A 46,862-nucleotide genomic window follows, 5' to 3' on the forward strand; every position below is an offset into this window, starting at 1 on the left:
AAATACGGTAGACTAAAGATTGTTAATGTGAGGTGAATATAAAATGAATAAAGATGCAATGAGTAAAGAAGAAGAAAAAAAGGTAACTGATCGAATTAATGAACTTTACCATAAGAAAGAAAAAGAAGGCTTAACTCCCGAAGAGGAACAAGAACGTAAAGAACTTCACAAAAAATTCCTTGCCAACTTCAGAGCTGCATTTAAGCAAGACGTTGAAAATATGGTAATTATCGATAAAAACGGTAAAGAAGTAACCTCAGAAAGAGCAAAACGTGCTCAAAGAAGAAAAGGTCTTAGAAAAGATTAATTAAGCCTTTTAAAAAAGTGAAAAATTATGTAAGATATTATTGTTAGTTAGATGGAGGATATAATATGAATTTAGGTTTAGCAATATTTTTGATTATTATTGCACTTTTAGTTGGTGCAACAGCAGGTTTTTATGGTGCAAGAGCATACATGAAGAAGTATTTTAAGGAAAATCCTCCTATTAGTGAAGATATGATCGTTGCTATGATGTCTCAAATGGGACAAAAGCCTTCTAACAAGAAGGTTCATCAAGTAATGAACATGATGAAGCATCAACAAAAGTAATTATTAGATTATTTTGTGGTGTTAAGGCGAGGGATTATTCCTTCGTCTTTTTTGGTGTTCTTTTTAAAGAATGGAGTGAGTAAATGAACATATTTAAAAAACTGGGTTGGTTTTTTAAACAAGAAAGGAAACGTTATATTATCGGAATTACTTTTCTTGCTTTAACCTCTTTAGCCAACTTAATTCCGCCAAGAGTATTAGGACTGATGGCAGATCAGCTGGATCAAGGTCACATCTCATGGGGGCAATATGGGATGTTGGTTCTAGCTGTTTTGGCTGCCGCCTTCGTTTTATATATTTTGCGCTACTTTTGGCGTAAGCAAATTTGGGGCGGGGCCGCAGAACTAGAACGACAAATGCGTTCTAAACTGTTCGACCACTTTATGATCATGGACAGAACATTTTATCAGCGCCACCGAACCGGTGACTTGATGGCCCATGCAACTAACGATGTGACTTCTATTCAAAACGTAGCCGGTGATGGCGTTTTAACTTTAGTTGACTCTCTTGTCATGGGATTATCAACTATGATTGCCATGATCATTTTCGTTGATTGGCGTCTGACTATCGTTGCTTTATTGCCACTGCCATTTTTGGCACTAGGTGCTTGGAAGCTTGGGGGTCGTTTGCATGATGCTTTTGATAAATCACAGGCTGCTTTTTCACGTTTGAATAATAAGACCCAAGAATCCGTTTCAGGCATCAAGGTGCTGAAGACCTTTGGTCAAGGAAAAGAAGATACTCAGGCCTTTGACAAAATGGTCGATGACACAATTAATATCAATAAAAAAGTGTTTGTATGGGACTCCTTATTTGATCCATTGGGTACGGCAATTATCGGTGCAACCTATGTAATTACCATTATTTATGGTGGACTTTTAGTTACAAATAAAGTGCTATCGATTGGTCAGCTCGTTTCCTTCATTGCCTATATTGCCAACATGGTTTGGCCGATGTTTGCGATTGGTTATTTGTTCAATATTTTGGAAAGAGGTAGTGCGAGCTACGACCGTGTAGAAAAGCTACTTTATGAAAAGCCGTTAATTACTGATGCCCACGCTGATCAAAGTATTAGGGCTCAAGACTTACAAGGTGATTTGCATTTTGATATTAAGTCGTTTGCTTATCCTGATGAAAAGGATATTCCAGTATTAAAGAACATCGATTTCACCTTAAAACCTGGTCAAACTTTAGGTTTAGTAGGTCGTGTAGGTGCTGGTAAAACGACAATCATTCAGCTGCTATTGAGAGAATTCGACCAATATGACGGTGAAATCACCTTAAATGGCATCAATATCAAGAAAATTCCGCTTAAAGTTTTACTTAGCCAAATATCTTATGTTCCCCAGAACAACTTCCTCTTTTCAACGAGTATTGGTAGAAATATTGCTTTCTCAGAGGCAGATGCAGGCAAAAATGAGATTGCGGTAGCTGCTAAGAAGAGTGATTTGCACGATGATGTTTTACAAATGCCACAGGGCTATGAGACTTTAGTCGGTGAAAATGGACTTTCACTTTCTGGTGGTCAACGTCAAAGAATGTCCATTGCCCGTGCTTTGCTTAAAGATAGCCAAATTTTGATTTTGGATGATGCTTTATCAGCGGTTGATGCAAAGACTGAAACCGAAATTCTAACTTCTTTGAGAAATGAAAGAAAAGATAAGACCACGATGATTGCGGCACATAGATTGACATCGGTCATGGATGCCGATTTGATCTTAGTCTTAAAAGACGGTCAAATTATTGAACGAGGCAATCACCAAGATCTGCTCAAAGAAAATGGCTGGTATGCGGAAATGTGGCGTAGACAAGAATTGCAAGCAAAGGTGGGTGAAGATGTAGATGAATAATGAAGAAAAGCAAGAATCAGTGTGGTCTAAGGCAATCCCATTTAAAGAGCAGGTAGCGATTTTTAAACGTTTGATGGGCTTTGTTAAACACTTCAAGTTTGAAATGACCATTGCCTTGATTGGTGCCTTCTTAGTCAGCATTATCAATATTTTGCTTCCGCGTGGATTGCAATATTTCTTAGACAACTTTTTGCTTAAACAAAGTGCAACTGTCCAAATTATTCTGTTTGCGGGTTTGCTTTATGCAGTAGGTTCCATTTTAAAAGCGGTCATTCAGTTTACTTACCAATATTTCTTTGCTTTGGGTTCTGAAAAGACCTTGGAAAGCATTAGAAGAGCGCTTTATCGAAAATTGCATAAGTTAGGGATGCGCTATTTTGACCAAACTCCTGCCGGTTCAATCGTTTCAAGAGTTACTAACGATACGATGACTCTTAGCAACTTCTTGACTGTGCTTTCAACTGTAGTAATTGGTGCTTTTTCTGTGGTTACAGCATTGGTCGCAATGTTTACTACGAACGTGATTGCGGGCTGGATTGTTTTAGCGTTTGTGCCAATTTTGCTCTTTGTTATTTGGCTCTATTCGCAAAAGAGTTCGCGGCTTTATCGTAACTATCGTGAACGGTTGAGTAGAATTAACGCTAACTTGAATGAGTCAATTGAGGGCGTCTCGATTATTCAGCAGTTTAACCAAGAAAAGAGAATGACCAACCAATTTGAGGGTGAAAATGGTGGGTTGATGAATACGCGTTTCAACATGATCCGTATTAACTCATTGCTGCTTTCACCTTTGACTAGTTTGCTTTATTCATTGGCTTTAGCTGTAACGTTGATGTATTTCGGTTTTCCATTGCAGGCAACATTTGTGCCAGCTGGTGTGGTATATGCTTTCTCACAATACTTATCACAATTGTTTAATCCAATTTCAACTATGATGGACCAGATGACTTTCTTCCAAGATGGTATCGTAGCCGGTAAGAGAATCTTTGCGATTTTAGATGATGAACAATATGAGCCAAAGCAAAATGCTCAAGAAGGATTGACTATCAGTCGCGGCAAGATTGAATTCAAGCACGTTAGTTTCTCATATGATGGTAAAAATGAAATTTTGCATGATATTTCATTCGTAGTAAATTCAGGTGAAACTTTAGGTATTGTGGGTCATACTGGCTCTGGTAAAAGCTCGATTATCAATGTAATGATGCGCTTTTATGAATTTGGTAAGGGCGAGATCTTAATTGATGATATAGATATCAAAAAATACCCTAAAGAAGAACTGCGTAAAAAGCTGGGGCTTGTTTTGCAGGAACCATTCATGTTTTATGGTGATATTTCTTCTAATATTCGTTTATATAATAAGAATATTACCGATGAACAAATTAAAGACGCAGCTAAGGCAGTTCAAGCAGATCAATTTATCGAAAAGATGCCAGGTAAATATCACGCAAAGGTAATTGAAGGCGGCGAAGAATTAAGTCAAGGTCAGCGTCAATTAATTTCTTTTGCTAGAACATTGGTTACAGACCCTAAAGTTTTGGTATTGGACGAAGCTACAGCTAACGTTGATACCGAAACTGAAACTATGATCCAACAGGGACTTAAACGTTTACGTAAAGGTAGAACAACTTTAGCGATTGCTCACCGTTTGTCTACAATTGCCGATGCGGATCAAATTATCGTGTTAGACAAGGGGAGAATCATTGAACGTGGTAACCATGAACAGCTTCTTGCTAAGAAGGGTTACTACTACAATTTGTATACTCTGCAGAATAATGAAAATAAAGAGTAGTTAATAAAAGACGTTTTCCATGATTGCAAACGTCTTTTTGTTATAATGATTAAAAAGAATGAAATAATTATTAATATTCATAGGAGGAAAAATGAGAAGATTTTACGCTGTTCGCGGTGGTGCGGGCGATGTTGCAGAACCAGATGTTAATGCTAAGCCACAAGATAATTTATATTTGGCTGTTAATTCAAATTGGCTTTCTAAAGCTGAAATCCCTGCTGACCGTACTTCAACTGGTGTCAACTCAGAACTTGACATTAAGATTGAAAATAGAATGATGAAAGACTTTGCCGATATTGCTGCAGGCAAGGAAAAGATGCCTGATATCAAGGAATTGGATAAGGCAATTGCTTTGTATAAGATTGCTAAGAATTTTGAGAAGAGGGATGCAGAAGAAGCAAACCCTATTCAAAATGACTTGCAAAAGTTATTATCATTAACTGATTTTGCTGACTTTGGTAAAAAAGCTAAGGACTTATACATGGGTCCATATATCTTGCCATTCGTCTATGGCGTCGATGCCGATATGAAGAATACCGACGTTAATGTCTTATACTTTGGTGGTCCAAGTACCTTCTTGCCAGATACAACAACTTATAAGACAGAAGATGCTAAGAAGCTATTAGACATTTTGCAAGATCAAAGCATTAATTTGTTAATGATGGCCGGTATTGGCAAGACCGAAGCAAGAGTATACGTTGATAATGCATTGGCTTTTGATGCAAAAGTTGCCAAGGTTGTTAAGTCTACTGAAGAGTGGGCCGACGATGCTGCTATTTATAACCCAGTTTCATATGACAAATTTATTGCTAAGTTTAAGTCATTCGATATGACAAAATTCTTAGATGAACTTTTACCTGAAAAACAAAAGCGTGTAATTGTGATGGAACCACGCTTCCTTGACCATGCAGAAGAATTAATCAATGCTGAAAACTTTGACGAAATCAAAGGCTGGCTGCTAGTTAAATACATTAATAGCGTAGCTAAGTACTTGTCACAAAAGTTTAGAGAAGCAGCCTTTCCATTTAACCAAGCAATTACTGGCGCACCAGAAATGCCATCACAAATTAAGCAAGCCTATCGTATTGCCAACAGTGCCTTTGATGAAGTAGTTGGTATTTTCTATGGTAAGAAGTACTTTGGCGAAAAGGCTAAGCATGACGTTGAAGATATGATTCACAACATGCTTAAGGTTTATGAAGAAAGAATCAACCATAATACTTGGCTTTCTGATGAAACTAAGAAGAAAGCAATTGTTAAATTAAATGCTTTGGTTCTTAAGATTGGTTATCCAGAAAAAATTGAAAAGATTTTTGATTTGTTACAAGTAGATCCTGAAAAGAGCTTATATGAAAATGAAGCTGCTATGGATAAAGTTCGTACCGAATATGAACTAGAGAAATTGACTAAGCCGGTTGATCGTTCAGTATGGCTCATGCCAGGTAACTTGAACAACGCTTGTTACGACCCACAAAGAAACGATTTAACTTTCCCAGCTGGTATTTTGCAAAAGCCATTCTATGATATTAACCAATCAAGAGGTGCCAACTACGGTGGTATTGGTGCTACTATTGGTCACGAAGTTTCTCACGCCTTTGACAACAACGGTGCCAAATTTGATGAAAATGGTAATATGAACAACTGGTGGACCAAGCAAGACTTTGCCGAATTTAACAAGCGTGTGGGCCAAATGATCGACATTTTCGATGGTTTGCAATATGGTCCAGCTAAGATTAATGGTAAGCAAGTTGTTTCTGAAAATATTGCTGACCTTGCTGGTTTAGCTTGCGCCGTTCAAGCAGGCAAAAATGATGGTGCAGATTTGAAGGATTTGTTTGAAAACTACGCTAGAAGCTGGATGGAGAAACAACGTCCAGAGGCAATTAAGACTGAAGTTCAAACCGATGTTCATGCGCCACAACCAACTAGAGTAAATATTCCGGTTCAATGCCAAAATGAATTCTATGATGCATTTGGCGTTAAGAAGACAGATGGTATGTGGCTTGATCCAGAAGATAGAATTACAATCTGGTAAAAATAACAAGAATCTATATTGGCCTAAGTGAATAAGATGAAGATAACCCATTAGGTTATGTAGCATTGACCTTTGATAAGCTTAACCACCAAATTTTAGGTGGGGTCGGAATGTCTACTTATGATTTAACAGGTCAAGGAAATGTCCTTAGTTTAGCTATTAGCCATAGACTTACTTTAGAAGATTTTGCAGAACAAGATTTCTTCTTCTCACCAAGTTTTGACCGTCAATGGAGTATACTTAACTTGGCGGCCCAACATACCTTAGGCTGGGCTAAATTTTAATTTAATGAAAGTAGGTCTCAATATGAAGTATCCAGAAACAAAAGAAAAGTTAAATGAATTAGTCATTAATTTATTGCATATGCATATGATTGTTCGCCGTCACCATTGGTATATGCGCGGCAGTCAATTCTTGAAGTTGCACCCATATCTTGATGACTTAATGGATGAACTAGATGATCAGATTGATGGTCTTGCAGAAAGACTAATTACCATCGATGGTTCACCTGTTGCCACTTTAAGGGAAGTTGTTCAATTAAATAAAATTCCTGGTGAAAAGGGGAGTTGGGACTTCACTAATACACAAAGACTTGAAAAGATCATTTCAGGCTATCGTTATTTAGATAAGCTCTATGAAGAAGCGCTTGAAGCTTCTGATAAAGAAGGAGATTACTCTACTAATGATATTTTGACTGGTTTCCATACAGATCTTGAAAAGCGGCTTTGGATGTTAACGGCTGAACTTGGTCAAGCTCCAGATATTGATGCATAAGTCGTAAATTTAGAGAAAATAGCGAATCTGTAGTGGTTCGCTATTTTTTATGGCAAAAAGCTCTATCACAATTTACGTAAGCACCTGAAATTTGGACTGTAATTTCGAGGCTTTTGTTATGTCTAAATTATCTGAACGAGACATTAATTATTTCTGAAACTTGCGAACTCTGTTCGCGGGTGTGTCATTGTTTCATAGCTTCTGCTTTAGTTTTACGCTTTCCTTCAGGTCTTTGTCTGTGTTGCAGGTTTATCCATCATTTGGCCCGACTAGACATCTATACGCGCACACGAAAAAATTGATGGTCAATTCCTTCATTAATAACGTCACTATTAGTGATACACAAGAAAAATGCTACCAAATCAGTCAGATTTAGTAGCATTTTTTAGATTAATTAAAGTAAATTTTAGAAAAGATATTTATTAGGCAAGACAGTTAGGTAATGTTTATTTTACAAACCCTGCACTAAACCAGTTAGTTGCGCTTGGTTTAACTGACCATCCAGTTACTTTTTTATTAACAGCGGTTAGTGAATATGAATTAGTGGTAGGTACAACATAGGCCTCATTGTACATCCATTTTTGCCATTTTCTGAATGCGTCAACACGATACTTATGGTTGAAAGCTTTTTCTGAGTCAATATCAGCTAAAAGCTTAGTTTGCTTAGGTGAAACGAAACGAGCAAAGTTGTATGGTGCAGCTTCATTGTAAAGGTCGTTAGGGGATGGTTCACTTGAAAGTGACCAGCCACCTTCAAAGACATCAATTTTTGGATCATCAGATTGAACTGCTTGTACCCAATTGTTAAATTCCATTGGACGACCGCCAACAAACTTAACGTTCAAACCGATTTTCTTCCATTGTTGGATATAATTACGCCATACGGGCTCTGCGGTAGTAGCATTGTTTCTAACAGCTAAATTAATAGTAAGCTTCTTTCCGTTAGGTTGAACTCTGAATTCGCCTTTCTTTTTATATCCGGCTTTATCTAGTAATTGGTTGGCTTTCTTCAAGTTATATGGGTAACCTTTAATTGAACTATCGGAAAAGTCACCAAATTGTTCTGGAATCAAAGTATTAACACGGAATGCTAATCCTTGGTAATAGCGTTTAGCAACAGCATCAATATTCATTGCATAGGCCATTGCTTTACGTAATGCTGGATTATTCATCTTGGCATTCTTATTTTCAACATTCTTTCCTAGCTTCTTATCCCATTTACCAACTTTAAAAGCTAAGTAGCTATAATTAAGTGGAACTTCACCAATAAAGTTAGTATCAGTTGCATTCTTAGTTTGATCCCATTGTGTATTAACCACATCAGCAATATCAAATTTATGATTTTTAATGGCTTGGGTAGCAGAACTGGAGCTGACAACAGATGCAGTTACTTTTTCAAAGTTTGGTGTACCACGCCAGTAATAAGGATTACGCTCCCAAGAAACAGATTGACCACGAACAATATTAGATACACGGAATGGTCCAAAAAATAGTGGGGATTTTCTGACCTTGTCACTAGATAAAAGCTTTGAAAAAGGTACATCCTTTAAGTAATGATAGGGTTCAGCATATTCCCAGAAATATCCATTACCTGATTGAAGCATACCAGGCTTCATTTGCTTGAAATGGAGTACGACTTTGCGTCCATTTTCACCATCAGGCATTTCAATTCCAGAAATTTTCTTGCTTTTGCCTTCATGATATTCAGCTAAGCCAACAATATCAGCTAAAGATTCAGTATATCTTTGTGATTTAGAGTCTTTATTTGCAATAATTTCATAAGCAAATTCAACGTCTTTAGCATTCACTTGCTTACCATCTGACCACTTAACTCCTTTTTTCACTTCGATTGTGATAGTCTTAGCTTTCCGATTTAGTTTAAAAGTAGCAGCTCCTTTATTATTGATCTTATATTGATCATCTGTTGAAAATAAAGTTTCTAGACCTGGGCTTTGTACCTCACCATCAATTGTAGTATCTGATAATTCTGGTAAGAAAATACCAGTGAATGGACTGTCTGTTTCAAGAGCATAGGTTAAAGTTCCCCCTTTTTTAATACTTTTTACGGGAACAGTTTCGCTAAACTTATGATTAGTTTTATTTGCATTACTACTGTTTGTATGTTTGTTATTACCACATGCAACTAAACTTAAAGCTGCTCCAGAAATAAGTGCTAATGCACCAAAATATTTTCTTGCTTTAGTCATGATAAAGCGTACCTCCAAAGAAATTTTATTAAATTATATTTTAATTTTATTATATGATTATTAAAAAAGCAAATCGTTTTTTCTACTTTTGTTAAAAAATATAAATAAAATTAAAAAGATTAGATCTTAGGATACTTAAAACATGATAGAGATAAGTCAGATCCCTGAACTCTATATAGCAGAATATGCAAAGTGCTAGGGAACATAACGATCGTAAGTTGATGAAAATTAGGAAAGATAAATGAAAGTATTTTTTCACTTTTAGCTTATTATAATGCGGAAAATAGAACATGCATTTTAGTAGGATTTCAAACCGCTTAGAAATGACAATATTAACATATAATGGTGTATTGATGGACAAGCTTTAATTAGCACCAAGCGTACATCTTATTACTACAATTATGATAGTATCAAGACATTAGAAAAACCATACTCCGATAAAATATCGAAATATGGTTTTAAAATAGAGTGATCTAAAATATGTCCCAAATTTGGCGTTCGCATCAAATTCAACTAGCCTTAAATTTAAATTAATTATTTGAATTTTATTCTTCTGGTGCAACAGCCAAGTTTGGCATAGTTGCAATGTCGTTCATATCAATGTATGACTTTTGACCCTTAATGCCGTATAAAGTCAAAGTTTGGTCGCCATTTTTAATAGTCTTAGTGCGGTCAACACTAACTTTGCTGCCAGCAGTTAATTCTTGGCTAACTGTTTTACCTTCGGCATCGTAAACAGGGACTTTAGATTCATTGCTATGCTTACCTAAAGTTACAGTTTGGTATGCAGCATATAATGGTTCATTATTTACGTAACTTACATTAGATACGCGGATATATGCGTTTTTACCGATGCTGTAATATTGGTGGCCCTTAATAGTCTTAGTTGATAAAGCCATCTTTTTGCCATCATTTACTAAGAAGCGGTATGCATCACTAGCAGCTGTTTTAATCAAGCCGGTGTAGTTTACAATTCGAGATCTACGCAATAAGACACGCTTAGAGTTCTTAGTTACGCGCTTACCATTTTTGTCGTAAACATATGAATTATTAGCAATATATAAGATGCTCTTGCCGTTTAATGTTGAAATTGCGGAAGTCGGAACGTACTTGTCTTTAGCGATCTTATAAGTATATTCATTGTTGATTAACTTAGGAGCGCCGTAGTATTTAAAAGTAGTGCCGTTCTTAATCTTTTGATTCTTTTGTTTGCCAGCAGCATTGTAGACACCGATTACACTACTATTGTTATTGCCAACAGTAATTGTGCCAGTTGACTTTTTAGTAGCAGCTTGAGCAGTGGTGATTGATGGATTTACAAGTGCAATAGCTGGTGCTGTTAAAGATAATGTGGCAGCAGCTAAGCTGATTGATTTAATGAGTTTCATGGATATTCCTCCCTTGAAAATATCAATATTTTATTTGCTATTATTATACGCTATTATTATACGCGTGGTGCTAGTTAAATTGTTTTAGTTAACAAAAAAAGTCCAATCTTGTTAGACTCGACTTGTAAACATATTAATAGAAAAGAGTCTGACTAGATTGAACTACCCTAAGCTTAAGCGTTTTTCTCATCCTAACACAAGTTAGTTTTAGTCGTTTAAATATAATTTGTCGCTGTTTGTACAAACTTCATGCCCCAGATGCATTAAAGCAAAGACGAAATATCAATCGATGTAAAATATTTGACAGTTCTATTCTGGCCTTGCTTATTTGGCAGGCTTCATTGGGCGTTGAATCTCAAAGAAGATTTTGTGAAAAGCTTGTTAATTTATCTCACTCTCGCTTTAATCGCAGAGCACGCATGCTTTTGCCATTAATCTATTTAATTCGACATGGCTTTAATGAGGAAGTAGATCTGTCAGGCGACATCTTGATTATTGGTAGCTTTCCTGTGCCAGTCTGTCAGCCAATTCGCAATCGTCGAGCAAAGATCTTTCGCGGCTATGCCGATATTGGCTATAAGGCAACCAAAAAAATCTATTATTATGGTTTTAAGGTTCACGCTATTGTTAGCGACGACGGCTACTTGCTAGATTATATCGTAACCAAGGCCTCAGTTCATGATGCTAAGGAAACAGTAGAACTGATTACTAACGCTCATCCTGACAATCGTTACCTTTTGGGCGATGAAGGATATTTGGGCAAAAACCTGCATCAACGCTTAGAGCAAATGGGCTATACGCTTTGGACACCATATCGTAAAAACATGAAGAATGCTCAAAAGCACAATAAGCACTATTTAATGGCACTCAGAAGGACCATCGAGAGTGATTTTTCGCTTTTGTCTTACTACAACGCTGAAAATAATCGAGCTAGAAGTTTAGCAGGTTTTCAAGAGAGACTCGAAACTGCCATTTTAGCTTATAATATGGCATATTGTCTAGAACGATTTAACTAGCACAACGTGTATTTGAATATATAAAAAACCCCATCTTAGCATGAACTGGATGGGGTTTTAAGATACTTCAGTTTTTGACGCTTACTTTTCTGTTTTAATTACTTAAGCATGTAATTTCTAGTCATTGGTAAGTTCTTGCCAGAAGGGCCCTTGGTAAGCAAGTATTGGATGACATCGATATTGCCTGATTCAAATGAAGCAGCACAAGCATTTAAGTACATGTCCCACATACGAGTGAAACGTTCGCCCATTTTATCTTCAACTTGATCACGAACAGCATTGAAGTTCTTGTCCCAAATTTCAAGAGTTCTTTGGTAGTGACGACGAAGAGCTTCCATATCAGTGATTTGCAAGCCACTGTCAGCGATGTCGCCGACAATTTCTTGCAAACCTGGAATGTAACCACCTGGGAAGATGTATTTGTTGATCCAAGCGTTAGTAGCACCACCTTGTTGACGAGTAATACCGTGGATCAAAGCAATACCATCTTTGTTTAAGTACTTGTAAACATCTTGGAAGTATTTAGGTAAGTTCTCTGAACCAACGTGTTCAAACATACCAACTGAAGTTACGTAATCCCAGGTTTGATCACCAAGTTCACGGTAGTCTTCAAGTCTAACTTCAGCTACATCTTGCAAGTTTTCATCGTAGATACGCTTTTGTACTAATTTGTATTGTTCTTCACTCAATGTAACACCGGTAACCTTAAGACCATATTCGTTAGCAGCAGTGAGCATCAATGTACCCCAGCCACAACCGATGTCGAGTAAAGTTTTGCCTTTTTGTGGGTTTAATTTGTTTAAAATGTGGTGAACTTTAGCAATTTGAGCTTGTTCAAGATCATTTTCATTACTATCTTCAAAGTAAGCACAAGAGTAAGTCATAGTAGGATCAAGCCATAACTTGTAGAAGTCGTTACCGATATCGTAGTGGCTTTGTACGTCTTCTTCACTTTGCTTTTCAGTGTGCTTTTGCTTTGGTAAAAATTTGCGGAACTTTGAGGAACGCATGAAACTGTCGGCACTTTCGTAAGCACCAAAAATTAATTTTTGAATATCCCCGTGGATTTCAATTTTCTTATCCATGTATCCTTCACCAAGTGCGAGTGAAGCATTTCTAGTAATGTCGCCCATAGGGATCTTTTCGTTAAAGACAATTTCGATTTCAGGAGTACCATTACCGTAGACTTCGCTTTTACCGTCCCAGTAGGTTACTTTAACGGGAAAAGGGAAGGACTTGCTAAGCATCGTTTTATAAAAAGTTTTTTCTAACAATTGCTTTTTCCTCCAATATTTAAAACCTAAAAGTATTTTAACACTTCTTTCTTTTTATTTGCTAATGGGATGAGAGCAAAATAAAAAACAGCTAATAGCTGTTTTATTTGGCAACATAATGGAAATTAGGGTCTAATTCTTTATCCAAGCTATTCCAGGCATCTTCAAGTTGCTTGAATAAAATTTGTTCATTTTCATGAGTTAATTTAGTTTTACGATCAATTGTAATTGGATCACCAAAGTTAACTTCTAGGGGTTTGCGCTTAAGCAGTCCTTTAAAAGTTAATGGACCTTGATAAACGACGGGTACCATTGGCTTTTTGGACATTTTAGAAATTAAAAGTACGCCACCTTTTAATTCAGCAGAGTGTCTTGTGCCCGATGGAAAAATGATTAATGATAATTCCCCTTTTCTTAATCCTTTTACTGGGATTTTTAATGCAGATGGTCCTGGATTTTTTCGATCGACAGGAAAGGCATGGGCATGATCTAAAATAAAACGTAAAACCGGATTTTTGAATAGTTCGATTTTAGCCATGAACATAAATTCCATTGGACTAGCACCTAAGGCAAACAAGATAGGTTCCCACCAGGTACGGTGAGGTGCTACTAAGATATAGTTACCTTTAGGTAAACGATTCTTGTGATGAATATGTAAGTGTCCATTTAGTACCCATACGATAAAGCGGGCAATCGGACGAATTATTTTATAAAACATCTTTTTGTTCCTCCAATTGTTGTAATATTATAAAAATAGATAGACAAGAAAGGCAAATATTTTTATGGTAGAACTTAAAGATAATGAACGAATTGATTATATGTACAGTGATGATTTGCGGATTATCCAAGATAAAACTGCCTTTAGCTTTTCTATGGATACATTGCTTTTGGCTTATTGGGCTAAGAATCAAATTCGTGATCGCGATAAAGTAGCAGATTTATGTGCGGGAAATTGTGCTGCAACGATTTATATGGCTTACTTCAATCGTGCGCACTATGATGCAATTGAGATTCAAGACGAAATATATTCGCAAGCTAAGCGTTCTATTGAACTTAATCAAATGGAAAATCGTATAGCAGTGTATAAGGATAATGTACTGAATGCCGCAAAATTTTTGCGTAAGGATAGCTACGATGTAGTAACAGTTAACCCACCTTACTTTAAGGCCCCTGAAGGGCATGAGGTAAACCCAGATAGAAAAAAAGCAATTGCTCGTCATGAATTGTTAATTAATTTAGAGCAAATTATTGAAGTTGCCAGTGGCTTATTAAAAATGAAGGGGAAGATGTTTATGGTGCATCGACCTGAGCGATTAGGCGAGATTTGTTACTACTGCATGAAGCATGATTTGAGTGTAAAATTAGTGCAACCATTTGTGTCTCACCGCGGAGATGATGCAAATTTAATTATCGTTGAAGCCGTAAAGCACACTGGGACAGATGGAACTGAACTTAGGGATGCAATCGAAGTTCATGACAAAAATGATGAATTTAAGCCATTAATTCAAAGAATAGTTCGAGAGACCCCTGAAGATAAAGCTAAACATGACGCCCGAGGTAAATACTATTTTTACGTTTTGCTTTGTAATGATGGTAGTTTTTATGGTGGCTTTACTAATGATTTAGATCATCGCCTGAAAATGCATAATTCTGGCAAAGGCGCTAAATACACCAAATCTAGGCGACCAGTTCGTATGATTTACCATGAGCAATTTGACGATAAAAGATTAGCTTTAAAAAGAGAGTATTGGTTTAAGCACCATTCACGCGCTTGGAAAGAAAATTTTTTAAGAGAGCATAATATTAATTTTTAGCTTGAAAAATAAAATTATTTTTTGTAAAATAGGCGAGTATGCTGTGTTAGCATATAATTTTTAAAACACATCAAGAGCGATCATCATCGTGGTGCCCTAGGTAGTGGTTTGATGATGAAATGAACGCTTGAGAGGATATAAAACCATAGGAGGAATATAAATATGGCAGACGTTGTTACAATGAAGCAATTGCTTGAAGCTGGTGTCCACTTTGGTCACCAAACTAGAAGATGGAACCCAAAGATGGCTCCTTACATTTTTACTCAAAGAAATGGTATCTACATCATTGACTTGCAAAAGACTATCAAGATGTTAGATGATGCTTACAACTTTATGAAGGCTGTTGCCGAAGACGGTGGCGTATTCTTATTTGTAGGTACTAAGAAGCAAGCTCAAGACTCAATTGCTGAAGAAGCAACTCGTGCAGGTCAATACTACGTAAACCAACGTTGGTTAGGTGGTACTTTGACTAACTGGACTACTATCCAAAGCCGTGTTAAGAGATTAAAGCAATTAAAGGAAATGTCACAAGACGGTACCTTTGATGTTCTTCCAAAGAAGGAAGTTGCACTTTTAACTAAGGAAATGGACAAGCTTGAAAGATTCTTAGGTGGTATCGAAGATATGCCAAGAATCCCAGATGTATTGTTCGTAGTAGACCCTAAGAAGGAAAAGATCGCTGTTCACGAAGCAAACATTTTGGGTATCCCAGTTGTAGCTATGGTGGACACTAACACTGATCCAGATCCAATTGACGTAGTTATCCCATCAAACGATGACGCTATTCGTGCTATCCGCTTAATCGCTGGTGCTATGGCTGACGCTATCGTTGAAGGTAAGCAAGGTCAAGATGACGAATCTGTTGAGGTTGACTTTAAGGAAAATGCTGATGGTTCAGAAGAAATCGTTAGCGCTGAAGAAAATCCAGAAGACTAGTTTTTACTGTTAGTTCCGTAGGAGGATCTATTAATGGCACAAATTACTGCAAAATTAGTTAAAGAATTACGTGAACGTACTGGTGCTGGCGTTATGGACGCTAAGAAGGCATTGGTAGAAGTTGAAGGTGACATGGACAAGGCTATCCAATATCTTCGTGATAAGGGTATGGCTAAGGCTGCTAAGAAGGCTGACCGTGTTGCAGCTGAAGGCTTGACTGGTGTTTACGTTAATGGTAATGTAGCAGCTATCACCGAAGTTAACTCAGAAACTGACTTTGTTTCTTCAAATGATAAGTTTGTTAACTTAGTAAAGGACGCAACTAAGACCATTGCTGAAGGTCAACCTGCTGATATGGAAGCAGCTAAGGAATTAAAGATGGACGATGGTTCAACTTTAGATCAAGCATTCGTTAATGCAACTGCTACCATTGGTGAAAAGATTGTTTTACGTCGCTTCGCTTTGGAAAAGAAGAATGATGATCAAGAATTTGGTGCTTACCAACACAATGGTGGCCAAATCGGTGTTATTACCGTTTTAGAAGGTGCCGATGCAGCTACTGCTAAGCACTTGGCAATGCACATTGCAGCTATGAAGCCAAAGGTTATCTCACCTGACGAATTAGATGATCAATTTATTACTGATCAATTAGCTGTAATGAACCACAAGATTGATCAAGATAATGAAAGTCGTGCATTGGTACACAAGAAGCCATTGCCACACCTTGTTTATGGTTCAGAAAAGCAATTAACTGATGATGTTTTAGCTAAGGCTAAGGAAGACATTAAGGCTGAACTTAAAGAAGAAGGCAAGCCAGAAAAGATCTGGGACAGAATTATCCCTGGTAAGATGCAACGCTTTATCGATGATAACACTCAAGTAGATAAGCAATTTGCAGTCTTATCACAAGACTACATCATGGATGATAGCAAGACTGTTGGCGAATTCTTGAAGGATAAAGGCGCTAAGTTAGTTGCTTTCCAACGTTTCGAAGTTGGTGAAGGTATCGAAAAGAAGCAAGAAGACTTTGCTGCTGAAGTTCGCGAACAAATGAAGTAATTTAAAAATTACATTATGATAGAAAGGAGGAGTACATTAAGTGCTTCTCCTTTTTATTTTTTATTATGATTGTTTTTACTATCAAGACATTGTTGAGTTAGATATGGTAGAATGATTAAAGCTATTAGAGGAGGTCACTATGAGTCAAGTTAAATATAAACGTATCATTTTAAAAATATCAGGTGAAGCTTTAGCAGGTGATAAGGGAAATGGAATTAATCCAACTGTAATTGGTCATTTAGCTAAAGAAATTAAATCTGTTCATGATTTAGGTGTTGAAATCGGCATCGTATGTGGTGGCGGTAATATGTGGCGCGGTGAAACCGGTGCTAAGTTAGGCATGGAACGTGCACAAGCCGATTACATGGGTATGCTTGCTACCATTATGAATGGATTAGCATTACAAGATGGTCTTGAAAAAGTTGGTGTTCCTACTAGAATGCAAACTTCAATTGAAATGAGACAAATTGCTGAACCTTATATTAGAAGAAGAGCACTCCGTCATCTTGAAAAGGGGCGCGTAGTTATTTTTGGTGGTGGTACAGGTAACCCATACTTCTCAACTGATACTACTGCTGCTCTTCGTGCTGCTGAAATTGGCGCTGATGTAATTTTGATGGCCAAGAATGGTGTAGATGGTGTTTACTCAGCTGATCCTAAGACTGATCCAACAGCTACTAAGTTTACTGAATTAACTCAACTTGATTTGATTTCAAAAGACTTGAAGGTTATGGATAGAACTGCAAGTTCACTTTCAATGGATACTGAAATTCCATTAATTGTATTTAACGTTAATACTCCAGGCAACATTAAGAAGGTTGTTATGGGTGAAAATATTGGTACTGTTATTAGAGGTGACAAATAATGAATAACGAAACTATTAAAAAAGCACAAGATAACATGGATAAATCTATTAAGGTTTATCAAAAGAGATTAGCTTCAATTCGTGCCGGTGTAGCCAATGCTGCTCTTCTTGACAATGTTCAAGTTGAATATTATGGTGCACCTACTCCATTGACTCAAATGTCAAGTATTACTATTCCAGAACCACGTGTTTTGCTTATTACTCCATATGATCAAAATAGTTTGGATGATATTGAACATGCTCTTTTAGCCTCTAATTTAGGCTTAACTCCAGCCAATGATGGTAAGGTTATTAGATTAGTTATTCCTCAACTTACTGGTGAAAGAAGAGAAGAAATCGCCAAAGAAGTTGGAAAATACGCTGAGGATGCTAAAATCGCCGTTAGAAATGTTCGTCGCGAAGCTATGGACGCTTTGAAGAAAGAACAAAAAGACGGCAATATTACTGAAGATGAACAACGCAATTTAGAAAAGCAAGTTCAAAAGGTAACTGATGATTCTACTAAAAAGATTGATCAACTTGCTGATGAAAAGCGTAAGGAAATTACTCAAGGTTAAGCATGAGCAAGACGGATAATGAATTAAATCATTTAGCCATTATCATGGATGGTAATGGACGCTGGGCTAAGAAAAGGCACAAGCCTCGTTTTGTAGGACATCGTGAAGGCATGGATAATGTTGAGCGAATTACCCTAGCGGCTAATAAGTTAGGAATTAAAGTGCTAACTTTATATGCTTTTTCTACTGAAAACTGGGCTAGACCTAAAGAAGAAGTAGCTTATTTAATGAATCTTCCCGTGCGCTTTTTCGACAAATACATGCCGACTTTGATGGAAAATAACGTTAAAGTAAACATTATGGGTTACTTAGACGAATTGCCAGAAAAGACTTATAAAATAGTACAACGAGCAATGTCAGAAACTGCTCATAATACTGGCTTAATTCTTAATTTCGCTTTTAATTATGGCTCTAGAAGAGAAATAACGACTGCAATGAAAGAATTAGGTGGCATGATTGAAGCTGGTGCACTAAAAAGTGAAGACATTACCGAGAAAATGATCTCCCAGCACTTGATGACCAAAAATTTTGGCAAGTATCAAGATCCTGACCTGTTAATTAGGACATCAGGAGAACAAAGAATATCTAATTTCTTATTGTGGCAATTAGCTTATTCAGAGTTGGCTTTTAGTGATAAAAATTGGCCAGATTTTGATGAAGATGATTTAAGAAAATTTGTAAATGATTTTAAGCACCGTAATCGGCGCTTTGGTAAGGTAGACGAATCGGATAGTTAAATATGAAACAACGTGTAATTACGGCAGTTATTGCCTTGATTTTATTTATTCCAATTGTGCTTGCAGGTGGCCTTTGGATGGATTGGTTGACTGTATTATTTGCTGCAGTCGGCATTAGTGAGATCTTTTTAATGAAAAAACAGATTTTGGTCTCATTTGATTTCTTGCTAGCATTGCTTGCAACTTTGACATGGACAGTGCCGGATGCATTTTTTAAGGCATTCCCACCTAATATAACCAAATTCGGAGTATTCTTTGGAATTGTTATGCTGTTCTTAACCTGGACAGTACTTTCTAAAAATAAGACTACTTTCGATGATGTTGGTGTTTACATCTTGGCATCACTTTATATAGGGATTGGCTTCCACTACATGGCAGCCATTAGAGCTTACCCGCAAAATGGTTTAGCTTTATTGGGTTACGTGTTCGTAGTTGTTTGGTCAACTGATATTGGTGCTTACATGATCGGTCGTAAGATTGGTAAACATAAGTTATGGCCAGTAATTAGCCCTAATAAAACTTGGGAAGGATCAATTGGTGCCGTTATTTGTGCATTGATTTGTAGTGCAATTTACCTAGCAATTTTGAGTCACTTTAACATTGTTTTTGGAGTTTCCGAATTAACTATGGTAATTTTGGCATTCTTCCTTTCAATTGTAGGTCAAATGGGTGACCTAGTTGAGTCAGCATATAAGCGTTTCTACGGTGTTAAAGACTCTGGTAAAATTTTACCAGGACATGGTGGTATTTTAGACCGATTTGATAGTATGTTATTTGTTTTACCCGTAGTAGCTGCTATCTTAGGTATTGTTCACTAGGAGAATTTTATTGAAAGGTATACTAATCTTTTTAATCGTTTTTGGCTTATTAGTTTTTGTCCATGAATTTGGACATTTTATTGTAGCCAAAAAGTCAGGTATACTTGTGCGAGAATTCTCAATTGGTATGGGACCTAAGTTATTTCAGATTAGAAGAAATCCTACTACTTATACTATCAGGTGGCTACCACTTGGTGGTTATGTTCGATTAGCAGGATCTGATGATGAAAGCAAATTAGATCCGGGCATGACTGTAATTTTGCAGTTAAATGATCAGGATGAAGTGGTTAGAATAGATGCTTCTGAATCTGACATGCCAATAGAGGGTATTCCCGTTCAAGTTACTAAGGCAGATTTAGTAGATAATTTAGTAATTGAAGGCTATGAGAATGGCGATGAAAATAAACCGGTAACTTACCATGTTAATCATGATGCAACTATCATTGAAAAAAATGGTACCGAATTAATCATTGCACCTCGTGATACTCAATTTAATGAAGCAAAGGTCTGGCAAAAGTTAGCAACTAATTTTGCTGGTCCTTTTATGAATATTGTATTAGGTTTTGTTGTGTTCTTAATCTGGACATTTACGGTGCCAGGTCCAGCCACAACTACTATTCAATCTACTACGAATGGTTCACCTGCTCAGATTGCTAAAATTGAACCAGGTGATCGAATTGTAGCGGTTAATGGTCAAAAGATTAATAGCTTTGAACAGGTAACTGAAAAAGTTAATCAAAGCAAAGGTAAGAGTCTTAAATTTGAATTAAGTAAAGATGGCTCTACTAAAACTGTAATAGTTAAACCAAAGGCTCATCGAATTCAGAAGCAAAAAATTTATCAAATAGGTATTGTTGCTAAAAGTAATGAAAATGCTGGCGTAAAATTAAAAAGAGGTTGGGATACGGCTGTTTCTACAACCGGTTTGATTTTTAATGCAGTAGGTAACTTATTTAGACATTTTAGTCTTAATAAATTATCTGGTCCTGTAGGAATTTACTCTCAAACTTCGCAAGTTTCACAAATGGGCTTTACATATGTATTAGCCTTTTTAGCAATGATCTCAATTAATTTGGGAATTGTTAATTTAATTCCAATTCCAGGTTTAGATGGTGGTAAACTTTTATTGAACTTAATTGAATTAGTTCGTGGTAAACCAATTTCAGAAGAACATGAGGCAATTGTTGAATTAATTGGCTTTGGTTTATTATTAGTATTAATTATTGCAGTTACAGGCAATGACATTTATCGCTATTTTATAAAATAATTAATAATAGTTAGTTTTGTTTTTACTTTAGGAGAAAGTAATGCGTCAATCAAAATTTTTTATGCCAACTTTAAAGGAAGCTCCATCAGATGCTGTGGCAGAAAGCCACAAGTTGATGATTAGAGGGGGATATATTCGTCAGGTTACTGCTGGTGTTTATGCTTATCTTCCATTAGGTTATCGTGTATTACGTAAGGCTGAAGGAATTATTGAAGATGAAATGGAAAAAATCAATGTTCCTGAAATGATCATGCCTCATTTATTACCAGCTACTTTATGGCAAGAATCAGGTCGTTACAAGAAGTACGGCGCTGAAATGTTCAAATTGAAGGATCGCCATGGCCGTGAAAGTTTGCTTGGACCTACCCATGAAGAGACTTTTACTGAAATTATTGCTAAGAACCTTAAGAGTTATAAGCAAATGCCATTAGCTTTGTACCAAATTCAAACTAAATTCCGTGATGAAAATCGTCCTCGTTTCGGTTTACTCCGTGGTCGTGAATTTGTCATGCTTGATGGTTATAGTTTTGCCGCAACTCGTGATCAATTAGATGAGCAATTTGATGATCAAAAGAGTGCATATAAGCGAATCTTTAAGCGTGCCGGTGTTACTGTACACCCAGTAATTGCTGACTCAGGTACAATGGGTGGTAAAAACTCAACTGAATTCCAAGCACCAGCTGCTATTGGTGAAGATACTATTGCTACTAATGAAAAGGGAACATATGCTGCTAACCTTGAAATGGCTAAGAGTATTGATACCTTTAAACAAGAACCAGAAGATGCCAAGGAACTTACTAAAGTAGCAACTCCAGATTGTGATACAATCGAAAAATTAGCTAAGTTCTTGAATGTTCCAGCAACTAGAATTGTTAAGAGTATTCTTTATATTGCGGATGATCAAAAAGTTTTGGTTTTAATTCGTGGCGATAAGCAAATCAATGAAGTAAAACTTGGACATGTTCTTGACGCTGATGAAGTCCATGAAGCAGACACTGCTGATTTGAAAGAAATTACTGGTAGTGAAAAGGGCGGCGTTGGTCCTGTTAATGCTGATTGGGCTGACAAGATTATTGCAGACGAAACTGTTAAGAATCTTTACAACGTAGTCGTTGGCGCTGGTGAAACTGATTACCAATTTGAAAATGCTAACTTGGGTCGTGATTTTAAGGTTGATGAATTTGCTGACATTAGAACAGCAAACGAAGGCGAACCAGATCCTGTTGATCATTTGCCACTTAAGTTCACAACATCAATCGAAGTTGGTCATATTTTCAAGCTTGGAACTTATTACACTAAGACTATGGGTGCTGATTTCTTGGATCAAAATGGTAAGGCTAAGCCTGTTATCATGGGTTCATATGGTATTGGTGTTACCAGAATGCTTTCAGCAGCTGTAGAACAACACTTGACTGAACACGGTGTTGCTTGGCCAAAAGAAATTGCACCATTTGCAATTCACATTGTTCAAATGAAAATGAATAAAGAAGATCAAACCGAATTAGCTGAAAAACTTGAAAAGAGGTTCAGTGAAAAGTATGATGTTTTATACGATGACCGTAAGGAACGTGCTGGTGTTAAGTTCGCAGATGCAGATTTAGTCGGTGCACCTATTAGAATTACGGTTGGTAAGAAGGCTGCTGATGGTATCGTTGAGGTTAAGAGACCTACTGATGATAAGGCAACCGAAATGTCAATTGATGAATTAGATAAGTTTGTAAATCAAGAGTTAGGATAATTTTTGTGGCAAATAAAAATGATCTTTTCTTAAAATTGCTCAAACAAGTTCATTTCCCTGATAGTTTTGAAGATAATGATCTTCTTCAAAAGGGAAAGGTTGAAAACGTGGATGTTTACGCTAAAGAACATAGGTGGGATATCCATGTTTTTTTTGATACTCCTTTGAAATATGACACTTATGTAGCATTAAGAAAAGCAATAGAAGAAACTTTTTCAGCATTTGTAAATGTAAGATTTTTTGTTGGTACAGGTGATGGTTCTGATCAATACTTGCCAGATTACTGGCATTATGCGGTACAGAATTCAAATACTTTATCTCCCGTCGCTAGAGAATTTTTAGCTGGACAAAAACCTAAAAAAGAAAATGGTCGTTGGGTTATTCCAGTAGATAACAATGTAATTGATGGATTAATCGAACAAAAGGCTTTAGATGATTTGGCTGAAGAGATGCGTGACTTTGGTTTCTTTAATTTAAAATTTATAACCGAAGTCGATCAAACTAATTTACAAAACAGTTTAGAAAGTTTGCAAGAGCTTCAGCATGAACATGAAAAAAGTATGCAGGAGGCTTTTAACAATACTCCGGAAAAGCCGAAGCCTAAACCAAAGCAGCAGTACCAAACCAAGCGTACTAGTTATGGCAATCGAAAACTAGATGAAAATGCTCCGATTACGCAAATTCAAGATGTTGAAGATGGTACTCGAAATGTTGTAATTGAAGGTAATATTTTCAATATTGAAAGTAGAGAATTGAAAAACGGTTCAGTAATTTTTACAGGTGAAATTACTGACTATAGTGATTCAATTGCGTTTAAGAAATTTGCTTCAAATAAGGAACAAATTGAGCAAATGGCTGCAATTAAGCCTGGTACTTGGGCTAAAATGCAAGGTTCAGCAATCGATGATCAATGGGTACATGATGTAGTATTCAACATTAGCAGCTTTGAAACAGTTGAACATATCGGACGAACGGAAAAATATGAGGGTGAGCAAAAGAGAGTAGAACTTCATTTGCACACTAATATGAGTCAATTAGATGCAACTAATGCACCAAGTGATTTTATTAAAACTGCTAAAAAATTTGGTCAGAAGGCTATCGCTATTACAGATCATGGTGATGTTCAGTCCTTCCCAGAAGCTTATAGTACAGGTAAAGCTACAGGCACAAAAATCTTATATGGTGTTGAAGCGAATATGATAGATGACCATGCATTATTGGTTATCAATCCAGCTCCAATGACTTATGAAGATCGTGAATTTGTTATTTTCGACGTTGAAACTACTGGTCTTTCATCTGTTTATGACACTATTATTGAAATTGGTGCTGTTAAGATGAAAAACGGTGAAGTTATTGAACGTTTTGATAAATTCATTAACCCACACCATCCTTTGAGTGAACAAACCATTAATTTAACTTCAATTACGGATGAGATGGTTAGTGCTGCTGATGATGAAGATGTAGTTATTAAGCAATTCCAAGACTTTTATGGTGATCGTCCTTTATGTGGACACAATGTTCAATTTGATGTCGGCTTTGTTAATGCCGCTTTAAGAAGAGCTGGTCTTAGTGAAATCACACAACCAGTTGTCGATACACTAGAAGTTTCTCGTTTGCTTCACCCTGAACAGAACCGTCATACTTTGGATTCATTAGCCAAAAAATATAATGTTTCCTTGGAACATCACCATAGAGCTAATCAAGATGCGGAAGCAACTGGTTACTTAATGTATAAGCTGCTAGATGCATTTAAGAAAAAATATAATGAAGATAATTTGAATAACTTAAATGGTTATGCTGCACATGGTGAGGTTTATAAGCGAGCTCGACCATCTCACATGACGGTTTTGGCTAAAGATCAAAAGGGATTAAAGAATTTATACAAACTAGTTTCAATAGCAAGTACGAAAGACTTTTATCGAATTCCGCGTACTCCTAAATCAGATTTAGCTCGTTTGCATGAAGGTCTGTTTTATGGCTCAGGTTGTTGGCAAGGTGATGTCTTTGTAGCAATGATGCAGAAAGGTTATGACGAGGCTAGAGAAAAAGCTAAGTTTTATGACTTTTTGGAAGTACAACCTCCTGCAAATTATTCTCAATTAATCGAGGATGGATTAATTAAAGATGAAGCACAACTTGAAGAAATTATTGGGAATATTTATAAGTTAGGTAAAGAATTGAATAAGCCTGTTGTTGCAACAGGAGATGCACACTATGTTGAACCACATGATGCTATTTACCGAACTATTTTAATTTCAGCGCAACGATCTAATCCAAATAGAAATAAACCGCAACCTGATTTGCATTTTTATTCAACTCAGGAAATGCTTGATGCATTTAGTTTCTTAGGTGAAGATGTAGCCAAAGAAATCGTTATTGATAATACAAATAAGATTGCTGATGAAATTTCTGAGATTCGGCCAATTAAGGATGGATTATATCCACCTCATATTGAACACGCTGATGAAGAAATGAAAAAGTTAACTTATGATAAGGCGTATGAACTTTATGGCAAGCCGTTGCCTAAAATCGTAAAAGACAGAATTGATCTAGAATTAAATTCTATTATTTCTAATGGATATGCGGTTATTTACTTGATTTCTCAACGTCTGGTGGCCAAGTCAAATAAAGATGGTTACTTGGTAGGTTCTCGTGGTTCTGTAGGTTCCAGTCTGGTAGCTACTATGTCAGGAATTACAGAAGTTAATCCACTTGCACCACATTATCGTTGTCCTAAGTGTAAATATTCGCAATTCTTTGAAAATGGTGAATATGGTTCTGGATTTGACTTACCTGATAAGGATTGTCCAAAATGTGGAACGCCTTTAGTTAAAGATGGACAGGATATTCCGTTTGCGACTTTCCTAGGCTTCCATGGGGATAAAGTTCCTGATATCGATTTGAACTTCTCAGGAGACTATCAACCAGTTGCGCATAACTTTATTCGAGTAATGTTCGGTCCAGATAATTCTTATCGTGCCGGAACTATTGCGACGGTTGCAGATAAGACTGCATATGGTTATGCAAAACACTTTGATGAAGAGCGTGATTTGAAAGCTAGAAATGCGGAATTGGATCGCCTGGCTAGTGGTATTCGTGGAGTAAAAAGAACTACAGGTCAGCACCCTGCTGGTATTGTTGTAGTTCCTGATGACATGGATATTTATGATTTTACTCCTGTATCTTATCCAGCTGATGATGTTAATGCAGCATGGTTAATTACACACTACGACTTCCACTCAATTCACGATAATATTTTGAAGTTTGATATTCTGGGTCACGATGATCCAACCATGATTCGTCACTTGCAGGACCTGTCAGGAATCGATCCACTGACTATTCCACCAGATGATCCAGGTGTTATGTCATTATTCTCAAGTACTAAGGCTTTAGGAGTTACTCCTGAACAAATTGGTTCACAAACAGGTACTTTGGGAGTACCAGAATTTGGTACGCGTTTCGTTAGAGGGATGCTTGAAGAAACTAAACCAACAACTTTTGCGGAATTATTGCAGATTTCTGGTTTGTCACATGGTACCGATGTATGGTTAGGAAATGCAGAAGATTTAGTCAATAACGGTACTTGCAAATTAAAGGATGTTATTGGTTGTCGTGATAACATTATGATGGACTTGATTCACTGGGGAGTTAAACCAGAAGTTGCCTTTTCAACTATGGAGTCTGTTCGTCACGGACGTGGTATTAGTGATGAAAATATGGCAATTTTGAAGAAGAATAAAAATATTCCTGATTGGTATATTCCTTCTTGTTTAAAGATTAAGTACATGTTCCCTAAAGCTCACGCCACTGCTTATATTTTAATGGCTTTACGTATCGCCTGGTTTAAAGTATATTACCCAGAAATTTATTACACTGCTTATTTCTCAGTGCGTGCTGATTTATTTGATTTAGTTGCAATGAGTCATGGTAAAAACACTGTTAAAGCTGCAATGAAAGAAATTCAAGATAAAGGGAACGATGCTTCAGCCAAAGATAAAAGTTTATTGACAGTTTTGGAAATTGCTAACGAATGTCTTGAACGCGGCATTAAAATTAAAATGGTTGATATTGATCAATCAGAAGCTACGGATTTCAAGATTTTAGATAAGCATACTATTTTGGCACCATTTAATGCGGTTCCTGGTTTAGGTGACAATGCGGCTAAGCAAATTGTCGCTGCGCGTGCTGAAAAGAAATTCTTATCTAAAGAAGATTTAGCAAAACGCGGCAAAGTTTCACAAACAATCATGAATTATTTCGAAGACAATGGCGTACTGGAAGGTATGCCCGATGAAAATCAATTATCACTTTTCTAGGAGTTATTATTACATTGTTATGTAAAACATGGTATACTAATAGAGAAGTTCGAATAGGTAAATTCGAGTGAGCAGTAATGCTCACTCTTTTTATTACGGAGGAAATTTTTTGTCTAAAGTTATAGATCTTGTTCGTCCAGTTGTCGAAACAATTATTGACGAGCATGGCGACATGTTAGTTGATATGGAATACGTTAAGGAAAAAGGTCAAAACTATTTACGAATTTATGTTGATCGTCAGCCCAATGGTATCGATATCGATGAAATTGCGGCTTTAAGTGAATTGGTTTCTGAAAAACTTGATACAATTGATCCTGATCCGCTTCCTGATCCATATGTTTTAGAGTTATCATCTCCAGGTGCTGAACGCCCTATTAAGACTGAAGCTGATTGGGAGAGAGCACTGAATGATTATGTTCATATTGGTCTTTATCAAAAAATTGAGGACAAAAAAGTGTATGAAGGTACGCTTAAATCCTATAATAATGATGAGATTGTATTAGAAGTAAAAGATAAAACAAGACGAAAGAAATTAACTATCCCTCGTAAGTTAATTGCAAAGATTCGTTTTGCAATTGAATTTTAGAAAGGTTGATCAAAAACTTATGTCTAAAGAAATGCTAGAAGCGTTTGCTACCTTGGAAAAGACCAAGGGCATTAAACAAGATGTTATTGTTGATGCAATCAAGGCCGCTTTGGTAGCTGCATACAAGAAAAATTATAATCAAGCACAAAACGTTGAAGTTGACTTCGATGAAAGAAGAGGTAACTTCAAGGTAATGGCTGTTAAGACAGTCGTTGATGAAGTACAAGATGACCGTCTTGAAGTTAGTTTGAAAGACGCCTTGGCAATTAATCGTGCTTATGAAGTTGGGGATGAAATTCGATTTGAAGTTACACCAAAGAACTTTGGTCGAATTGCTGCTCAAACTGCTAAGCAAGTTATTATGCAACGGCTTCGTGAAGCAGAAAGAAGTCATATTATTGACGAATATTCTCAATATGAAGATGAATTAGTTACAGGTACTGTTGAACGACGTGATAATCGTTTTGTATATGTTAATATTGGCAATGTTGAAGCTGTGATGCCTCAACGTGACCAAATGCCAAATGAAGTTTACAACCCACAAGATCAAATTCGTGTACTTGTAACTCATGTTGGCTCAGATTCTAAGGGTGCACAAATCGTTGTTTCAAGAACTGCACCTGATGTTGTCAAGCGATTATTTGAACAAGAAGTTCCTGAAATTTATGATGGAACTGTTGAAATTGTATCAATTGCCCGTGAAGCTGGCGACCGTACTAAGATGGCTGTTAAGTCAAATGACCCTAACATTGATCCAGTTGGTACTTGTGTAGGTCAAAAGGGTGCCCGTGTTCAAAATGTTGTTAATGAACTTGGTGGCGAAAATATTGATGTCGTTAAGTACGAAGAAGATCCTTCTGACTTTATTGCTAATGCATTGAATCCAGCAGAAGTAATTGCTGTTCAATTTGGTGATAATGAAGAAGAAAAGAGTGCGTTAGTAATTGTTCCAGATTACCAATTGTCACTTGCCATTGGTAAGAAGGGACAAAATGTACGTCTTGCTGCTCGCTTAACAGGCTATAAGATTGATATTCGTCCAGAATCTGAAGTAGAATTTGTTGATGAAGAGTCAGACACTGCAGCCAAATCTGCTGATACTGAATCTGATGAGGATAGTTCAGTTGATACAGATGAAGCAGCTACACAGGTAGAAGAAAGTTCAAGCGAAGATAATACTGAAGAATAGGTGATTTTTTGAAAAAAAGAAAAATCCCAATGCGGAAGGATTTATTAACCGACACTATGCAACCTAAAAAAGAGTTGGTACGTGTCGTAATCGATAAAGAAAAGAATATTGCTGTTGATCCTACTGGCAAAAAAGCAGGACGCGGCGCATATGTTTCACTTGATCCAACCAAGATTAAAGCCGCTAAAGAAAAGCATATTTTAGATCGTAGCTTAGGGGCTAAGGTTCCAGATAGTTTTTATGACGAGCTTTATTCATATGTTGATCATCAAAAAGCAAGAAAAGAATTGTTTGGTGATAAATAAGTTTGCAAAATAGACAAAAAGCGATTAATTTGTTAGGTTTAGCACAGCGAGCTGGTAAATTAATTACTGGGACAGAAACTGTGATTGCCAAGCTTAACAAAGGAAAAATCACCGCGGTCATCATGGCGTGTGACGTTCAAGACAACACCGCTGAAAAAGTTGATCGTGCTGCCAGAAAAGTTAATGTTCCTATAATAAACTTATTTTCAGCTGATGAGCTTTCCAAAGCTATCAGCAAAAAACGTAAAGTTTTAGGATTAACCGATGTCGGTTTTACCAAGGCATTGATTAAAAAAATAAATGAAGGAGTGTGATTGGATGGCAAAGAAAAGAATTTATGAAGTCGCAAAAGAAGTGGGCGTCGATAATAAAGTTGTAGTCCAAAAAGCAAAGGAATTGGGCTTCGATATAAAGAACCATATGTCATCAATAGATGATGCACAAGTTGCAAAATTAAAAGGTAGTTTCCAAAACTCCGCTCCCGCTGAGAAAAACAATAAAATAAAGATCTCTGTTTCTTCTATTCGTAAGAACGAAAAGAAACAAGAAGATAATGCAGGTTCAAAGAAGCCTAGAAGACGTAACAATAAGCGTCGTCAAAATAATAATGATCGCAATCGCAAAAATAGAAATGATCGCGATCATAACTCAAATTCAGGTAAGCCAAAAGCAGCTGCTTTGTTGCAACAATTTAAGCAAAAGCAACGTGCAGAGGAAGGCCTGCTTAATCGAGAAGCACAAAAAGCTAAAAAAGAATATCACGAACAATTGAGACATCCGAAAAAAGAACAACCAGTGAATAATAAGAAGAAAACTAACAAAGAAAACAATACTAAGAAGTCAGAATCAGTAGAGAAAAAAATTATTGGTCCAAAGATTTTGAAACCATCTCCAGCACGTTTGAAGAAGAATCAACCTTCAACAAATGATAAGCCTGCAGTGAAGGTTTCTATTCCTGAGCCTCCTAAAGATGAAAAACGTGGCAATGGTCGCGGTAAGAATATGGGTAAGCCAGGACGTAAAGGTAAGAACCAATTCTTTAATAATCATAATGAACATTCTGATCGTTCAGAAAGAAAACGTCGTAAGAATAAGAAACGTCAACAAGAACAAAAGCCAAAGAAGCAACCTACTAAGCGTAAGGAACGTCCATTACCAGAAACTTTAATATATGAAGAAGGTATGAACGCTCAAGACATTGGTAAGTTGATTCACCGTGAACCAGCTGAAATTGTTAAGAAATTATTCATGCTTGGTGTGATGACTAACCAAAACCAATCTTTGGATAAGGATACCATCGAATTATTAGCAGCTGAATACGGTATTAATGCTAAGCAAAAGGTTCATGAAGATATTTCTGATATTGATACTCTTTATGACAAGAGAATGGAAGCTTCTAAGAAGTCTAAGAATCAAGTTAAGCGTCCACCTGTAGTTACTATTATGGGGCACGTTGACCATGGTAAAACTACTTTGCTTGACCGTTTGCGTCATACCCATGTTTCAGCTCATGAAGCTGGTGGTATTACCCAGAAGATCGGTGCTTACCAAGTTCGTCTTGATGACCGCTTGATTACTTTCCTAGATACTCCTGGACACGCAGCCTTCTCAAACATGCGTGCACGTGGTGCTGAAATTACTGATATTGTTGTCTTAGTTGTTGCAGCCGATGATGGTGTTATGCCACAGACTGTTGAAGCTATTGACCACGCTAAGAGCGCCAATGTTCCAATTATTGTAGCAATTAACAAGATGGATAAGCCAGGTGCTAACCCACAACACGTAACTGAAGAATTGATGAAATATAATTTAATTCCTGAAGATTACGGTGGTGACACCATCTTTGTAAATATCTCAGCTAAGACTGGTCAAAATGTTGATGATTTATTACAAATGATCTTGCTTCAAGCTGATGTGATGGAACTTAAGGCTAACCCAACAGAAATGGCAATTGGTACTGTAATTGAAGCTCGCTTATCACGTGGTCGTGGACCAGTAGCCGACGTTTTGATTCAACAAGGTACTTTAAATGTTGGTGATCCAATTGTTGTTGGTGATACTTTTGGCCGTGTTCGTACTATGACTAACGATCGTGGTCGTCAAGTTAAAAAGGCTACTCCATCTGAACCAGTTGAAATTACTGGTTTGAATGACGTTCCAGAATCAGCTGATAAATTAGTTGAATTTAAGGATGAAAAGACAGCACGTTCAGTTGGTGAAGCTAGAGCACAACAAGCTTTGCAAAAGTCTCGTGAAAATGTTCAACATGTCACTCTCGATAACCTCTTCGATACTATGAAGAAGGAGAATATGAAGGAAGTTGACATTGTCTTGAAGGCTGATGTTCAAGGTTCTGTTGAAGCTTTGCAACAATCTCTTGAAAAGATTGAAGTTGAAGGCGTTCGTGTTAACATCATTCACTCAGGTGTAGGTGCTATTAATGAGTCAGACGTAACCTTAGCCGGTGCTTCTAATGCATTTATCATTGGATTTAATGTTCGTCCAACTGCAACTGCTAAGAGTCAAGCTGAAACTGAAGGCGTCGACATTCGTTTGTACAGTATCATCTACAAGGCAATTGATGATGTGACTGCAGCCATGAAGGGTATGCTTGAACCAACTTACGAAGAAAAGGTTATCGGTAACCTTACTGTTCGTGAAACTTGGAAAGTATCTAAGGTTGGTACTATTGCTGGTTCCTTTGTTGATAAGGGATTGGTTAAGAATAACGCCAAAATTAGAGTTATTCGTGATGGTATTGTTAAATACGATGGTGAAATTGCTTCACTTAAGAGATTTAAAGATGATGCCAAAGAAGTTAAGCAAGGTAACGATTGTGGTTTAACTATCAAAGACTACAACGATATTAAAGTCGGCGACGAATTCGAAGTTTACGAAATGCAACAAGTTGAACCTAAGTAATAATTTTTAGGAGGCAAACATGAAGCATAGAATTGGTCGTGTTGAAGGAGAAATTCTTCGTGAATTAACCAAAATTTTACAAAAGAATATTCGTGATCCTCGTTTGAGTGAAGTAACTATCACTGCAGTGGAATGTACGAATGATCTTTCATATGCAACTGTTTACTATAGTCTTTTAACTGAAAATGCCGATAAGGAAAAAGAAGTTCAAGAAGGACTAGAAAAGGCTAAAGGTATGATGCGTCACTTATTAGGACAAACTTTAACCGTTTATAAAGTTCCTGAATTAATTTTTAAACGAGACAATTCAGTAAAATATGGTAGTAAAATTGACCGTTTAATTGCAGAAGTTAAAAAGCAAGATGCTGAACGGGCAAGTAAATAAAAAAAGCGCCGTTTAGGCGCTTTTTTCGTTTAGATAGAAAAGGATTATTTATGTTAAATGGAATTTTAGTTATCGATAAAGATAAAGGGATGACTAGTGCTGATGTAGTTTATCATTTACGCAAAGCTCTGCATATCCGAAAAATTGGACATGCGGGTACACTTGACCCCGAGGTAACAGGTGTATTACCTATTGCAATTGGACAAGCAACTAAACTGATTGAACTTATGCATACTAGACCTAAAGAATATATTGGTAGTGGCCTTTTTGGATATGCCACTGACAGTTATGATTCAACTGGCACAGTTTTGAAAAAGACCAAGTTAACCAAGGCATTTACTTCTGAAGATATTCAGAATCATATGAATGAGTTTTTAGGGGAAATAGAACAAGTACCACCAATTTACTCAGCCGTAAAGGTAAATGGTAAGCATTTATATGAGTATGCTAGAGAAGGTATTGAGGTAGAGCGACCAAAACGTAAAGTTGATATTTTACAATATGATTTAACCAATAAACCTACATTCAATGAAAAAGATGGACAAGAAGAATTTGATTTTAAAATTAAATGTAGTAAAGGTACATATGTTAGATCCTTAGTAAATGATTTGGGCGAGAAAATGAATTGCCCAGCAGTTATGACTTACTTAAGAAGAGTAGCTAGCTCAGGTTTTGATATTTCTCAGGCCGTTAAGTTAAGTGAAATTGAAGAGAATCCTGAAAAAGCTGCAGAATTGATTCAACCAATTGACGCTTTCTTTAAAGACTATCCTCAAGTTGATCTAAGTGAAGGAAAATGGCTTAAAGTGAAAAATGGAGCAGGTATTTCGTTAGAAATAGATGCTAAAAAAGTCGCATTAAGGTACAATAAAAAAGTCAAGGCGATTTATGAGAATAAGGGAAAATTATATCGCCCAAGTTTAATGTTGATTCAAAATGAATAACTGAAATGAAGGGATTAGTTGTGAAAATCATTCATTTAACTTATCCAGTTAGCGAAAATACCATATCTTCAAAAACTATTCTAGCCTTAGGTTTTTTTGACGGCGTTCATTTAGGTCATCAACGCTTAATCAATAAAGCCAAAAAAATAGCTGATCAAAAGAAATTACCATTAGTAGTATTAACTTTTGATCGTCATCCGAAGGAAATTTATGCTGCCAAAAAAGACTTTAAGTATTTAGAAACTTTAGATGAAAAGGCAGATAAAATGGCAGAACTAGGTGTAGATTATCTAGCCGTAATGCCATTTACTAAAAAGTTTAGCGAGATAGATGCACAGAGTTTTGTAGATAATGTAATAATTAAACTCAATGCAGATACAGTAGTAGCTGGATTTGATTATACATATGGTCCTAAAGAGACTGCTAATATGAAGAATTTACCAAAATTTGCGAAGGATAGATTTGAAATTTTCGTTATGCCTAAGCAGATTTTTAATGGTAAAAAAATAGGTTCAACTGAAATTAGACAGGCAATTAGGGAAGGTAAGATGGAATTAGCTTTTCAATTAATGGGTCACCATTATGTGATGAGCGGGATCGTTGGTCATGGTAAAAGAAATGGCCATAAATTAGGCTTCCCAACAGCTAATTTAGTTTGGGCTAGTCATAAGGTAATTCCCAAAATAGGAGTATATGCCACTAAAACGCAGGTAGCTGGAAAGTGGTATGAATCTATGACTAGTGTCGGTTATAATGTAACGATTGGCCAACCTGAACAAATTTTTATTGAATCATATATATTTAATTTTAAACAGGATATTTATGATCAGCCAATAAAAATTAAATGGTATAAATATACTAGAGGCGAAATTAAATTTAGCAGCCTTGAAGAATTGAAAAAACAATTAGAGAAAGACCAAATAGAAATTGAACATTATTTTGCACAAGAAGCACGAAGTAATGCGTAACGAGAAGCTGAAGAACTTAGCAATTTTGAACTAAGTTCTTCAGTTTTTATTTTTTGAAATAATTTGAAGAAATTTTAGCACTCCTCTTGTTTTTCTGCTAATTTATAGTATCATATTAATTGTTAGCACCTGAGAATTACGAGTGCTAAAAGTGAGGGCGATTATTATGTTGACCGAGCGTCAAGAGCTTATTTTAAAAACAATTATTACAGACTTCACACAAACGCATGAGCCTGTTGGCTCTAAGACGGTGATGAAGCAGTTACCAATTAAAGTATCAAGCGCTACTATTCGAAATGAAATGGCGGTCCTAGAAGATCAAGGCTTAATTGAGAAGACACACTCTTCTAGCGGAAGAATTCCGTCAAGTGATGGATATCGTTATTATCTTGATAATTTAGTTGAACCGCTTCAGTTGCCAGAGTCTGTTTATAACACGATTGGGACACAATTAGATCGACCTTTTCATCAGGTGAATGAAATCGTACAAGAAGCAGCACGCATTTTATCTGATTTAACTAATTACACTGCTTTTGCTGAAGGACCTGAGAGTAGGGATGTTAAAATTACAGGTTTTAGGATTGTTCCCCTGTCTTCTAGACAAGTGATGGCAATTCTAGTGACGAGTGATGGCAATGTCCAAAATCAAGTTTATGCTTTACCACATAATATTCATGGTGAAGAAATTGAAAAAGCGGTTCGAATGATTAATGACCAATTAGTTGGTAAGAGTTTAAAGGAAATTAATGTTTCATTGCTAAGTGAACTTGCTAAAAACGAATTAGGTAGTGATCATGCTAACGAATTATTTAGCTTAGTTGAAGACGTGTTAAAAGATGCGGCTAGTGAGCAGATGTATGTTGATGGACAAATTAATCTATTGAACAATACAACTGAGAATAATGTAAATGATATACGTTCACTCTATGAATTAATTGATCGAGATAATTTGTTTTCTAATTTGATGAATATTAAGGCTGATCCTAAGACTGAAAAATACCCAGTTAAGGTAAAGTTAGGATCTGAATTGCCGAATGATTTATTAAAAAATTATAGTTTGCTGACAGCTGAATATAGTGTCGGCTCCCATGGTAAAGGAACAATAGCTTTACTTGGGCCAACAAATATGCCGTATTCTCAAATGATAGGGCTTCTAGAATACTTCAGAAATGAATTAGCCAAGAAGTTACTTGATTATTACGGTAAATTTCAATAATAGAGGAGGTTAGCCGTGAGTAAAGAAGAGTTTCCTAGTGAAAAGAATTTAGATGAAAAAGAAAATGCTTCAACACCTAAGGATGTTAAGAAAAAGGCAACTGAAGGTAAGGAAGCAAAAAATGATAAACATGATGAAAAATTAGCTAAAGAATTGGCTGATTTAAAAGATAAGAATAAGGAGCTTGAAGATAAGTATCTTCGTAGCGAAGCAGAAATTCAAAATATGCAAAATCGCTATTCAAAAGAAAGAGCTCAACTTATTAAGTATGAATCTCAAAGCTTAGCTAAAGATATTTTGCCTGCTGTAGACAATTTGGAGAGAGCTTTAAGCGTAGAAGCCGATGATGATGTTTCCAAGCAACTGAAGAAGGGCGTTAAGATGACGCTTGATTCATTAACTAAAGCATTGAAAGAACATGGCATCGTTGAGATTGAAGCTGAAGACGTAAAATTTGATCCGACATTGCATCAAGCTGTTCAAACTGTAGCAGCCGAAAATGATGATCAAAAAGATCACGTTGTTCAGGTTTTACAAAAAGGATATCAATATAAAGATCGGACACTAAGACCAGCAATGGTTGTAGTTGCTCAATAGGAGAGGAAGTTTATACATGTCAAAAGTTATTGGTATTGACCTCGGAACTACTAACTCAGCAGTTGCAGTTCTTGAAGGTAAAGAACCAAAGATTATTACTAACCCAGAAGGTAACCGTACTACTCCATCTGTAGTAGCTTTTAAAGATGGTGAAATTCAAGTTGGTGAAGTAGCTAAGCGTCAAGCTATTACTAACCCTAACACTATTGTTTCAATTAAGCGTCACATGGGTGAAGCAGATTACAAGGTTAAGGTTGGTGACAAGGAATACACACCACAAGAAATTTCTGCATTTATTTTACAATACATCAAGAAGTTCTCAGAAGATTACTTAGGTGAAAAGGTAACTGATGCAGTTATCACTGTTCCTGCTTACTTTAACGATGCACAACGTCAAGCTACTAAGGATGCTGGTAAGATCGCTGGGTTGAATGTACAAAGAATTATCAACGAACCTACTGCTTCAGCATTAGCCTTCGGTTTAAACAAAGACCAAGATGAAAAGGTCTTAGTTTACGACCTTGGTGGTGGTACTTTCGATGTTTCCGTTCTTCAATTAGGTGACGGTGTCTTCCAAGTATTATCAACTAACGGTGATACTCACCTTGGTGGTGATGACTTTGATAACCGTATCATGGATTGGTTGATCAAGAACTTTAAGGATGAAAATGGCGTTGACTTGTCTAAGGACAAGATGGCTATGCAACGTTTGAAGGATGCTGCTGAAAAGGCTAAGAAAGACTTGTCAGGTGTTTCTTCAACTCACATTTCACTTCCATTCATTTCTGCTGGTGAAGCTGGTCCATTACACCTTGAAGCTGACCTTACCCGTGCTAAGTTTGATGAATTGACTAGTGACTTAGTTGAAAAGACTAAGGTACCATTTGACAATGCATTAAAGGATGCTGGTTTAACTGTAAACGATATCGATAAGGTTATCTTAAACGGTGGTTCAACCCGTATTCCAGCTGTTCAAGCAGCAGTTAAGGAATGGGCTGGGAAAGAACCCGACCACTCAATCAACCCTGACGAAGCTGTTGCCTTAGGTGCAGCTATCCAAGGTGGTGTTATTTCAGGTGACGTTAAGGACATCGTTTTGCTTGATGTTACTCCATTGTCACTTGGTATTGAAACCATGGGTGGTGTCTTCACTAAGTTAATTGACAGAAACACTACTATCCCAACTTCAAAGAGTCAAATCTTCTCAACTGCTGCAGATAACCAACCAGCAGTAGATGTCCACGTATTGCAAGGTGAACGTCCAATGGCTGCAGATGATAAGACCCTTGGTCGCTTTGAATTAACTGATATTCCACCAGCACCACGTGGTGTTCCACAAATTCAAGTTACCTTCGATATCGATAAGAACGGTATCGTAAATGTATCTGCTAAGGATATGGGTACTGGTAAGGAACAAAAGATTACTATTAAGAGTTCATCCGGTTTGTCAGATGAAGAAATCAAGCGTATGCAAAAAGACGCTGAAGAACATGCTGAAGAAGACAAGAAGCGTAAAGAAGAAGTTGATCTTAGAAATGAAGTTGATCAATTAATCTTTACTACTGATAAGACTTTGAAGGACACTAAGGATAAGCTTTCTGATAGTGACCGTAAGCCAGTTGAAGATGCTCTTGAAGCTTTGAAGAAGGCTCAAAAGGACAACAACTTGGACGAAATGAAGGAAAAGAAGGATGCTTTATCAAAGGCTGCACAAGATTTAGCAGTTAAGCTTTACCAACAAAACGGTGGAGCACAAGGCGCTGCAGGTCAAGCTGGCCCACAAGCCGGTCCTCAAGGTCCACAAAATGGCCCACAAGGTGGTAACAATGGTGGTGCCCAAGATGGTGAATTCCATAAGGTAGATCCAAACAAGTAATGGGTTTATAATTAAACAAAAGGAGAAAAGAACTACCCATTGAGTAGTTCTTTTCTTTTGAAAATATAAGGAGTTCAATTAATGGCACAAGAAGATTATTATAAAGTGCTTGGCGTAGATCGTAACGCCAGTGACCAAGAAATTAGTAAAGCATATAGAAAGTTAGCTAAAAAATATCACCCAGATTTGAACCATGAACCTGGTGCTGAAGAAAAATATAAACAAGTTAACGAAGCTTATGAAGTTTTGCATGATAAGCAAAAGCGTGCACAATATGATCAATTTGGCTCCGCTGGTGTAAATGGCCAAGGTGGTTTTGGTGGCGCTGGCCAAGGCTTTGGCGGTGCTGGATTTGATACTTCTGGATTTGGTGATTTTGGCGACATTTTTGGTGATATCTTTGGTCAAGGAAGACAACAAAGAGTAGATCCGACTGCTCCACAACGTGGTCAAGATTTAGACTATACTTTGACTATTGACTTTATGGATGCGATTAAAGGCAAGAAGACGCAAGTTAGCTATACTCGTAGTGAAACCTGTGGTACTTGTGGCGGCAATGGTTGTGAAAAAGGCACTCACCCAATTACCTGTGATAAATGTCACGGTACAGGTTATATGACTGTTACTCAGCAATCTATGTTAGGGATGATTCGTCGTCAAACCATCTGTGATAAATGTCATGGTCGCGGTGTAATCATTGAACACCCATGTAAGACTTGTGGTGGTAAAGGTACTGTTCAAGGAAAGAATACTATTGAAGTTGATATTCCAGCAGGTATTGATAATGGCCAACAACTTCGCTATCAAGGCCAAGGTGAGGCTGGTATAAACGGCGGACCTTACGGTGATTTGTATATTAATTACCGTATTAAACCATCTAAGATTTTCCAACGTCGTGGTCAAAACATTTATACTGATGTTCCAATTTCATTTGCTCAAGCTACATTAGGTGATGAAATTACTGTTAAAACTGTCCATGGTGATCAAAAATTAACTATTCCAGCTGGTACTCAACCAAATAAGAAGTTTACTCTTCGCGGACAGGGTGTACCATATCTTCGCGGAAATGGTAATGGTGATCAAATTATTACAATTAATATCGTGATTCCAAAGCATATCAATGAAAAGCAAAAGCAAGATTTGACTGACTTTGTTCATGATGGTGGCGGAGATATTACACCAAAAGAAAAAGGATTTTTTGAACGACTTAAAGACAAATTAAGTGGTGAAGATTAAGAAAAATGACATTGCATCAGGCAATGTCATTTTTGTATATCTATTCGTTTTATAAGATTAAGGACCTTTGCTATAATATTAAGGATAGTAAAGGGTGAATAAATTTATGGATTTAGAAAAATTAAAAGATTATCAAAAGCATATTCGTAATTTTGCCATAGTTGCCCATATTGACCATGGTAAATCTACGATCGCTGATAGAATTCTAGAATTAACTGATACAGTAAGTCAGCGCCAACTTAAAAATCAAATGCTTGATGACATGCCACTTGAACGTCAACGTGGTATTACTATTAAGATGAACTCCGTTGAAGTTAAATATCATGCTAAGGATGGAGAAGATTATATTTTCCACTTAATTGATACACCTGGGCACGTAGACTTCTCTTACGAAGTCTCAAGATCACTTGCAGCCTGTGAAGGTGCTTTAATGGTTGTTGATGCTTCTCAAGGTGTGCAAGCGCAGACTTTAGCCAATACTTATTTGGCTATTGATGATGACTTGGAAATTTTGCCTGTCATTAATAAGATTGACTTACCTTCAGCAGATATTCCTAAAACTAAGGAAGAAATAGAAGAAATGTTAGGCTTGGATGCTTCAGAAGCTGCCGAAGTTTCAGGTAAAACAGGCCAAGGCATCGAAGATATGCTGGAAAAGGTAGTAAAGGATATTCCTGCTCCATCTGGTGATATTACAGCACCACTTAAAGCCTTGATTTTTGACTCCAAGTACGATGATTATCGCGGTGTTGTTATGTCTGTCAAAATTGAAGACGGTGTAGTTAAGCCTGGCGATAAAATTAAGATTATGAACACCGGAAAGGAATATGAAGTAACCGAAGTAGGTGTTTCAAGTCCTCATCCAGTTAAGAAAGATCTTTTAATTGCCGGGGATGTAGGTTATATCACTGCCAATATTAAATCAGTTCGTGAAACTCGTGTTGGTGATACCATTACTGATGCAACTAATCAAACTGAGGAACCATTAGAAGGTTATCGTCAGATTCCACCGATGGTTTATTCCGGTATGTATCCAGTTGACAACCGAGATTACGATGATTTAAAGGAAGCTTTGCAAAAGTTGCAGTTAAATGATGCTGCTTTGGAATTTGAACCTGAAACTTCAACTGCCTTAGGTTTTGGATTCCGTTGTGGTTTCTTAGGTTTGCTTCATATGGATGTTGTGCAAGAACGACTTGAGCAAGAATTTGATCTAGGGTTAATCATGACTGCTCCAAGTGTTGACTACCACGCAATTATGAATGATGGATCTACTAAGGTAATTGATAATCCATCTGATTTACCAGATGCCGGTGAATATCAAGAAGTACAAGAACCTTATGTTAAAGCAGAAATTATGGTACCGAATGATTTCGTTGGCCCAGTAATGGAATTGTGCCAACGCAAACGTGGTGAATTTGTTACTATGGACTACCTTGATAAGTATCGGGTTAATGTAATTTACAATATGCCATTAGCTGAAATTATCTTTGACTTCTTTGATGATTTGAAGTCTTCAACTAAGGGGTATGCTTCTCTTGACTATGAAATTACCGGATATCGTTCAACTGATTTGGTTAAGATTGATATCTTGCTTAATAAAGAGCCAATCGATGCTTTGAGTTTCATTGCTCATAGATCTGAAGCACAAGACCGTGCACGTCAAATGACTTCTATGCTTAAGAAGTTAATTCCACGTCAAAACTTTGAAGTTGATATTCAAGGTGCGATTGGTGCTAAGATTATTTCGCGTGCAACCATTAAGCCATATCGTAAAGATGTTACTTGGAAGATCCATACCGGTGACCCAGACCGTCGTGCCAAGCTTTTGGAAAAACAGAAGCGTGGTAAGAAACGAATGAAGGCAGTTGGTAGGGTAGAAGTGCCACAAGACGCCTTTATGGCAGTACTTAAGATGAATGACGATGATATCAAAGGTAAGTAATTATGGCAAAAAATAAACATAAAACAAGTATTAGCACGATCGTCATTAGAATTCTAGCGATCATTTTGTTAATTGTTGGTCTTGTTCTCATCTTTAACAAGCAGATTAGCAATCACATGATTAGTCATAATCAGCAATCGACTTTAACCGGCTTGACTAAAAAAGAAGTTGAAAAAAATCAACGTAAAAAAGGAATGTATGATTTTAGTAAAGTAAAGTCGATGGATATGGCTCGAGCTACGAGATCGCAGATAAAAAAGACTTCAGGTGCAATTGGTGCTTTAGCTATTCCTGATGTAAATATGCATTTACCAATAATGCTAGGGATGTCAGACGATGCTATGTCCACCGGTGGCGGTACAATGCGTGCTGACCAAAAAATGGGTGAAGGTAACTATCCATTAGCTGGTCACTATATGACTGCTAAAGGTATTCTTTTCTCACCACTAGAGGATGTCAAGAAAGGTGAATTGATTTACCTTACTAATTTAAAGAAGGTTTATGTTTACCGAATTTATATGAAAAAAGTTGTTGATCCATCAGCCGTTTGGTTAGTTAATAATACTAAGAAAAAGATAGTGACCTTAATTACTTGTGCTGATGGTGGTGCAAATCGTTGGGCTATTCGTGGTAATTTGATTAAAACGGAAAAGGCTAACGCAGAGAATCTTCGAGTCTTCAAAATGAAGTAAAATCTTCGAACTTTTATGCAAACAAAATTTGCGTTAGAATAAGAATTAGATTTTTCAATAAAGACACTCAATTATGAGTGCCTTTTAATTTTTATGAAATGTAAGGTGTTTTGAAAGTAATGAAGTGGCAACAAAGAACAGCTGAAGAATTAGCGCCAGATTTAATAGAAAAATATCAACTTAGCCCAATCTCAGCACGGCTTTTTGCATTACGTGGTATTAATACAGATAAAAAATTAGATTTTTGGTTTAACGCAACCGAAGAAAACTTAGCCGATCCAACTTTGATGCATGATATGGATAAAGCGGTCGATCGAATTAATCAAGCAATTGATAATGGCGAAAAGATTACCATTTATGGTGATTATGATGCTGATGGTATCACGGCCACTACAATTATGACTGAGACGCTGAGTATTTTAGGTGCAGATGTTCATTACTTTATACCAGACCGTTTTAAAGATGGATATGGCCCAAATCTTGATCGCTATAAGGATATCGTGGCTGATGGTACTAAGTTAATCATTACTGTAGACAACGGCGTAACTGGAATTGAAGAAGTTGAATATGCTAAAAATAATGGCGTTGATACGATTGTTACCGATCACCATACTTTTCAAGAATCTAAACCCGATGCCTATGCAACAGTTCATTGTAATTACCCCGGACAAAAATATCCTTTCGATGACTATTGTGGTGCAGGCGTGGCTTACACAATTTGCCGTGAACTTATGCAGGATCCTGTACCAGAATTGCTAGATTTAGCAATGATTGGCACCATTGGTGATATGGTTAAAGTGACGGGTGAAGGTCACATTATTGTGAAGCGCGGTTTAGATGTGCTTAATCAAACCGAGCGACCTGGTTTAAGAGCTCTGATCAAAAATGCTGGATTAACGCTAGGAACGATTAATGAAACAGATGTTGGCTTTAATATTGCTCCTCGGCTTAATGCAGTGGGGCGCTTAGCTAATGCAAATTTAGCGGTACAACTTTTGCTTAGTGATGATGATCTTGAGGCTCAGAAAATTGCTGATCAGATTGAAGATTTAAATAATAAGCGCAAAGAGCTAACTACTGAAGTTTATGATCGCTGTATGGAATTAATTCGTGAAAATAGTTGGCAGAAGCAAAATACTTTGGTCTTATATGATCCTGATTTTCATGAGGGCGTTTTGGGTCTGGTCGCTAATAAAATAGTGGAAAAATTACATAAGCCAACTATCGTTTTAACTAAAAATGATGAAGGGGAGATTAAAGGTTCAGGTCGTTCATTTACTGGCTTCAATCTTTTTGATGCCCTTAATCCTTTAAAAGAGAGTTTGCTGACTAAATTTGGTGGTCATGATTTTGCTTGTGGTTTATCCATGGAAGAAGATAAAGTAAGTGCTCTGCGAGAAAAGTTTGAGGCTGATTTTCACGTTGAAGGTGGATTAGAGACTAAAGAGTATGATATGGAATTGCCTATGCATGGTTTATCGCCTCAAACTTTAGCTCAGATTAATCAAGTTGGACCATTTGGCACTGGAGATCCGCAACCAATTTTCAGTATTTCGGATCCAACTATTACTAATTTTTTCAAAATAGGGAAAGATAAGAATCACGTTAAATTAACGGCTAATAAAAAAGACGGTAGTTTAGCAATTGTGGGCTTTAATAAAGACTATTTAAATAATAATCTATTGCCGTTTATTGCTAAAATTTTCGTTACTTTGTCTTTAAATACCTATCGTAAGCAGGTATCTTTGCAAGGCATTATAGAAGGGATAGCATTCGCATCCCCAAAGTTAGCAGTTCCAACGTCAGTGATCGACTTAAGACAGGAAAAATTTGTCATGGGCTTTGCAGATCGCTATTTGCTGTTTGATAAAAAGAATATTCCGATCGTTAAAAATCGACTTCAAATTGATGATGATAAGATTAGCTTGGTCCAAGATTATGATCAATCTGGTGAAACAGTTGCTTTACTTGATGTACCACGCAATCAAGTAGAATTGAATACTGCTTTAGAAAAAGATTATCAACAAATCTATTTACGCTTTTTATTGGATCAATTACCTGTAGAGCATATTCCTGCAAAAAGTTATTTTGGCAAGGTATTAAAGTATATATATGCCCATCCTGCATTGAAGCCTGACGACTATCGAACTGTAGCACCTTATTTAGGCTTGGATTATGATAGTGTGTTGTTTATTTTACGAGTATTCTTTGAATTAGGCTTTGTTAAATTGGATGATCAAAAATTGGTCGGTGAATCTAATCCAAAAAAGCAACCCTTGACTGCTTCTAAATATTTAATGGCGACGGAATCTCAAATTAAGTTTATTAATCAACTGAGGACGATGCCTACTCAAAAATTGATTACATATGTTAATAATTTTGTAAAAAAGTAGATAAATATCAAGATTTCAGTGCTTTTATAACAAATCTTTGGTAAAATATACAAGTCAAAAGTGTTTGAATACAAACACAGATAATTATGGAGGTTTTTCTTCTTATGGCGATTGATTTTAGTAAGTATATTGCAAGTGTTAAGGACTTTCCTAATAAGGGAATTGTCTTTCGCGATATTACACCTATTTTGCAAGATGGTGATTTATATCGTGCTGCTACTCATGAATTGGCAGAATATGCAAAGAGTAGAAAGGCAGATGTGATCGTAGGTCCTGAAGCACGTGGCTTTATTGTAGGCTGTCCTGTTGCAACTGAGTTAGGCTTAGGCTTTGTCCCAGCAAGAAAGCCACACAAGTTGCCAAGAGAAGTTGAACGTGCTTCATATGACTTGGAATACGGTTCAAATAGCCTTGAAATGCATAAGGATGCAATTAAGCCTGGTCAAAGAGTTGTTATCTGTGACGATTTAATGGCCACAGCAGGTACTTTAAGAGCTTCTAAGGAATTAATTGAAAATCTTGGTGGTAAGCTTGTAGGTGCCGCATTTTATATTGAATTACCTGATTTAAAGGGTAGAGAAAAGTTGCCTGATGTTGATATTTACTCACTTGTTCAATATCACGGTGCATAAAATAATCATGCATCATTAATTATTGATGCAAAATCAACAGAAATTAAAAAATACTCCTAGGGGAAATTCCCTTAGGAGTATTTTTCATAATATTAAGATTTAATCATTAAATAATGCAGTTGAAAGGTAACGATCGCCGCCATCTGGAACTACGGTAATGACAGTATGTCCTTTACCTAATTTTTTAGCAATTTCAATTGCACCATGAATATTTGCACCGGCTGAAATACCAGGTAAGAATCCTTCATTTTTAGCGACTTCACGAGCAGTAGCCATTGCTTCATCAGTAGAAACAGTGACAACATCGTCGTAAATATTCTTATCTAAATTCTTAGGGATGAAACCAGCGGCAATTCCTTGAATACCATGTTTCCCAGTCTTACCATCTTTTAATAATGGAGATTCAGTTGGTTCTAATGCAAATACCTTAGTAGCTGAATTTTCACGTTTAAGAGCATGTCCAATTCCTGATAAAGTACCACCAGTACCAACACCAGCTACAAATGCGTCAATTGATTTACCAATTCCGTTCATTGCAGCAATAATTTCCGGTCCTGTAGTTAATTCATGAATATTAGGGTTTTCAGCATTATTAAATTGCATTGGCATGAAGTAACCTTTTTCTTTAACGAGTTCTTCAGCCTTGGCAATTGAGCCCTTCATACCGTCTGCACCTGGTGTCAAAATGAGTTCAGCACCGTAGCTCTTCATCAATTTACGACGCTCAATGCTCATAGTTTCCGGCATCACAATGATAATATGATAACCTTTAGCTGCGGCAACCATAGCCAAACCAATACCAGTATTGCCTGAAGTTGGTTCTACGATTGTACCGCCTGGCTTTAAAATACCATCTCGTTCTGCTTTTTCAATCATGGCTAAAGCAATTCTATCTTTAATTGAACCAGCTTGATTTTCAAATTCCAACTTTACGTAAACATCTGCCGCATCGTCAGGGACAACACGATTTAGCTTAAGTAATGGGGTGTTTCCGATAAGTTCTGTAACTGAATTAAAAATTGTAGACATAATGTATACCTCTCTTATTTATCTAACACTAATTTGCTTTTTTTGACCTGGGTTAACCAATTATCAAAGAATATTTTTTGAGTATCTTTCCACTGAAAAAGTGGAGCAGATAATGAATAATTTTCAGGCCTTTTGTAATGTCGCTCTGGATGTGCGGCAATTTCTCTTTCATATTCCTTCTTTAAACCTTCACGATCATATTCAATGTGAGAGAAAACGAAATTTTGCTCTGGTTTTGTTAAAGAAGATACCATAAATAGATGGCCGTTGTCGTCTACTGAATTAATAGTTAAGCGTGGATCTTGCATAGTCTGTGCTTTGTCCATTTCAGCGTAACGAGCATGTGGAGCAATAAATCCTTGGCTAAGACCATTTAATAAGGAATTTGGTTCGATTATTAAGTGAGGAAAAGTACCAAAGATTTTTTCCGCCAAAATTCTTTTTTGAATATCGTAAAAGTAATCTAAAGCTACCATTGCGCCCCAGCAAAAATATAATTGCTGTAATTTGTATTTATCTAATAACTGAAGCAAACATCGGACTTCCTCGATATAGGTGACTTGCTCAAAATCCAGGTGATCTAACGGAGCACCAGTAATAATAAAGCCATCGAAATCTTGGATATGATTAAGATCTAATGGTTGAGAAATTTTAGCAACTTCGGGTGGAACAGGACGATTTTGATAATGCATACGTGGGTAAAAGAAAGTCAGGTCTGCGTCTGGTAAAACATGTGCAAATCTTTGTTGAGTATCTAACTTATCATGCATTAAATTCAAAACGCCTAGTTTTACTCTATTAGCCAAGTTTTATCCTCCTTACTTTTTAATAGTTAATATCATTATACAGCTTATAAAAAATAAGTAAAGAAATAAAACTGCATTATTTAGAAAACAAAATCCCTTATCAGATATAC

General features: G+C 36.6%; 38 protein-coding genes and 2 pseudogenes. 34 read left to right on the forward strand and 6 right to left on the reverse strand.

Annotated features, from left to right (window positions below; translation table 11 throughout):
* Window positions 1–43: 43 nt before the first annotated feature.
* The 7 genes and pseudogenes from CP368_RS02195 (at window position 44) to CP368_RS02225 (ending at window position 7,039) form a co-directional block, all read left to right on the forward strand.
* Window positions 44–307 carry a DUF896 domain-containing protein gene (locus tag CP368_RS02195; RefSeq protein WP_081776580.1) on the forward strand — a complete coding sequence of 88 codons (264 nt, stop codon included), beginning with the start codon at window positions 44–46 and terminating at the stop codon, window positions 305–307.
* 65 nt (window positions 308–372) lie between these two features.
* On the forward strand, window positions 373–591 hold the full coding sequence (locus CP368_RS02200) for a YneF family protein (RefSeq protein WP_013438154.1): 219 nt from the start codon (window positions 373–375) through the stop codon (window positions 589–591).
* An 83-nt stretch (window positions 592–674) separates the two neighbouring features.
* Complete coding sequence (locus tag CP368_RS02205; protein ID WP_098043774.1) at window positions 675–2,441, forward strand: ABC transporter ATP-binding protein; 1,767 nt, start codon at window positions 675–677, stop codon at window positions 2,439–2,441.
* Window positions 2,434–4,230, forward strand: coding sequence for an ABC transporter ATP-binding protein (locus CP368_RS02210; protein WP_199161199.1), 1,797 nt, complete (start codon window positions 2,434–2,436; stop codon window positions 4,228–4,230). The genes CP368_RS02205 and CP368_RS02210 overlap by 8 nt, the downstream gene beginning before the upstream one ends.
* Window positions 4,231–4,321: 91 nt before the next feature.
* The gene (locus CP368_RS02215) at window positions 4,322–6,265 is read left to right on the forward strand and encodes a M13 family metallopeptidase (protein ID WP_098043775.1); all 1,944 of its coding nucleotides are present in this window, start codon (window positions 4,322–4,324) and stop codon (window positions 6,263–6,265) included.
* A 35-nt stretch (window positions 6,266–6,300) separates the two neighbouring features.
* Window positions 6,301–6,549: pseudogene (locus CP368_RS02220) on the forward strand (FAD-dependent oxidoreductase); the annotation flags it as partial.
* Between the two features lie 22 nt (window positions 6,550–6,571).
* Window positions 6,572–7,039: a DNA starvation/stationary phase protection protein gene (locus tag CP368_RS02225; RefSeq protein WP_025006478.1), complete on the forward strand. Its 468-nt coding sequence runs from the start codon at window positions 6,572–6,574 to the stop codon at window positions 7,037–7,039.
* A 446-nt stretch (window positions 7,040–7,485) separates the two neighbouring features.
* Here CP368_RS02225 and CP368_RS02230 read toward each other — a convergent pair whose 3' ends face one another.
* Both CP368_RS02230 and CP368_RS02235 read right to left on the reverse strand, forming a co-directional pair.
* Window positions 7,486–9,246: an oligopeptide ABC transporter substrate-binding protein gene (locus CP368_RS02230; RefSeq protein ID WP_098043776.1), complete on the reverse strand. Its 1,761-nt coding sequence runs from the start codon at window positions 9,244–9,246 to the stop codon at window positions 7,486–7,488.
* A 545-nt stretch (window positions 9,247–9,791) separates the two neighbouring features.
* A complete protein-coding gene (locus tag CP368_RS02235) occupies window positions 9,792–10,634 on the reverse strand; it encodes an SLAP domain-containing protein (protein ID WP_098043777.1) in 843 nt (280 codons plus the stop codon).
* Window positions 10,635–10,791: 157 nt separating this feature from the next.
* Between CP368_RS02235 and CP368_RS02240 the strand changes: the two are divergent.
* Window positions 10,792–11,650, forward strand: a pseudogene (locus CP368_RS02240) (IS982 family transposase).
* Between the two features lie 98 nt (window positions 11,651–11,748).
* On the opposite strand, the gene CP368_RS02245 reads toward CP368_RS02240, so the two are convergent.
* Window positions 11,749–12,924: a cyclopropane-fatty-acyl-phospholipid synthase family protein gene (locus CP368_RS02245; protein WP_098043778.1), complete on the reverse strand. Its 1,176-nt coding sequence runs from the start codon at window positions 12,922–12,924 to the stop codon at window positions 11,749–11,751.
* A gap of 103 nt (window positions 12,925–13,027) precedes the next feature.
* Window positions 13,028–13,642 (reverse strand): 1-acyl-sn-glycerol-3-phosphate acyltransferase, encoded by a 615-nt coding sequence (locus tag CP368_RS02250; RefSeq protein WP_098043779.1) that lies wholly within the window; start codon window positions 13,640–13,642, stop codon window positions 13,028–13,030.
* A 64-nt stretch (window positions 13,643–13,706) separates the two neighbouring features.
* On the opposite strand from CP368_RS02250, the gene CP368_RS02255 reads away from it, so the two are divergent.
* From CP368_RS02255 to CP368_RS02380, 26 genes are all read left to right on the forward strand, one after another.
* Window positions 13,707–14,738: a GIY-YIG nuclease family protein gene (locus tag CP368_RS02255; RefSeq protein WP_098036244.1), complete on the forward strand. Its 1,032-nt coding sequence runs from the start codon at window positions 13,707–13,709 to the stop codon at window positions 14,736–14,738.
* 162 nt (window positions 14,739–14,900) lie between these two features.
* The gene (gene rpsB, locus CP368_RS02260) at window positions 14,901–15,674 is read left to right on the forward strand and encodes a 30S ribosomal protein S2 (protein WP_056945437.1); all 774 of its coding nucleotides are present in this window, start codon (window positions 14,901–14,903) and stop codon (window positions 15,672–15,674) included.
* A 33-nt stretch (window positions 15,675–15,707) separates the two neighbouring features.
* Complete coding sequence (gene tsf / locus CP368_RS02265; protein ID WP_056945436.1) at window positions 15,708–16,733, forward strand: translation elongation factor Ts; 1,026 nt, start codon at window positions 15,708–15,710, stop codon at window positions 16,731–16,733.
* Window positions 16,734–16,872: 139 nt separating this feature from the next.
* Window positions 16,873–17,598, forward strand: coding sequence for a UMP kinase (pyrH, locus tag CP368_RS02270; protein WP_025005930.1), 726 nt, complete (start codon window positions 16,873–16,875; stop codon window positions 17,596–17,598).
* On the forward strand, window positions 17,598–18,155 hold the full coding sequence (gene frr / locus CP368_RS02275; RefSeq protein WP_025005931.1) for a ribosome recycling factor: 558 nt from the start codon (window positions 17,598–17,600) through the stop codon (window positions 18,153–18,155). The genes pyrH and frr overlap by 1 nt, the downstream gene beginning before the upstream one ends.
* A gap of 2 nt (window positions 18,156–18,157) precedes the next feature.
* Window positions 18,158–18,892 (forward strand): isoprenyl transferase, encoded by a 735-nt coding sequence (locus CP368_RS02280; RefSeq protein ID WP_025005932.1) that lies wholly within the window; start codon window positions 18,158–18,160, stop codon window positions 18,890–18,892.
* A gap of 2 nt (window positions 18,893–18,894) precedes the next feature.
* A complete protein-coding gene (locus CP368_RS02285) occupies window positions 18,895–19,710 on the forward strand; it encodes a phosphatidate cytidylyltransferase (protein WP_056945435.1) in 816 nt (271 codons plus the stop codon).
* A 10-nt stretch (window positions 19,711–19,720) separates the two neighbouring features.
* Window positions 19,721–20,977, forward strand: coding sequence for an RIP metalloprotease RseP (rseP, locus tag CP368_RS02290; RefSeq protein WP_098043781.1), 1,257 nt, complete (start codon window positions 19,721–19,723; stop codon window positions 20,975–20,977).
* Window positions 20,978–21,017: 40 nt separating this feature from the next.
* Window positions 21,018–22,715 carry a proline--tRNA ligase gene (locus CP368_RS02295; protein ID WP_098043782.1) on the forward strand — a complete coding sequence of 566 codons (1,698 nt, stop codon included), beginning with the start codon at window positions 21,018–21,020 and terminating at the stop codon, window positions 22,713–22,715.
* 5 nt (window positions 22,716–22,720) lie between these two features.
* Window positions 22,721–27,031 (forward strand): PolC-type DNA polymerase III, encoded by a 4,311-nt coding sequence (locus CP368_RS02300; protein WP_098043783.1) that lies wholly within the window; start codon window positions 22,721–22,723, stop codon window positions 27,029–27,031.
* Window positions 27,032–27,140: 109 nt separating this feature from the next.
* Entirely contained in the window at window positions 27,141–27,617 is a 477-nt protein-coding gene (gene rimP / locus CP368_RS02305) for a ribosome maturation factor RimP (RefSeq protein ID WP_098036248.1), read from the forward strand.
* A gap of 19 nt (window positions 27,618–27,636) precedes the next feature.
* Window positions 27,637–28,806 carry a transcription termination factor NusA gene (gene nusA / locus CP368_RS02310; protein ID WP_025005937.1) on the forward strand — a complete coding sequence of 390 codons (1,170 nt, stop codon included), beginning with the start codon at window positions 27,637–27,639 and terminating at the stop codon, window positions 28,804–28,806.
* 8 nt (window positions 28,807–28,814) lie between these two features.
* Window positions 28,815–29,111, forward strand: a complete 297-nt coding sequence (gene rnpM / locus CP368_RS02315) for an RNase P modulator RnpM (protein WP_025005938.1) — start codon at window positions 28,815–28,817, stop codon at window positions 29,109–29,111.
* A 2-nt stretch (window positions 29,112–29,113) separates the two neighbouring features.
* A complete protein-coding gene (locus tag CP368_RS02320) occupies window positions 29,114–29,425 on the forward strand; it encodes a ribosomal L7Ae/L30e/S12e/Gadd45 family protein (RefSeq protein WP_098043784.1) in 312 nt (103 codons plus the stop codon).
* Between the two features lie 4 nt (window positions 29,426–29,429).
* The gene (gene infB / locus CP368_RS02325) at window positions 29,430–32,033 is read left to right on the forward strand and encodes a translation initiation factor IF-2 (RefSeq protein ID WP_098043785.1); all 2,604 of its coding nucleotides are present in this window, start codon (window positions 29,430–29,432) and stop codon (window positions 32,031–32,033) included.
* 19 nt (window positions 32,034–32,052) lie between these two features.
* Window positions 32,053–32,418, forward strand: coding sequence for a ribosome-binding factor A (locus CP368_RS02330; RefSeq protein WP_025005941.1), 366 nt, complete (start codon window positions 32,053–32,055; stop codon window positions 32,416–32,418).
* A gap of 50 nt (window positions 32,419–32,468) precedes the next feature.
* Window positions 32,469–33,362 carry a tRNA pseudouridine(55) synthase TruB gene (gene truB / locus CP368_RS02335; protein ID WP_098036250.1) on the forward strand — a complete coding sequence of 298 codons (894 nt, stop codon included), beginning with the start codon at window positions 32,469–32,471 and terminating at the stop codon, window positions 33,360–33,362.
* Between the two features lie 5 nt (window positions 33,363–33,367).
* Entirely contained in the window at window positions 33,368–34,330 is a 963-nt protein-coding gene (ribF, locus tag CP368_RS02340) for a riboflavin biosynthesis protein RibF (RefSeq protein WP_199161200.1), read from the forward strand.
* 166 nt (window positions 34,331–34,496) lie between these two features.
* On the forward strand, window positions 34,497–35,546 hold the full coding sequence (gene hrcA, locus CP368_RS02345; RefSeq protein WP_025005944.1) for a heat-inducible transcriptional repressor HrcA: 1,050 nt from the start codon (window positions 34,497–34,499) through the stop codon (window positions 35,544–35,546).
* A 15-nt stretch (window positions 35,547–35,561) separates the two neighbouring features.
* Complete coding sequence (gene grpE, locus CP368_RS02350; protein WP_025005945.1) at window positions 35,562–36,143, forward strand: nucleotide exchange factor GrpE; 582 nt, start codon at window positions 35,562–35,564, stop codon at window positions 36,141–36,143.
* Between the two features lie 16 nt (window positions 36,144–36,159).
* Window positions 36,160–38,019, forward strand: coding sequence for a molecular chaperone DnaK (gene dnaK, locus CP368_RS02355; RefSeq protein ID WP_098043787.1), 1,860 nt, complete (start codon window positions 36,160–36,162; stop codon window positions 38,017–38,019).
* A gap of 81 nt (window positions 38,020–38,100) precedes the next feature.
* The gene (dnaJ, locus tag CP368_RS02360) at window positions 38,101–39,255 is read left to right on the forward strand and encodes a molecular chaperone DnaJ (protein WP_025005946.1); all 1,155 of its coding nucleotides are present in this window, start codon (window positions 38,101–38,103) and stop codon (window positions 39,253–39,255) included.
* Between the two features lie 106 nt (window positions 39,256–39,361).
* The gene (gene lepA, locus CP368_RS02365) at window positions 39,362–41,200 is read left to right on the forward strand and encodes a translation elongation factor 4 (RefSeq protein WP_025005947.1); all 1,839 of its coding nucleotides are present in this window, start codon (window positions 39,362–39,364) and stop codon (window positions 41,198–41,200) included.
* Between the two features lie 2 nt (window positions 41,201–41,202).
* A complete protein-coding gene (locus CP368_RS02370) occupies window positions 41,203–41,892 on the forward strand; it encodes a class A sortase (protein ID WP_025005948.1) in 690 nt (229 codons plus the stop codon).
* A 119-nt stretch (window positions 41,893–42,011) separates the two neighbouring features.
* Complete coding sequence (recJ, locus tag CP368_RS02375) at window positions 42,012–44,285, forward strand: single-stranded-DNA-specific exonuclease RecJ (protein WP_098043789.1); 2,274 nt, start codon at window positions 42,012–42,014, stop codon at window positions 44,283–44,285.
* A gap of 104 nt (window positions 44,286–44,389) precedes the next feature.
* Window positions 44,390–44,917, forward strand: coding sequence for an adenine phosphoribosyltransferase (locus CP368_RS02380; RefSeq protein ID WP_025005950.1), 528 nt, complete (start codon window positions 44,390–44,392; stop codon window positions 44,915–44,917).
* Between the two features lie 99 nt (window positions 44,918–45,016).
* Here the strand turns inward: CP368_RS02380 and cysK are convergent, their stop codons facing one another.
* Both cysK and CP368_RS02390 read right to left on the reverse strand, forming a co-directional pair.
* Window positions 45,017–45,946 (reverse strand): cysteine synthase A, encoded by a 930-nt coding sequence (gene cysK, locus CP368_RS02385; RefSeq protein WP_098045724.1) that lies wholly within the window; start codon window positions 45,944–45,946, stop codon window positions 45,017–45,019.
* A 14-nt stretch (window positions 45,947–45,960) separates the two neighbouring features.
* Window positions 45,961–46,752 (reverse strand): homoserine O-succinyltransferase, encoded by a 792-nt coding sequence (locus CP368_RS02390; protein ID WP_098043791.1) that lies wholly within the window; start codon window positions 46,750–46,752, stop codon window positions 45,961–45,963.
* Window positions 46,753–46,862: the final 110 nt, after the last annotated feature.

Origin of the sequence: Lactobacillus sp. UMNPBX17, from assembly GCF_002553735.1 — a bacterium.
GTDB classification, from domain to species: domain Bacteria; phylum Bacillota; class Bacilli; order Lactobacillales; family Lactobacillaceae; genus Lactobacillus; species Lactobacillus gallinarum.

Excerpts from the sequence above, each read along its gene's own strand:
- CP368_RS02195 (WP_081776580.1), top strand. The coding sequence starts at position 44 with ATGAATAAAGATGCAATGAGTAAAGAAGAAGAAAAAAAGGTAACTGAT.
- CP368_RS02200 (WP_013438154.1), top strand. The coding sequence starts at position 373 with ATGAATTTAGGTTTAGCAATATTTTTGATTATTATTGCACTTTTAGTT.
- CP368_RS02205 (WP_098043774.1), top strand. The coding sequence starts at position 675 with ATGAACATATTTAAAAAACTGGGTTGGTTTTTTAAACAAGAAAGGAAA.
- CP368_RS02210 (WP_199161199.1), top strand. The coding sequence starts at position 2,434 with ATGAATAATGAAGAAAAGCAAGAATCAGTGTGGTCTAAGGCAATCCCA.
- CP368_RS02215 (WP_098043775.1), top strand. The coding sequence starts at position 4,322 with ATGAGAAGATTTTACGCTGTTCGCGGTGGTGCGGGCGATGTTGCAGAA.
- CP368_RS02225 (WP_025006478.1), top strand. The coding sequence starts at position 6,572 with ATGAAGTATCCAGAAACAAAAGAAAAGTTAAATGAATTAGTCATTAAT.
- CP368_RS02230 (WP_098043776.1), bottom strand. The coding sequence starts at position 9,246 with ATGACTAAAGCAAGAAAATATTTTGGTGCATTAGCACTTATTTCTGGA.
- CP368_RS02235 (WP_098043777.1), bottom strand. The coding sequence starts at position 10,634 with ATGAAACTCATTAAATCAATCAGCTTAGCTGCTGCCACATTATCTTTA.
- CP368_RS02250 (WP_098043779.1), bottom strand. The coding sequence starts at position 13,642 with ATGTTTTATAAAATAATTCGTCCGATTGCCCGCTTTATCGTATGGGTA.
- CP368_RS02255 (WP_098036244.1), top strand. The coding sequence starts at position 13,707 with ATGGTAGAACTTAAAGATAATGAACGAATTGATTATATGTACAGTGAT.
- rpsB (WP_056945437.1), top strand. The coding sequence starts at position 14,901 with ATGGCAGACGTTGTTACAATGAAGCAATTGCTTGAAGCTGGTGTCCAC.
- tsf (WP_056945436.1), top strand. The coding sequence starts at position 15,708 with ATGGCACAAATTACTGCAAAATTAGTTAAAGAATTACGTGAACGTACT.
- pyrH (WP_025005930.1), top strand. The coding sequence starts at position 16,873 with ATGAGTCAAGTTAAATATAAACGTATCATTTTAAAAATATCAGGTGAA.
- frr (WP_025005931.1), top strand. The coding sequence starts at position 17,598 with ATGAATAACGAAACTATTAAAAAAGCACAAGATAACATGGATAAATCT.
- CP368_RS02280 (WP_025005932.1), top strand. The coding sequence starts at position 18,158 with ATGAGCAAGACGGATAATGAATTAAATCATTTAGCCATTATCATGGAT.
- CP368_RS02285 (WP_056945435.1), top strand. The coding sequence starts at position 18,895 with ATGAAACAACGTGTAATTACGGCAGTTATTGCCTTGATTTTATTTATT.
- CP368_RS02295 (WP_098043782.1), top strand. The coding sequence starts at position 21,018 with ATGCGTCAATCAAAATTTTTTATGCCAACTTTAAAGGAAGCTCCATCA.
- nusA (WP_025005937.1), top strand. The coding sequence starts at position 27,637 with ATGTCTAAAGAAATGCTAGAAGCGTTTGCTACCTTGGAAAAGACCAAG.
- infB (WP_098043785.1), top strand. The coding sequence starts at position 29,430 with ATGGCAAAGAAAAGAATTTATGAAGTCGCAAAAGAAGTGGGCGTCGAT.
- CP368_RS02330 (WP_025005941.1), top strand. The coding sequence starts at position 32,053 with ATGAAGCATAGAATTGGTCGTGTTGAAGGAGAAATTCTTCGTGAATTA.
- truB (WP_098036250.1), top strand. The coding sequence starts at position 32,469 with ATGTTAAATGGAATTTTAGTTATCGATAAAGATAAAGGGATGACTAGT.
- ribF (WP_199161200.1), top strand. The coding sequence starts at position 33,368 with ATGAAGGGATTAGTTGTGAAAATCATTCATTTAACTTATCCAGTTAGC.
- hrcA (WP_025005944.1), top strand. The coding sequence starts at position 34,497 with ATGTTGACCGAGCGTCAAGAGCTTATTTTAAAAACAATTATTACAGAC.
- dnaK (WP_098043787.1), top strand. The coding sequence starts at position 36,160 with ATGTCAAAAGTTATTGGTATTGACCTCGGAACTACTAACTCAGCAGTT.
- dnaJ (WP_025005946.1), top strand. The coding sequence starts at position 38,101 with ATGGCACAAGAAGATTATTATAAAGTGCTTGGCGTAGATCGTAACGCC.
- lepA (WP_025005947.1), top strand. The coding sequence starts at position 39,362 with ATGGATTTAGAAAAATTAAAAGATTATCAAAAGCATATTCGTAATTTT.
- CP368_RS02370 (WP_025005948.1), top strand. The coding sequence starts at position 41,203 with ATGGCAAAAAATAAACATAAAACAAGTATTAGCACGATCGTCATTAGA.
- recJ (WP_098043789.1), top strand. The coding sequence starts at position 42,012 with ATGAAGTGGCAACAAAGAACAGCTGAAGAATTAGCGCCAGATTTAATA.
- CP368_RS02380 (WP_025005950.1), top strand. The coding sequence starts at position 44,390 with ATGGCGATTGATTTTAGTAAGTATATTGCAAGTGTTAAGGACTTTCCT.
- cysK (WP_098045724.1), bottom strand. The coding sequence starts at position 45,946 with ATGTCTACAATTTTTAATTCAGTTACAGAACTTATCGGAAACACCCCA.